Raw genomic sequence first — 57,671 nt, forward strand, 5'->3', positions numbered from 1 at the left:
CCCGGACTGGCAGGCGCGGCTGGACGAAAGCCTGGCTGGGTTGAAACTTGGCGGTGCGATCTTGACGCCGCCGATCTGCGATAACGAGGAACTGATCGCGATCTTCGAGCGGCACGGCTTGCCCTTGGTCCGCATCGCCCCCGGCACGGATGTCGGGCGGACGCCCCATGTCACCATCGACGACCGGGCTGCGGCACGGACCATGGCCGAGCATCTGATCGGCCTGGGTCACCGCGACATCGCCTTCATCAAGGGCAATCCGACGCATACGGCCGCACAGCGCCGCTGGCTGGGCTTTTGCGACGCGCTGGAGACGGCGGGCGTGCCCCTGAACGAGAGGCTGGTGTGCCAGGGCGACTTCACCTTCCGCTCCGGCATCCTCGCGGCCGAGGCGCTGCTCGATGCGCCCCGCCGCCCCAGCGCCATCTTCGCCAGCAATGACGAAATGGCGCTCGGCGTGATGGTGGCGGCGATGCGGGCGCAGGTCGCGGTGCCGCAGGCGCTGTCCATCACCGGGTTCGACGACGCCCAGCTTGCGCGCATGGCATGGCCGCAACTGACCACCGTGCGCCAGCCCAATGCCGATCTGGCCGCCGCCGCCATCAGCCTGTTGGCGGATCGCGGCGACGGACCGGATGGCACGCGGAGGTCGATCGAACTCCCCTATGAGTTGATCGTCCGGGCCAGTTCCTGCGCATTCGACTCGGCCAGCGCAAAGACCAGTATCGGCAAATAGCACAGGCCCGGCAGGAGCAGTGCCGGGACCAATCCGATCCGATCGGCCAGCAGGCCGGTCAGCACGGGAATGATCGCACCGCCCACCACCGCGACGCACAGGACCATTCCCCCGGCGGGTGCCCGATCGGACTGGGGCGGCAGCGCGATCGTATAGATGGTGGGGTACATGACCGAATTGACCAACCCGACCGCCAGCAAAGCAGCCGCCGCGGTCCAGCCACTTCCGATCACCGCGACAAGGACCAGGGCGGGCGCGATGGCCGCCGCCATGCTCAGCAATCGTGACGGAGCCATGTGCCGCAGCACGGCGGCACCGACGAAGCGGCCGACCATCGCCCCGCCCCAATAAAGCGCGACCAGCCGTGCGGCGACGACCGGCGGCCAGGACGCCGCATGCGCCGACATCAGGAAATCGGTCAGCAGCGCCCCGATCGTCACCTCCGCGCCGACATAGGCGAAGATGGCGATCGCCCCGCCCTGCAACCGCCGATCGCGCAGGGCAAAGCGCCATCCGCCGCCAAGACCGCCTGCCCGACCGGCATCCTGCCCGCGAAGCAGGTTCCTGTTGCGTGCAAAAGCCCAGGCCAGAGCCGCGAGCATCAGCGCCGCAAAGCCGAAGGACAATGCAGGCAGTATCGCCCCGCCCTGCCCTCCAGGCGCGGCAGGGATCAAGGTCGTGGCCCCCACCAGCGGCCCGACGACCGTCCCCAGCGAGTTGAACCCCTGGAGCAGGTTCAGCCTGGTCGCGGCGCGGCGCGGATCACCGACCACGGTCACGACGTTGTTTCCGGCAATCTGCAAAAAGGTCGCACCGGTCGCCACGCAGAGGAGCGCCCCGAGGACCATGGGATAATGGCGGCTGCCCAAGCCCCCGATCAACAACGCGCAGCCCATGGCCATCACGGCGAGCCCCACCGCGCTGGCCCGCATATATCCACGGCGACCGACATAGGCGGCGACCGGCAACGCAAAGACCAGATAGCTGGAGAAGGAGGCGAACTGTACCGCCCCGGCCTCCCCATAGCTCAGTCCCCAGGCCAGCCGCAGCCGCGGCACCAGCAGACTGACCGACGACGCCACGAACCCGCCGATGAAGAAGACACCCAGCGACAGGCGGAACAGCCTCGCCGCAATCCAGTCATGCGATGTCGCGCGGGGCTCGGCCTTGGTCATCCTCGCACCCTATCAGCGTGACCCGCCCGATCGCCAGACCCGATCCGACATTTGAACCCTTGGTCGAACCGGGCAGCCGCCCCCATTCGACGCGGGATTTGCCGGTCTTTACAGGACGCGGAGCATCATGTTCGCGGCGGCAACGCCTAGCCCAACCTCACGCCATGACCTGAACGTCACTTTAACGGCTCGGTAACTTAGCGCGGAATAAGAGCCTCTTAGCGCAGCGCCAGGGGATGGCGCGCAGGACACCGGCAACGGTGGCCGCTACTGCGCGGAGGGGGAAAATCTACGTGACTTTGACGAAAACTACATTTGGCAAACTGCCCGTCGGCATCTCGATGGTAGCGCTACTAACCGCACTGTCCGCCCCGGCCTATGCACAACAGGCGGCACCCGCCACGACGGCCGAACCGATCGACCCTGCCGCATCGGATCCGCAGACGCTGACCACGCAGGATCAGGGCACGCAGGACGTGCAGATCAAGCGGGCGGCACCCGCCCCGGTCTCGGGCGAAAACACCACGGTCGTCGTCACCGGCACGCTGTTCCGCGATTCCAACGCCAGCTCGATCTCGCCTGTGACCGTGGTCAGCTCGAACGTGCTCCAGCGTGCGAACATCACGACCGCGCAGGAGGCCATCCGCTCGGTGTCGGCCGACAGCGCCGGGTCGATCTCGACCGGCTTCAAGAACGGTTTCTCGGCCGGTGGCGCGGCGGTGTCGCTGCGCGGCCTGGGCGTGTCGTCGACCGTCGTGCTGATCGACGGCCTGCGCTCGGCCAACTTCCCGCTGAACGATGACGGCCACAATGCCTATGTCGACCTGAACTCGATCCCGTTCAGCACCATCGAGCGGATCGAAGTGCTGAAGGACGGCGCATCGTCGACGTACGGCGCGGACGCGATCGGCGGTGTCGTCAACCTGATCAGCAAGAAGAACGTCCAGGGTATTTCGGGTTCGGTCCAGGGCGGCACCACCGAAAAGGCCGATGGTTCGCACTACCGCGCCACGCTGACCGCCGGTTTCGGCGACTATCGCGAACAGGGTTTCAACTTCTACGTCAATGGTGAGTATACCTATGACGGGTTCATCACCAACAACTCTCGCGGCTATCCCTTCAACACGCTGGACCTGAGCCCGAGCGGGCTGCTGGACCGCAACCGCAACGACGACTCGCTGCTGGCAGCCAATCCGCAGGCCGTCGTCACCCGCGTGTCGCAGAGCGACCTGAACAACCCGCTGTCGGGCCAGGTCGGCTCGCCGCCGACCAACCAGTATCGCCTGCTCAATCCGAATGCCTGCCCCTTCGGCACCTTCACCGTGACCTCGGGCGCGGCGCAGGGCATCGGTTGCAAGCACAACCTGCCGGACGAGTACTCGATCATCCAGCCGCGCCAGGAGCGTTATTCGACCACGGCGCGCCTGAACGTCCGCATCGCCGAGGGCTGGGAGGCCTTTGCCAGCGGCAGCTATTCGCATTCCGAAGTCGATATTCGCGGCACCCCGGCGGGCATCCGCCAGACCCAGCCGTTCGGCGGCTCGGCCGCGCTGGCCTCGAGCAGCCCGGGCATCGTGCTGCCCATGTATGTCTGCTCGGCGGGGGTGAACTGCGCGACGGCGGCCGATCGTCGCCTGAACCCGAACAATCCCTATGCGGTGGCGGGCGCCAACCCGGCGGAGAACGCCGCGCGTATCTATTACCTGTTCGGTGACATCCCGGCAGGCAGCCACCGTTATGTCGACGTATTCCGCGCGACCGGCGGCATTTCGGGCGATCTGGGTGACGGCTTCAAGTTCCGTCTGAACGGTGTCTATGCCCGCGACAACTTCGCGGTCACGCAGCGCGGCTTCATCAACATCCAGGGCCTGCTGAACGCAGTCAACACCGGCGCATACAACTTCGTCAATCCGGAGCAGAACACGCAGGCCGTCCGCAACCAGATTTCGCCGGAGCGGACGACCCCGTCCTATTCGACGATCGCGACGATCGGCGGTTCGCTGTTGAAGTCGCTGATGAAGTTGCCGGGCGGCGACCTGAATGTCGGCGCCGGTTTCCAGGTCCGTCGCGAGACGCTGATGAACCGCAACCAGAATTTCGACCTGTCCTATTACGGCCTGAACACCTCGTCCGCGCAGGGTGCCCAGACCGTGACCGCCGGGTTCTTCGAAATCGACGCGCCGTTTGCGCGTTCGTTCGACCTGAACGTTTCGGGCCGGTACGACCATTACTCGCAGGGCTATAGCCACTTCTCGCCCAAGATCGGCGCCAAGTTCACGCCGGTCCACGAATTCTCGCTCCGTGCGACCTATTCGCAGGGCTTCCGCGCGCCGACCTTCGCCGAATACAACCCGGCGAGCAGCTATTCGGGCTTCTCGTCCTACACCCCGCCCGACAGCTTCATCGCGGCGCATCCGGGCAACCCGGCCTATAACACCACCTACAACATCGGCAGCGGCGCACAGGGCAATCCGGACATCCTGCCGGAAGTGTCGCGCAGCTTCACGGTCGGAACGATCCTGAACCCGGTGCCCTGGCTGAACCTCACGGTCGACTATTACAACATCCGCAAGTCGAACCTGATCGTCAGCGGGCCGCTGCGCGCCGAAGCGATCAAGGCCTATTATGGCCAGACCAACACGGCCGACGCCTGCGCCGCGCTGGCGAAGGTGGGTCCTGGTTACAAGTGCAACGTCATCGACGCGCCGGATCCCATCAACCCGAACGCCCTGCCCCGTCTGCTCGTGTTCGACGTGCCCTACGTCAACGCCAACTACATGGTCAGCTCGGGCATCGACATGCAGGCCAATGCGGTCGTCCACCTGACGAACGACGTGAAGTTCATCAGCCGCGTCGACGTGACCCGCGTCCTTCGCCTCGACCTCGTCACCCCGGCGGGCGTGGTCCAGAAATATGCGGGTACGCTGGGGCCGTACGAGCTGTCGTCGGGCGGCGGCACCCCGCGCATCCGTGGCAACTGGCAGAACACGATCGAGTTCGGCAACTTCTCGCTGACCTCCACGACCTATTATGTCGGGCGGATCAAGCAGGTGGCGGCCGACCGCATCGATCCGGTGAACGGCGTGATCGACCTGTCGTGCAAGAACACGCTGGTACCGGTCGTGTCGCGCACGACGGATTATAACAATCAGTGCTATGTGCGGCCGTTCATCTACACGGACCTGAACATCGGCGTGCGGGTCAACGACGACTTCCGCTTCTTCTTCAGCGTCCAGAACCTGACCAACGCCCGCGCTCCGCTGGCGGCAGGGGCCTATACCAGCAACCCGAACTATCTGAGCAGCTGGCATTATGCAGGGCTCGTCGGTCGTAACTTCAGCGCCGGCGCGAACTTCAACTTCTGATTTCGCCCGCCGGGGTAAAGCGCATCGGGACGGCCTTCCCGTCGTCCCGATGCGTCTTGCCATGGTCCCTATCGCGGTCTCATAGGCGACCGATGCAGCCGGAGCGTTCCACAATCATGGGTCTGGGTTCGGACGAACCGGCTGGGTTGCCGAGTGAATTGCACCGCCAGTCCCAGGTCATGCGGGCGATCGGCACGCCCTTCGTTGCCGATCTGCTGGCAGCGGTGGACCGACAACTGGACAAGGCACCGCTCAGCGCCGCACTGATCCGGTCATGGGGAGACACCGCCGCCTCGTCGGCAATCGCCATGCGGATCAATGCCGCGCTGCACGCTCTTGCCCGGCGCGGGGCGGAGCCCGAGCTTGCCGCCCTTTACGCCGGAGAAAATGCCCGTTTCGACGAGGCGGTCGCGCTGGCGCTGGCCAGCCATGACGAATTCCTGGTCGACTGGCTGCTGCGCGTTCCGCAAACCAACGAGATCGGCCGCGCCGCCGCCTTCCACGCCGCGCTCATGGTCCTGGCGACGGACCATGGCCACCCGTTCCACCTGTTCGAGATCGGGGCGAGCGCCGGGTTGAACCTCAATCTGGCACGCTACGCCTATGAGCTGGGCGGGGTCCGCACGGGCGACGCGGCCTCGACGGTGCGGATCGCACCCGAGTGGCGCGGCCCGCCGCCGCCCGCTTCGAGCGTGACCGTCGCGGAGACACGCGGCGTCGATCTCCATCCGCTCGACGTAAACGACCCGGCGGCCTGCGAGCGACTGGCCTCTTTCATCTTCGCCGACCAGCCCGACCGCGCCCGCCGCCTGGATCGCGCGCTGGACATCGCACGGCGGCATCCGCCCCGGCTCGATACCGGCGATGCCGCGATCTGGCTGGCGGACCGACTTGCCGCGCCCGGTGCCGATCATCGGCACCGCGTCGTGCTGCATTCGATGGTGTTGCAATATCTGGGCACCGCAAGCCGCGCGACGATCGAGGCGAGCCTGCAACAGGCCGGGGCAGCCGCGACGGAAGCCCGGCCCTTTGCCTGTATAGGCTTCGAATGGAACGCTGCGCGCGACCGCGTCGAACTGCGGCTGCGCTCTTGGCCGGACGGCCGCGACAGGGTGCTGGCGTACTGCCACCCTTACGGCGCATGGATCGAATGGCTCGATGTCTAAAATTTGCCCCGTCGCGGACAATATTTGGCGGCTTCATCCATAATTAACGGTGCAAATCTACGACTTAGCCAGCAAAACGAAGTTCTGCGTGGGGGGTCATGACGAGCGAGCATCGGGCAATAACAGTGCCACTGTCGAAATTGGTACTCGTCACGCCAGGATACAGGCCGTTGCAGGCCAGCGCCGGTCGTACCGACGGACTCGTCGATCCTTGCACATCGGCGTCCGACCGATCTGTTGAGAAGAATTCATGATGCTGACGAACATGAACATTCCCAAGAAGCTGGGCGTGTCGTTCCTGATCGTGAGCTTGTCGGCCGCGATCATGACGATCGTCTTCTTCACCAACATCTGGGAAATCCGCAACGCGACGCAGCGGAACAACCACGCCCAGGACGTCTATGCCAAGGCGCTGACCCTGGAGACGTCGATCCTGCGCGAAAACAGCCAGTTGCGCGGCTTTCTGGTCACGGCCGACAAAAGCTACCTGAAATCCTATGAAGAAGCGCGCAAGGATTACGACACCACCAGTCGCGACCTGACCGCGATGCTGACCGACCAGACCGAACTGGCGCTGGTGGCCAAATCCCATGCCGAAACGGCGAAGTGGCGCCATGACTGGAGCGACCGGCTGACCCGCTGGGTCAAGGACGGACGACGCGACGAAGCGCAGCAGGCGGTCCGCGACGCGGGCAAGGCCGTGCTGACCAGCGACATCGTCTTGCCGCTTCGCGCCATTCGCGAACAGGAAACCGCCGCGATCGCCAGCAACGCGGCCTCGCAGGAGCACGCGATCAGCACCGCCATCATCGCCCTGATCGTGGGCGGCGTGATGCTGATCGGCGTCGTCATCACTTTCCAGATGTTGCTCAGCCGCAGCATCGCTCGGCCGGTGACCGCCCTGACCCGGCTGATGGCCGAACTGGCGCGCGGTCGCAACGATATCGAGGTGCCCGGCAGCGAGCGCGGCGACGAACTGGGCGACATGGCCCGCGCCGTCGTCATCTTCCGCGACGCCGCGACGGCCAAGGTCCGCGACGATCAAGAGCGGGACCAGGCCCTTCAGGCGATCGGCGCTGGCCTGCACAGCCTGTCGGAGGCGGACCTGACCGTCCGCCTGACCGGCCTGCCGCCGTCGTTCCACGAGCTGGCGGCCGACTTCAACCGGGCGATCCAGAACCTGTCGGGCCTGACCAGCGACGTGCGCGGCAGTGCGGGCACGATCCGCTCCAACATCGAGGAAATCCGTCAGGCGACCGACAATCTCTCGGCCCGCAGCGAGCAGCAGGCGGCGAGCCTGCGCGAAACGGCGGCCGCCGTGGGCGAGATCACCCAGGGCGTGCGCGACGGCGCCGCCAGCGCAAGCCAGGCCAATCGCGCCGTGACCGAGGCGCGCGACGAGGCCGAAAAGGGCGGCGAGATCGTCACCAAGTCGATCGCGGCGATGAACGGCATCGACCAGGCCAGCCGCGAGATCGTCGACATCATCACCGTCATCGACGGCATCGCGTTCCAGACCAACCTGCTCGCACTCAATGCGGGTGTCGAGGCGGCACGCGCGGGCGATGCGGGCAAGGGCTTCGCGGTCGTCGCCTCCGAAGTCCGCGCGCTGGCGCAGCGTTCCGCCGCCGCTGCGTCGGACGTCAAGGCACGCATCCTGTCGGCGATCGAGCATGTCAAATCGGGCGTCGTGCTGGTCGACGAGACCGGTAACGCGCTGCACCGGATCATCGGCAAGGTGTCGGACGTCAGCACCGTCGTCGACGTCATCGCCCGCTCATCCGAACAGCAGGCGCACAGCCTGGGCCAGGTCAATATCGCGATTGGGGAAATCGACTCGGTCACGCAGCAGAATGCCGCGATGGTCGAGGAATCGACCGCGGCAGCCAGCCTGCTCGCCCAGGAATGCGGGACGCTGATGGCATCGGTCATGCGCTTCAACGTGGATACGGCTCCCGCATCCCGGTCACCGGCGTATCGCTCCGATGATTTACGTGCGTCCCCCGCCATGCGGGCCGCATAACCACGGGACGGGACGTTCTCCGATCCGACTGCTGGGACCGCCGGTCATGGCGCATAGGGCCAGTCGAAATCGACTTCATTCCTCCCCTGTAAGGGGAGGTGGCAGGCCGAAGGCCTGACGGAGGGGTGTCCCGGCCTTGAGAGGTTGGTCAAACCTCACGACCCTCGACACCCCGCCACCATGCCCCCCCCTCCCCCTTGCAGCGGAGGAATTCAAGGGGGGCAGCCTGAACGTCGTTTGGTCCTTAATTCAGCCCGCCGCCCAGCGACCGGTACAGCTCGACCATATTGCTCTCGCGATTGAGCCGGGTCGTGACCAGCAGCTGCTGCGCCGAATAGGCGGTGCGCTGCGAGTCGAGCGTCGTCAGGAAGGACGTGACCCCCGTGCGGTAACGCGCATCCGAAATTCTGAAAGCGACATTCGCCGCTTCCACCCGTGCCGTCTGGGCCGCGATCTGCTCGTCGATGGTGCCGCGCTGGGCCAGGGCATCGGCGACCTCGCGGAACGCGGTCTGGACCGTCTTTTCGTAGGTCGAGACGGCCGCCTGCTGCTGGGCGCGGGCGACGTCGAGATTGCCGCGCAGCCGCCCGCCGTCGAACAGCGGCAACGATACCGCCGGTGCACCCGTATAGGTGAAGCTGCCGCCCGCGAAGAGGCCGCTGAGCGCGGTGCTGATCGTGCCCAGCGTGGCGGTCAGCGAGATGCGGGGGAACATCGCCGCGCGCGCCGCGCCGATATTGGCGTTCTGCGCGATCAGCTGATGCTCGGCCTGGATGACGTCGGGCCGACGCAACAGTATCTCGGAGGACAGGCCGGTGGGCAGCAGCGGCAAGGCCGCATTCCCATCGCCCAGCCCCTGGGGCAGCAGCTCGGCGACCACGGGCGCGCCGACCAGGAGGTCGAGCGCGTTCTTGTCCTGCGCCACCCGCGTCTTCAGGACGGCGATGTCGTTGCGCGCGCCCTGATAGGTGGTTTCGGCCTGCCGCGCCTCCAGTTCGGAGGCGACGCCGATCCGGAACTGCGCCCGCGTCAACTCGAGCGACTTGCCGAACGAGGTCAGCGATTCCTGCGAGATGCGAAGCTGGTCCTGATCGGAGGCATAGGTCAGCCACGCCGTCGCGATCTCGGCGATCAGGCTGATACGGGTCGCGCGCTGGGCCTCCTCGGTCGCGAAATACTGCTCGAGCGCGGCGCGATTGAGATTGCGGACGCGGCCGAACAGGTCGAGCTCGAAGGCCGAGAAACCGGCATTGACCGAGTAGAATTCGAGGTTGGGTGACGAAGCCCCGACCCCGGCGCCCAGGCCGGTGCCGCCGCCGGTACCGGCACCGGTCCCCGCACCTGTGCCGGTTCCCGTACCCCCGCCCGTACCCGTCCCGGTGCCGCCACCGGCCGCACCGCCCAGCGCGCCAGTCGCGCCCTGGATGTTGTTGGTATAGGTCGCGGAGCCCGACAGGGTCGTCGAGGGGACCAGATCGGCCCGCTGGATGCGGTACTGCGCCCTTGCCTGCAGCACATTGGCCGCCGCGATGCGCAGGTCGCGGTTATTCTCCAGCCCCATCGCGATAGTACGGCGCAGGCGATCGTCGGTGAAGAACGACTGCCATCCGATCTTCGTCACGTCGGGCGCGTCGGACGCCGCGGCCGGATAGATGCCGTCCTGGGGCAGCGTCGCCGGCACGGCCCCCACGGGGCGAATATATTTCGGGGCGAAATTGCACCCGGCGAGCGCGCTGGCGGCCAGCAGGGCGAGTGCGGATTTGGAACGGATCATCGATCAAACTCCCTGCGGCATGGATGGCGAGCCCGGTTCGCCATGGTCGGGCCGTGCATCATCGGGATGACGCACGTCGCCCTGGGGCTTGTCACCCTTTCCGCGATCGAACAGGCGCATGACGACGACGAAGAACATCGGCACGAAGAAGATCGCCAGGATCGTCGCCGACAACATGCCGCCCACCACCGCGCGACCGATGGCGTTCTGCCCGCCCGCGCCCGCGCCATTGGCGATGGCCAGCGGGAACACGCCGAAGATGAAGGCGAGGCTGGTCATCAGGATCGGCCGCAGGCGCAGCTTGGCCGCCTCGATCGCCGCGTCGAAGGCATTATACCCCTCGCGCATCCGTTCCTCGGCGAATTCGACGATCAGGATCGCGTTCTTCGCCGACACGCCGATCGTGGTGATCAGGCCGACCTGCAGATAGATGTCGTTGTTCAACCCCGTCAGAAGCGCGGCGAGCAGCGCGCCGACCACACCCAGCGGCACGACCAGCATGACCGAGACCGGCACCGACCAGCTTTCATAAAGCGCGGCAAGGCACAGGAAGACGATCAGCAGCGACAGGCCGTAAAGGGCGGGTGCCTGACCGCCGGACAGCTGTTCCTCATAGCTGAGGCCGGTCCAGTCGAGCCGGGTGCCGGGCGGCAGCTTGGCCTGCATCTCCTCCATCGCCTTGATCGCGGCGCCGGACGAAACGCCCGGTGCGGCCTGGCCCAGGATTTCCATCGACGGCTGGCCGTTATAGCGGGTCAGCTGCATCGGCCCCTGCTTCCAGGCGACCGACGAGAAGGCGGTGAACGGCGCCATCGTGCCGGTGTCCCCGCGCACATACAGGTCGCCGATATCCTCGGGCGCCATGCGATAGGCGGCATCGGCCTGAATGTAGACGCGCTTCACGCGGCCCCGGTCGATGAAGTCGTTGACATAGGACCCGCCCCAGGCGGTCGCGATCGTGTTGTTGACGGTCGACAGGTCCAGGCCCAGCGCGCGCGCCTTGTCCTGGTCGACATCGACCTTCAGCTGCGGCGCATCGTCGAGCGCGTTGGGACGCACGCCGACCAGCGCCTTGTTCTGCGACGCCATGCCGAGCAACATGTTGCGCGCGGCCAGCAACTTGTCGTGGCCGATCCCGCCTTCGTCGACCAGCTGCATGTCGAAGCCGGTGGCGTTGCCCAGTTCCTGGACGGCAGGCGGGATGATCGCGAAGATCAGGCCGTCGCTGTAGCGCGCGAACGCACCCATCGCCCGGCCGACGATCGCCTGCGCCTTGTTCTCCGCGCCGGGTCGGTCCTTCCATTCCTTCATCGGGATGAAGGCGATGCCGCTATTCTGGCCCTGCCCGGCAAAGCTGAACCCGTTGATCGTGTAGACGCCGCGAATGGCACCGCCCGCATCGCTCAGGAAGTGATCGCGGACCAGGTCGAGGCCCTTCTGCGTGCGCGCCGTGGTCGAGCCCGGCGGTCCCTGGACCAGCGCGATCATCACGCCCTGATCCTCGTCGGGAAGAAAGCCGCTGGGCAGTCGCACGAACAGCACCACCATGCCCGCGACGATCAGCGCATAGACGATCAGCGAGCGGCCCCAGCGACGCGCGGTGGAGCGTGCGCCCTTCTCATACCGGTCGCGACCTCGGTCGAACCGGTCGTTGAACCAGCGGAAGAAGCGCGCCAGCGGACCATGGCCCTCGCCCTTGTTGGGATCGTGCGGTTTCAGGATGGTGGCGCACAGCGCGGGCGTCAGGATCAGCGCGACCGCGACCGACAGCACCATGGCCGAGACGATGGTGATCGAGAACTGGCGATAGATGACGCCGGTCGATCCGCCGAAGAAAGCCATCGGCAGGAACACGGCGGACAGCACCGCGGCGATGCCGATCAGCGCGCCAGTGATCTCGTCCATCGACTTTCGCGCCGCCTCCTTGGGCGACAGATGCTCGGTGGTGATCAGCCGCTCGACATTCTCGACCACGACGATGGCGTCATCAACCAACAGGCCGATGGCCAGCACCATGCCGAACAGGGTCAGCGTATTGATAGAATAGCCGAACGCCGCCAGCACCGCGAACGTGCCCGTCAGCACCACCGGCACCGCGATCGTCGGGATCAGCGTGGCGCGGAAATTCTGGAGGAACAGGAACATCACGAGGAAGACGAGCACGACCGCCTCGACCAGCGTCTCGATGACCTGCTCGATCGACAGGCGCACGAACGGCGAGGTGTCGTAGGGGAAGATGACCTTGACGTCCGACGGGAAGGTCTTGGCGAGCTCGTTCACCCGCTCCTTGACCGCGACGACGGTGTCCAGCGCGTTGGCGCCCGGCGCCAGCTTGATGCCGATGCCCGAGGCGGGCTTGCCGTTCCACTGCGCCGAGAAGGCATAGTTTTCCGCGCCGATCTCGACCCGCGCGACGTCGCTCAGCCGGACGATCGAACCGTCGGTGTTGCTCTTCAGGCGGATCTTGGCGAACTGTTCGGGCGAGGTCAGGCGCGACGACACCGAGACGGTGGCGTTGAGCATCTGTTCCTTCGGCGCGGGCTGCGCGCCGATCTGGCCCGCCGAAACCTGCGCGTTCTGCGCCGTGACCGCATTGGTCACGTCCGCCATGGTCAGCGCATAATTGTTCAGCTTGATCGGGTCGACCCAGATGCGCATCGCATATTGCGACCCGAAGATCTGGGTATCGCCGACGCCGGTGACGCGCGACAGCGGATCGGAAATCCGCGAGGCGACGATGTCGGCGAGGTCGTCGGCGTTATGCTTGCCGTTCTCGGAATAGAGACCGACGAACAGCAGGAAATTCTGCGTCGCCTTGGCGACGATGATGCCCTGGCGCTGGACCTCCTGCGGCAGAAGCGGGGTCGCCGCCTGCAGCTTGTTCTGGACCTGCACCTGCGCGATGTCGGGATCGGTCCCCTGTTCGAAGGTCAGCGTGATCGTCACGCTGCCCGCCGAGGAAGACGAGGACGAGAAGTAGCGAAGGTGGTCGATCCCCTTCATCTGCTGCTCGATGATCTGGGTGGTGGTGTTCTCCAGCGTCTGGGCGTCGGCACCCGGATAATTGGCCGTGATCGACACCGCGGGCGGCGCGATCGCCGGGAACTGCGCGATCGGCAGCGTGCGCAGCGACAACAGGCCGGCGATGACGACCAGCACCGCCAGCACATAGGCGAAGATCGGGCGATCGATGAAATAGCGTGACATGGCTGGTTACTTCGCCTGTGCTTGGGCCTGAGCCTGGGGCTTGCCCGCTTGCGGCTGTGCGCCGGCGGGCTTGGCATTGGGGTCCCATGGCTTGCCCTGCACGGGCATGCCGGGACGCAGCATCATGCCGCCTTCGACGATGATCTTGTCGCCGGGCTTCAGGCCGCCGGTTACCAGCCAGTTGTCGCCGATCGACCGGCCCGTCTGGAGCGTACGACCCTCGACCTTGTTGCCTGCACCGATCACCATCACGGTCGCCTGGCCCTTCTCGTCGCGGCTGACCGCGCGCTGCGGCACCAGCATGGCGTTGGCCCGCGTCCCCTCGACCAGCGAGGCGCGCACGAACATGCCGGGCAGCAAAAGGCCGTTGGGATTGGGGAACAGCGCGCGGATCACCTGCGATCCCGTGGTCGGGTCGACGGTAACGTCGGCGAAGCGCAACGTGCCCTGCGGCCCGTACTCGCTGCCATCCTCGAGCGTCAGCTTGACGCGGGCATTGCCGTCGCGGGTCAGCTGGCCGCTCATGATCTGCCGCCGCAGCTTCAGCAGTTCGGCGCTGGGCTCCTGGATATCGACATAGATGGGGTCCAGCCGCTGGATGGTCGCCAGCGCACCCGTCTGCGAGGCGGAGACCAGCGCGCCGGTGGTGAAGACCGACCGGCCGATCCGGCCGGTGATCGGCGCACGGATGGTGGTGCGGGCCAGATCGATCTCGGCGGTGCGCAGCGCGGCCTGCTGCGCGGCGACATCGGCGCGGGCCTGGTCCGCGCTGGTCTGGGCGTTCTCGACCTCCTGGCGGGCGATCGCGTTGATCTTGACCAGCTCGCCGTAACGGCGTGCGAGTGCTGCGGTGGACGCGATGCTGGCGCGGGCGCGGGTCAGCGCGGCGCGGGCGCTGGCCACCTGGGCCTGATACGGGGCCGGGTCGATTCGATAGAGCGGCTGGCCTTCGCGAACCACGTCTCCCTCGACGAACAGCCGCTGGGTGATCAGGCCATTGACCTGGGGGCGGACGTCCGAGGTTTCGAAGGCGGCCGTCCGGCCCGGCAATTCGGTCGTCAGGGTGACAGGCTGTTCCTTGGCCACCACATAAGCGACCGGTGCCGGTCCCTGCGCCTGCTGCTGCTGCTGCCTGCCACCGCTGCCGCAAGCGGCCAGGGCCAGCAGGGCGGCCGATGCCAACACACGACCCATAAGCCGATTGGAAGACATATCATTTCCCGCTTGCTAAATTGTATGAGAGCGATCACTCACAAAGCACGTCGTTAGACCCGCCATTCGAGTGCGTCAACATGCTTGAGAGAGGTTCCGTCGTGTCGAATACCAAGTGCTCGCTTCCCACCCGCGCGGAGTTGCGTCGGTGCAATATCAAGGAGGTAGCGCGTCGCCTGTTTGTGGAGAATGGCTTTCACGCCACCGGCATCGCCGCGATCGCCAAGGAATCGGGCGTCGCCGTGCAGCAGCTGTACCGCGACTTTCCATCGAAAGAGGACATCATCGCCGCCATCGTGGCGGCGGATTGCGAACGCATCGCTGACCAGAATACGCTCAACGCCGCATTGTCGACAAAGGACCGCGACGGGATCATCGCCTGGCTGGTCGGAAACCCGTGCCGCAAGGACGATGCCAGCGATCGCCTGTTCTTGGAAATCGCGGCGGAGGCGGCCCGCAACGATCGGATCAGGGCGATCTTCCTGGACGTGCGCGAGCGGGCGTTCGAAAATATCAGCCGTGCCTTTGCGGGCCTGATGGGAAGCGACTCGATCAATGACGAGCATCGCAAGCTGGCCCAGGCGTTCATGATCATCTCGCTGGGCTCGGTCTGCGCCAGAACGCTGCATCAGGAAAATGTGAAGCCCGGCAGCGACACGCTGATCGCCTGCCTGATCGACTGCGCCCGTCCGTGATGCGGCGCTTTTCCCGCCTGCAAGACCATCCGAAGCACGGTGGAGGGGTGTCATTGGTCGTCGGTTAAGTCCAACCTCTCGGCCTACGGCACCCCTCCGTCAGGCGTGCGGCCCGCCACCTCCCCTGCGAGGGAAGGAATGGTCACGCGATCCGACCGCTGATGCTGACTGACGATCTTCACATTTCCGACACGGCAGTGACTCGAAATCGAAGTCACAGTGTCACGAAACCCTTTTAGCGCGCCGCCCACGGGAGCCGGGAAGAGCGGCCCCTGGGGGGAAAGCACCATCATGAAATTCGCTACAGCCAGCGCCGTCGTGGCGTTGCAAATCCTGTTCGCGCCTGCGGTCTTCGCGCAGAACGCCGTGTCGCCTGCGGCTTCCGGGTCCGACCAGACGGTGGCGGATGCGCCGACAGGCGACGATGTCGTCGTCACCGGCACGCGCGAGCGGGGGCGTACCCAGTTCGACACGCTCGCGCCCGTCGACGTGCTGCCGGAGGCGTTGATACGGTCCAGCGCGTCGGGCGACCTCAACACCGCGCTAGCCCAGCTTCTGCCCTCCTTCAACGTCCAGCGGTTGCCCGCGGCGGACGGCCAGGCGTTCGTTCGCCCGGCGACGCTGCGCGGCCTGTCCGCCGACCAGACGCTCGTCCTCGTCAACGGCAAGCGCTATCACCGCTCGGCGCTGCTCGGCACACGTGGTGCGCAGGCGCCCGACCTGGCCAGCATCCCTGCCCTCGCGATCAAGCGTATCGAGGTGCTGCGTGACGGCGCGTCGGCGCAATACGGCTCCGACGCGATCGCGGGCGTCGTCAACATCATCCTGGACGACCAGCCGGGGATGGAAGCCTATGGCCAGTTCAGCCAATATTATGCCGGTGACGGCAACAACTATCAGTCCGGCGCACGCGGCGGCATCGCGCTGGACGACAAGGGCGCCATCGTCTTCACCGGCCAGTTCGAGCATGGCGAAGCGACCTCACGCACCCGCCAGCGCCCCGACGCCATCGCCTTCCAGGCGGCAAATCCGACGCTCGCCGTTCCCAATCCGGTCCAGCGCTGGGGCCAGCCCGACGAGGAGCGCGTGCGCGGTGCGGTCGACATGCACTATGACCTGGCCGATGCGGCGACCGTCTATGCTTTCGGCACGGTGCAGCAGGGTGAGGGGCTGACCGACTTCAACTGGCGCAACCCCAGCAACACCGGCAGCGTCTACAACGCCAGCAGCGCCTTTCCCGGCTTCACCTTTCGCAGCATCTATCCGGCGGGCTTCACGCCGCGTTTCGGTACGCAATTCGCCGACCTGCAACTCGTCAGCGGGCTGCGGGGCAACCTGTCGGACGCGCTGAGCTACGACCTCAGCGCCTCGGCCGGGCGCAGCCGCATCGACTATACGATCTCGCAGACCCTCAACGCCTCGCTCGGGCCCGCCAGCCCGACCAGCTTCTATCTCGGCCGCCTGACGCAGCGCGAGACGAACCTGAACGCCGACTTCGTCTATCGCCTGCCTGTGGGCGGCGTGGAACCGCTCAACATCGCCTTTGGCGGCGAACGGCGGATCGAGCGTTATGCGGTCGGCGTCGGCGACCCCGCCTCCTATGCGATCGGTGCGGGGGCGGCGACGGGCCTCGCCCCCAATTCCAACGGCTTCCCCGGCTTCGGTCCGCAACAGGCGGGCAATTTCCAGCAGACGAGCAATGCCGGTTACGTCGACCTCGCCTGGCATCCGATCACGATGCTGACGCTGGGCGCGGCGGGGCGTTATGAGGATTTCTCCAGCTTCGGCGACAAATTCACCTATAAATTCTCCGGCCGGGTCGAACCGGTCGAATGGCTGGCGCTGCGCGGCACCTATTCCACCGGATTCCGCGCGCCGACCCCGGCGCAGCTCAACACCCGCGTGGTGAGCCAGGGCCTCGACACCCGCACGCTGCAGGTGTTCAACCAGGGGCGCCTCGCCCCCAGCGATACGCTGGCCGTCGCGCTCGGCGCCAAACCGCTGCGTCCCGAGACGTCGCGCAACATCAGCGCGGGCCTGGTCGCGCAGACGCATATCGGGCTCGGCGCGACGCTCGACCTCTATCAGATCGATGTCGACGATCGCTTCAGCCAGTCGGCGACGATCGCCATTCCAGCCAGCCTGCCCAACCCTAACCGTTTCACGTCGATCAGCTACTTCACCAACGACTTCAACACCCGCACGCGGGGCGTCGACGTCGTGGTGAGCTATGCCCGGTCGCTCGGCACCGGCCGGGCCAGCGCCACGCTGGCGTATAACTACAACCGCACCACGGTGCGCAGCGGCAACAGCGCGGCGATCGCCAACGATACGCAGCGGCGCATCTTCCAGGAACGCCTGCCGCAGCATAATGCGACCGGCACGCTGGGTTACGACATCGGCCCCGTGGGCGTGATGCTGCGCGGTCGCTATTACGGGCCGTGGACCGACGTGACCGGCAATGCGACCGGCGAGCTGTTCCAGCGGTTCGGCGGCATCGCGCTGTTCGACGCATCGCTCACTTACCGAATGACGCCCAATATCTCGATCCGGGGCGGGGCGGAGAACGTCTTCGGCACCTATCCGGCCGAGGCGACCAACCAGGCCAATCGCGGTCTGATCTATTCGCGCAACGCCCCCTACGATACCGATGGCGGCCGTTATTACGTTCGGCTCGGGGTGAGCTTCTGATGATCGATCGGCGCGCGTTGCTGGCGGGCGGGATGGCCGCCACCCTGCCCCTGACGACGCGCGCCGAGCCATTGGCGCACCCGGCGGCCGACGACGAGGGCTTCTGGGCAAGGGTGGCCGGTGAATATGACGTTCCGGCGGACGTCATACAGCTGGAAAACGGGAATTGGGGGCCGATGGCACGCCCGGTCCGGGCCGCCTATGAACAGGCCGTCGCGCGGGTGAACCGCGACACAAGCTATTATGCCCGGCGCGGGATGGTGGCCGACCTTGCCGCCGCGCGCACCGCCATCGCCGGCGAGCTGGGCGTGCCCGCCGACGAGATCGCCTTCACGCGCAACGCGACCGAGGCGTTGAAGGCCTTGATCCTCGGCTATAATCGCCTCAGCGCGGGCGACACGATCCTGTATGCCGATCTCGATTATGACAGCATGCAGGCGTGCATGGACAGCCTGGCCCGGCGTCGCGGCGTCCGGGTCCGCCGTATCGCCCTGCCCGAACCGGCGACCCGTGCCAACGTGATCGACGCCTATGCGCAAGTCATGGCCGACGAACCCCGGCCGAAGCTGATCCTGCTCACTCATCTCAGCCACCGGACGGGGCTGGTCATTCCGGTGCGGGAAATCGCCGCCATGGCGCGCGCGCGGCATCGACGTGATCGTCGACGCAGCGCATAGCTGGCAGCAGCTCGACTTCGCGCTGCCCGATCTCGATTGCGATTTCGTCGGGTTGAACGGCCACAAATGGCTGGGCACGCCGCTCGGCCTGGGCATCCTTCATATCCGCAAAGCCGCGCTCGCCCGCATCGATCGCGATCCGGCCGAGCCGACCGACGGGCCCGACACCGTCATGGCGCGTGTCCATACGGGGACGCTCGACTATGCCGCCTGGCTCACCGCCCCCGCCGCGCTCGCCTTTCAGCAGCGAATCGACCGTGCGGCCCGCGCCGCGCGGCTGCGGGCCTTGCGCGACCACTGGGTTCGGCAGGCTCGCGCCATTCCGGGTCTGGAGGTACTGACGCCCGATGACCCCGCGATGCACGGCGCCATCACGTCGTTTCGCCTAAACGGCGCCACCAGCCCGGAGGCCAATGCCGCCATTACCCGGCAACTGCTCGAACGGCATCGTATCTTCACGGTGCACCGGACCGGCGTGGCCAAGGGCGCCTGCGTCCGGGTGACGCCGTTCCTGTTTACCAGCATGGCCGATATCGACCGCCTGGTTGCCGCCCTGCGGGATATAGCCGGGCGAGTGTAGGCCACTGCCGAAAGCCGTTGCGGCATCCGTCCCCTGCCCCCAGATGACCGCGCTGCCTATTCGTTTCGGGTGTCGATGCCACCGAAAGCGAAGACGATCGTTACGGCCCTATACACCCGGTTGAGGGCATCGGGATCGAACGGGGGTATCGCGACATGGCATGGGCTATCCGGCTGCTTGCCGGCAGGGGCCGGACCAGGTTTTCGTCGCATTTGCTGCGATGGGCCATGTTGTCGTTCCGAACGGTCCGCAGCGGCCTGTGCGACGATTTCGGCATCGCCGCCAGCTCGATCGCCTTCGCGGCCTTTCTGGCCATCGTCCCGCTGGTCGGCATGATCACCCTTGCCTATAGCCTGTTCGTGCCGCCCGCGACGGTCGCGCGCAATCTGGCGACGCTGACCGCGATCATGCCGCTCGAGGCGCGACAGATCGTGATCCGGGGATTGCACAACGCGCTCAACATCGACCGCGCCTCGATCGCGACGCTGCTGGTGTCGGTCGGCATTGCGGTGTTCAGTGCGCGGCGTGCCGGGCGGTCGCTTCTGCACGGCATCAACCTGGCCTATCGTATCGAAGTCGAGCGGCGCGGTCTGCGGCGGCAGCTTGTATCCACGCTACTGGCGCTGGGCTGCGCGGCGCTCGTGCTGACCGCCCTCGCCTCGCTGTCAGTGCTGGCCTTCCTGCAAAGCTATGTGCCCGACGGCCTGCCCGGCGCGCGGCTTGTCTCGACCCTGACGCTGTTCGGGTCGCTCACTTTGGGAGCGGGGGCCGGTCTGATCCTGGTCTATCGTTATGGCTCGGCCGCCGAAGAGGCGATCGCGTGGCGTGACGCGTTGCCGGGGACAATCGCTGGCGTGACGATGTGGCTCGCCTCGACCATCCTCTTCCGCGCTTATGTCGCCCATGTCGCGCGGTTCGACGACACCTATGGCTCACTGGCGGCCGCGGTCGTCCTGATGCTGTGGCTGATGATGTCCGCCTGGGCGCTGCTGCTCGGTGCACGCCTGAATGCCGAGGCGATGGACGATGCCGGGACACGTATCAAGGAACATCGTGAGTGACCGCTACTTCCCGCGCATGATGGCAACGATGCGCACACGAGCAAGGGTCAGCGACGGCCGCCACGCCGCCCCAGATAGCGGCAAGCGGCTGTTCCCATGAACGATGATCTCCCGAAAGCGGAGGGTCATTCGCGGGGCAGGTTGCCGGGGATTGTCCGCCTGACGAAGAGATAGCTCAGCGACAAAAGCACCAGAAACGGAACACCATAAAGCAAGGTCGATGCGAACGGGCCGGTGAAGGGCGTGGAAAGCAGGATGGCCGCCATCGCCACCGCACCGGCAATGCTGGTGAAGGGATAGCCCCACATGCGAAATCCATGCTCGCCAGCGCCTGAGCGCCTGCGGAAGGCGAGGTGCGTCAGGAAGATCATCATCCAGGCGAACATCGCACCGAATGCAGAGATGCCGATCATGATGCCGAAAGCCCGCTGCGGCTCGAACAGGTACAGCAGCGTCGCCGGTGCGATACCCAATGCGGATGCGAGCAGCGCCATGAGCGGCACCCCTGCGGGGCTCACCCGACCCAGGCGCCGGGGTGCCTGCCGCGCCCGCGCAAGGCTGAACATCATGCGCGTCGCGGTGTAGAGCTGGCTGTTCATCGCCGACAGCGCGGCGATCAGAACCACGGCGTTGAGCAGACCGGCCCCGCCCGGAATGCCGATCGCGAGCATCACGGCGACGAACGGGCTCGATGCCGTACCGGCCTGCGTCCAAGGCACGATCGCGAGCATCAACGCCAGCGTGCCGAGATAGAAGATCGCCAGCCGCAGCATCGTGGCGCGAAACGCCCGCACGATCGCCCGTTCGGGATCGACGGCCTCGCCCGCCGCGACGGCGATCATCTCGATGCTGAGATAGCTGAAAATGGAGACGATGACCGCACTCCAAAGGCCGCCCAGCCCATGCGGCAGGAAACCGCCATGGGACACGTAATTCGCCAGGCCGATCGCCGATCCGGCCGGCGCCCGCGCGACCACCAGCGAGCCGAGGAGCAGAAAACCGAGGATCGCGACGATCTTGATCGCGGAGAAGATATATTCGACGGTGCCGAACAGGCCGACGCTGGCCGCGTTCACCAGCAGCAATGCGGTGCCGAACAGCAGCATCCATATCCAGCCGGGCATCGTCGGCAACCAGAACTGCATGTAGATCGCAACCGCTGTCAGTTCGGTGCCGACCGCCAGCACCAGCGCCGACCAATAGGCATAGCGTACGACGAACCCGGCCCATGGGCCGAGATAATGCTCGGCCAGATCGCCGAACGATCCACTGGTCGGGTGCGCGACGGTCATCTCGGCCAGACACCCCATCAGCAGGAGGGCAATAACCCCGCCAATGGCATAGCTGATCAGCACCGCAGGTCCGGCAAGGCCGATCGCCAGGCCGCTGCCCAGGAACAGGCCCGTACCGATCGCGCCGCCGATCGCGATCATCGCCAGCTGACCCGAGGTCAACTGGCGGTGAAGATCGCCCTGCTCGGCCGCTTCCGTCACGTCACCACCCCGCATTGCTGGAGATCGTCATTAAATCCGCGCGGGTCATTGCGAGGTCGCCCCAGAGACAAATCCATCGACAAAGGCGTAGGACAGCGCAGCCGTCAGGCGCCAGTGCCATTCGACGTCCCTGCCCTGCGGATTTCACCGCATCACGATCGGCCTCAGGCGACGGGGCTGACCGACAAAGGTCGAAGGTGCGCGCCCGATCGGGGACGGCATCCCGAATACCGCCCGGTTTCGCCATGCAATATCGGCATCCTTCGGGTCGCGCAAAGCCCTAGGCTGACGTCATTTTTATCCTATGTTTAACTCCTTAGGGTCCATAGCGGCCCAATTGGAGGAGTTGCCCCTTGTCGATCGAAGAACCGAGTTTCGAAACCGTTACCCTGAACGACCTGGAACGGATGAACGGGACAGATCGCGACACTCTGCCGTTCGGCGTGGTAGGCATTGGCGCGGACACGATCGTCCGGGTGTACAACGCCACCGAAGCGCACATGTCCGGGCTGGACCCGTCGACGGTAATCGGCGTTCCGTTTTTCGACGCCGTGGCCCAGTGCATGAACAACTTCCTGGTCGCCCAGCGTTTCGAGGACGAGCCGTCGATCGACGAGATCATTCCTTATGTGCTGACGCTCCGCATGCGCCCGACCAAGGTCCGCCTCCGCCTCCTCGCGGCCCCCGAAGTACCATGCCGCTACGTCCTGATCGAACGGTGAGGAAGCTCCCGTGAGTGAAAAGTCCAGCGAAGAGCAGCTCCTCGAATTCCTGTACGCATGCCCGGTCGGCCTGATCGAGTGCAATCTGGTCGGCGACATCGGCCTGATGAACCCGCACGCGATGCAGCACCTGCTGCCGCTGGCGGGCGGGCGCGATGCGGGCAACCTGTTCACCACCCTGGAACAGCATGCCCCCGAGCTGCGCAGCCTGGTCGCGGCCTATGCATCCTCGACGGGCCGGATATGCGATGGCCATCGCATCTTCGTCGACCTGGGACGCGACCGCCGGGCGCAGGTGCCCAAGGTCCTGGCCTGCACCATCGTAAAGCTGGGCCCGGATCGCCTGATGGCCACGCTGTCAGATATCAGCCAACAGGTCGTCCAGGAGGACAGGCTGCGCCAGGCCGACACCTGGTTCGCCACGCTGCTGGACGGCGTCCACGACTATGCCGCGCTGATGATCGGCCCCGATGGGATGATCACCTCGGCCAACACCTGTTTTACCAGGCAGACGGGCCATGCCTGGGACGCGGCGGTCGGGCGGGGCCTTGCCGAGGTTCTGAAGGAAACCGACCAAGGCGGGGACCTTCGCCTGAACGAACAGATCCAGATCGCCGGGCGGGACGGCTGGCATCTTCAGGAGGGGTGGCAGATGCGGGCCGACGGCGAACGCTACTGGTGCCAGCGCCTGGTGGTCGCGCAGTCGGACAAAGCGATGGGTGGCCCGTCCGGCTATTCGGTGGTCCTGCGCAACGTGCCGCGCCGCGAAGGTGCGGCCGAGGATTTGCGCCGCCTCCTCACCTGCGACCATCTTACGGGCGCCGCCAACCGCCGCCATTTCGGCGACGTCATGGAACGCGAGCAGGTGCTGTGGCGCGAATTGCGCCAGTCGCTCTCGCTCGTCGTGGTCGATCTGGATCACTTCAAGGCCGTCAACGATACCTACGGCCATCCGATCGGCGACGCGCTGCTGTGTCGCGTCGTCGAAACCTGCACCGCCCTGCTTCCCCCTCGCGGCATCTTCGCGCGGCTCGGCGGGGAGGAGTTCGGCGCACTGCTGCCACGCTTCGATCGTGATCAGGCCTTCGCCCTGGCGGAAGAAATGCGCGAGGCGATCGCCGCGCTGCAGATCGAAACCCCGCTCGGCATACTGACGGCGACCGCCAGCCTGGGCTGTGCCGCGCTGGACGAAGCCAATGGTTCGATCGACGGGCTGATCAAGCTGGCCGACGAACGCCTTTACGCGGCCAAACGCGGTGGCCGGAACCAGGTCTGTCGTCCACAGGCCCATGCTGCGTGACGATCATAGGACGCCCGGCCTTCCGGCGAATTGTGACCGCCGTGGTCGCGGCCGAAATACGCCGTCTCCGCCACGCGGACCTTCCCAATTCGCCCGACTGGGAAGATACGACGCCGATCGGTGACCAGGGACTGGGGCTGGACTCGCTCGAACGGCTGAGCGCGCTGGGCGGACTGGCGGAGGTGTTCGGCCTGGACGACGCGACCCTGCCCGACCGGCCCGCGCGATACGTCGGCGACTGGGTCGACTGGGTCATTCAAGGCCATCCGCCGGGCGGAAGCCGGATCACCGTCAAGACATCGGGTTCGACCGGTCCGTCCGTCTCCTGCACCCACCCCCTGTCGGACCTTGCCGACGAAGCAGGATATTTCGCGCAGCGACTGGCCGACCGCCGTCGTATCGTCGCCCTGGTCCCCGCACATCATCTCTATGGACTGATCTGGACCGCGCTGCTGCCCGATGCCCTAGGCGTACCGGTGGTCATGCGCGAGATCGGCACCGCGCTCGACCTCGTGCCCGGCGACCTTGTCGTGGCGGTGCCCGATCAGTGGCGGGCCATCCGCATGCTGACCCGCCAGTTTCCCGGCGATATCATCGGCGTCAGCTCCGCCGCTCCGTTGCAGGACATGCTCGCCGATGCGCTGATCGCCGCAGGGCTTGCCGGATTGTTCGATATCTACGGATCGTCCGAAACCGGGGGGATCGCGATACGCGAGCATCCGGCCACAGAATACGACCTGCTGCCACGCTGGAGCCTGTTGCCACGCGATGGCGACTGGGAACTGACCGACGGGTGCGGCGCGCGATACGCCCTGCCCGATCACATCGATCGGACCGGCGAACGCCGCATCCGCCCCACGGGGCGGCGTGACGGCGCCGTACAGATCGGGGGGCATAATGTCAGCCTGACCCATGTGGCGGAGACGCTTCGCCGCATCGACGGCGTGGCGGATGCCGCCGTCCGCTTGCATGGCAATGACCGCCTGAAGGCGTTTGTCGTGCCGGGGGACGGCCGTGATCCCGCCGAACTGGCCAAGGTCATTGAGGAAAGCATGGCCGCGTCGCTATCCGTCCCGGAAAGGCCACGCAACCTGACGTTCGGCCCTGCCCTGCCGAGGAATACCATGGGCAAGCTTGCCGACTGGACATGATCCACACCCTTACTTGACTGACGTGGCGATATCCCAGGCAAGCACGGGCCACACGCAAATGTCCGCTTGCGCGCCGGGTGATCCGGCGTGACGATATGGCATGCTGTCCCTCCTCCCGCTTCTGCTCCTCCAGGCCGCGCCGGTTCAGGCGCCTCCACTGACCCCGGCGAGCAGGCCCGCGCCGTCCGTCTCCAAATGGCCCGCGCGGGATGCGCAGTTCACGATACGCGATTTTCGCTTTCGCTCGGGCGAGACCACGCCGGCGTTGCGGATCAACTATACCATGCTGGGGTCGCCGCACCGCAACGCCCGGGGCGAGATCGACAATGCCGTCATGGTGCTGCACGGTACTGGTGGCACCGGTCGGCAGTTCCTGGCGCCGCAGTTCGCAGATGCGCTCTATGGCCCGGGGCAGCCGCTCGACATCAAGCGCTATTGGATCATTCTTCCCGACGGGATCGGACATGGCAAGTCGTCCAAGCCGTCCGACGGCCTGCGCATGCGGTTCCCGCATTACGATTATGACGACATGGTCGAGGCGCAGTATCGGCTGTTGCATGACGGGCTCGGCATCCGCCGGATGCGCCTGATCATGGGAACCTCCATGGGCTGCATGCACAGCCTGGTCTGGGGTGAGAACCATCCCGACTTTGCCCGCGCGTTGATGCCGCTGGCGTGCGAGCCGGTCGAGATCGCCGGTCTCAACCGCATGTGGCGCAAGCTGGCGATCGACGGAATCCAGGCGGACCCCGCATGGTCGGGTGGCGACTATCGTTCGCCGCCGAGCCAAGGACTGCGCACCGCCGCCAGCCTGCTCTTTGTCGCAGGGGCCGCCCCGCTTTATTTCCAGTCACAATATCCCCGCCGGGAAGCGGCCGAGGCGTTCGCGCGCGAACGGGTGGCCGCGTCCATAGCGGGAACCGACGCGAACGACCTGATCTACCAGATCGACGCTTCACGAACCTATAATCCATGGCCGCGACTGGAGGCGATCACCGCGCCGACCATGTGGGTGAACTCGGCCGACGATTTCATCAACCCGCGCGGTCTCGATTATCCGCAGCGCGCGGTGAAGCGGATGAAGGACGCCCGCTTCCGCCTGATCCCCGAGACGGCAGACACGCGCGGCCATGGAACGCACACCGCAGCCCGGTTCTGGTCGCAGGACCTGATCGACCTGCTGCGACGCACCGAATAGGCGGGTCAGCCCTGCAAACCGACCAGCCCCAGCAGCCCGATCGCCGCCGTCACGAGGATCAGCGCCACCACGCTCGACAGCGCGATCAGGGTGGCGGCCTCCTTCTCGCGCGTGCCGAGCAGCGATGCAAAGAGCGAGACGTTGGCCGCGATGGGGAACAATGCGATCAGACCGATGAGGATTTGTTCGCGCTGGCCCAGCACCCCGACGAACAGCGCTTCGATCGCCAAGGCAGCCGCGACCAGCACCACCGCGCTGACCTGTCGCACGGCCAGGATGCGGACCAGCACCCGTCCGTTTGTCTCACCGGTCTTCACCTTGGCCAGATTGAACCCGATCACCGCCATCCCAAGGATCGAGACGAGGGTCGACACCATGTCGGCCGGTCCGCGCAGCGATTGCGGTGCCTGAACCCCGGACAGCTTCAATATGACGGCCACGACGAACGCGTAGAATAACGGGATCCGCAAAGCCTTGGACGCGGCCTTGGCACGCCCCTCCTTGGTCCGCGCGACGCGATAATAGCCGATCGTGTCGCCATAGAGCGCGGTGCCGACGAAGGCGCAGATGATGGTCGACACCGCCGCTTCACCGAACAACGCGCTGGCGACCGGCATGCCGAAGAAGGCGACGTTGAAGAACGAGAAGCTCGCCGACAGAAGCTGCGGATCGAAATCGTCACCGTGTCTCTTCGACAGCCAATGCGCGGGCAGCGCCATCAGCGCGGCGACCACGAACATCATCGGCGGAATGACGGCCAGTTCGGCGGGTTCGGCCCGCAGGACCTTGTCGATGACCAGAAGCGGGATCAGTCCATAGACCAGCAATGCGGAGATCAGCTTCGACGCCCATGGCAACCACCGCCCCCCGCCCCAGGCGAGCAAGATGACGCCGAACAGCGGCAGGACCTGGGTCAGGACATCGCCCACGCCTCCGTTCATCGGCTTTCCCCTGCGATCTTGATGAGCATGTCCTGCACCGCCCGCTCGGCGCATTGCACGTTGAACCACACCGCGTTCGTATCGCGCTGCACGCCGTTGACCAGCTGGCCCACCGCGTAGAGGCGGGGCGCTTCGCGGTCGCGGGTGATGACCTCGCCCGTCTGGCGATGCGCCTCGATCCCGCCCGAGGGGTGCGGATGAAGCCATCGTCGTTCGGCCAGTTGTACGATCAAGTCGTCGGGTATCTCGTCCAGCGTCATCGCGGTGCCCGTCGCATTGACGACGACCGGCGCGCTAACCGTCCGTCCATCGGCAAGGGTGGAGACGAACAGTGGTTTCTCCGCATCGCGCACCGTGTTCGCTACGCCGCCATGGACTTGCAACTGCCCCCGCTCGGCCGCTTCGGCAAGCCGACATGCATTCGTCATTGGCATGGTGAAGCGTGCGGTGGCGAAATGCGGGGCAAGCCACCGGGTAAAGCGATCGCGATCGCGCGGCCCCAGCAGGTCCCACATCTCCGATGCCTCGAACCGGGCCGAGGTCAGGATGCGCTGGAAGATCTCGCGGCGGCTGTCGGCCCGGGCTATGTCGATCGGCAGCAGTTCCAGGGCGGATCGCCGCATCCGATCCTCGGCCTGCCAGTCGATCTCCTCGCCTTGCGCCGCCGCCGCTTCGTCGGCTTCCCGGCGGAACAGGCGGAAAAGGTCGACGATCGAAAAGCGCGGTCCTCGCTCGCGGATCAGGCGTCGCATCTGCGACAGCGTGAAATGGACCCTGGGATAGGTATCCTCGGGTGCCGGAATTTCGACCCGCGGCAGCATCCCGTCCTTGGACACGAAATGGATCTGGCCGCGATGATCCTGGTCCATCAGCGTCGCAAAGGTGTCGATCGCGCTCAGACTGCTGCCCAGGACGATCACGTCCTGCTCCGCGCCGATCCCGTCGCGCAACCGCCGGGCGGGCCAGGGGAAATCGAAATAGCCCGGCTGGTCCTCCAGATCCTCGAACCGGATCGGTTTGGGCGTGCCGATGGCCAATAGCGTATAGTGGCTCTCGACGACGCTTCCGTCGCGCAGGCGAATGAGCGCCGTATCCCGGTTGCCCTCGATCGCGACCGCCTCGCTGCGATGCACATGCACCGGCACGCCTGCCGCGTCGGCGCGGCGATAGGCATCGGCCACGACCTGGCGGATATATTCGCCATATTCCGCCCGCGGCGCATATTCGACACCGTCCGGGTCAAGTGGCCGACGTTCGGCGAGCCATTCGCGGAAATGGGCCGGCTCGTTCGCATATAGTCCCATCAGCCGCGACTCCGTGTTGAGCAGATGCCCCGGCTGGTCGGTCCCGAACGCCAGTCCGGGCCCCATGTCCTCCTCCCGCGACACGAGGTGCAGTTCGATGCCGGTAATGGGTGCCGCCGCAAGCCGGATGGTCGCCTCGGCAAAGGCGGCGACACCGCATGCCCCCATGCCGATGATGGTGATGGAAAAAGCCATTTTGTCCCCGTGCGCCGCAGCGCCAGAGGGTCAGGCGCGATCGCCGACTTAAAGGGTTTCGTGTCAGTCAGCGTTCCGCGCAGCCGGTGTTACGTTTTGTTTCTGAAAGTACCTTGGTGACGGTTGGAAGTGCTGCGCCCCTCACCTCGCAAGCGCAACCACAGCCTCGAAAACTCCGACATGTTCCGAGCGAAACCGCATCGCCTTCGCGTCGTTGAACGAACGCGCGAAAACCATGCGCGTCCTTCGCGGCGTTTTCCGCAGCCGATCAGGAGACAGGAATGACCGATCTTCCGACCCAGACACCCCTGCCGAATGACGGCAGCGACGCCGACCAGCCGCCGGTCCTGCCGTTCCTACACATGTGGACCCAACTCGACGGCACCAGCCGGATCGACCTGTCCCGCATGACGGGGTTCGGCATGAAGAGCGTGGGCGGCGGAGCCGATCCGCAATGGATGCGCCCCTTCCCCGGTGAGGTTGCCGCGATCAACTTCGCCATCCTGCCGGTCGGCTGGACCGGCGACTGGCATGAAAGTCCCAAGCCTCAATGGGTGATCCCGCTGCGTGGCCGCTGGTTCATCGAGACGATGGACGGCAACCGCGTGGAGATGGGGCCAGGCGATATCCATTTCGGCCAGGACCAGGGCACGACGGACGAAAAGGGGCATCGCTCCGGCCAGATCGGCGACGAACCGTGCCTGCAGATCATGATCCAGTTCGCTACCTCGCCCGCCGCGCAGACGCGCGATCCGTTCGGGGCATGACCGACAAGACGATGCAGCCCGCGCTGTTGACCCCGGCACGGCTGCGCCAACCCGGCCCGCCCGCGTCGACCGACATGCCCCCGCCCCGCATCCACCGTGATGAAGCGCGCGCGGTGCTGGGCGGGGCCTCCCTCGTCACGCTGTACGATCAGGCGAGCTGGAGCGAGGGGCCGATATGGTGGCCGCGCGAGGCGACTTTGGTATGGAGCGATATCGTCGGCCGCCGCGTGCTCGGCTGGCGCGAGGACGGGGCGGTGGACGTGCTGCTCGACGCGACCCCGTTCACCAACGGCAACGCCGTGCTACCCGACGGCACGCTGGTGCATTGCGAACATGGTCGTCGGGCGATCAGTCGGTCCGACGGGACAGGCGTCGCGACCGTGATCGCTCGCCACGCGGAGGGCAAACGCCTGAACGCGCCCAACGACCTGATCGTCGCTGGTGATGGCGCGATCTGGTTCAGCGACCCGACCTTCGGCATGGAAAATCCGAAACAGGGCGTGCCCGGCCACAGCGAAAGCGGGCGGACCGCGATATGCCGGATCGGCATCGATGGCGCGGCAAGGCGAATGGTCGACATGGCCCAGCCCAACGGCCTGGCCTTCTCACCGGACGGCCGCATCCTCTACGCATCGCAAACGCCCGAACATGGCGAAGGCGAGGTCGCGATCTTCGCCTTCGACTGGGACGGCGAGGCGCTGTCCAACCGCCGCCGCTTCGCCACGGTGGCAGAGGGGATTCCAGACGGTTTCACGGTCGACCGGCGCGGTTGGCTATGGAGCAGTTCGAGTGCGGGGGTAGAGATCTTCGACGACGCCGGACGCCATCTCGCCACCGTGCCGACACCGGGGCTGTGCAGCAACTGTACGTTCGACGCCGATCAGAGGCGATTGTTCGTCACCGGCGGGTCCTGCCTGTGGATGCTATCGCTGCCCTGAATGTGCACAGCCATGGCGACGCCATGGAATGAAGCCGGTCGCGATTGTGGAGCATCAACGCGGCCCGTGGTGACGCGCGAGATCGACGGTTTCGCTCTGTAACAGGCTGCCCCGCTGGAGGTCTTGGCCGCGAGGGCGCTGAGCGGTGCACCGGTGAATCACGTGCTGTTTAGGCCGGTGTCCCGCAGAGCTTTGCGCACCTCACCGGACATAGGGGCGAGAGAAAAACGCGCCAGATCAGCCGAGCGTCACATCCCCTCTTGCGCCTGCGGACGGATACGATATCACCTGCGTTAAGTCCGACAAAAGGTCGAGTGATCCGGTGGTTTGGAAAACCGGCCTGTCGGATCGGCAACGGATCAGAGGGCGGTCACGGGAGAGACGAATATGCGGCATGGGCTATATCGAACGGCGTTGTTCATCGGCGTAGGCATGGCGGGGCTTACGGCAAACGTACCGGCCGTCGCTCAGGCGGGCGCGGCTCAGGCGCCGGCCCCTGCCCCGTTACTGCCGACCGCGCTGGACGAACATGGCCAGCCGATAGCGGTCGGCGCCGTGCCCGCTCAGGGCTTTGCCTATACCCGGCTGCGCAACGGCGTGCAGGTCCGCGTGAACGGGGTGTCGAAGACCATCCTGTTCTACGGTCCGTCGACCGTGCGCGTGAACGCCAATCTGGGCCGCAACCACTGGACCGCCAAGAGCATCGTCGTCGTCGCGCCCCCGGCCGATACCGACTTCACCCTGGCCGATGACGCCGGGACGCTGACCATCGCCAGCGCCCGGCTCCGCGTGGCGATCGACAAGGCGACCGGCGCTGTCCGCTTCCTCGACGCGGCCGGTCGGCTGTACACGAGCGAGGACCCTGCCGCCCCGCAGAGCATCAAGCCGATCACCAGCGCCAAGGACCCCAGCTACGAGGTCGAGAACCGTTTCCGCCTGGCCCCGGACGAGGCGATCTATGGTTTCGGCTTCACCGACGACGGGGCGATCAACCGGCGCGGCACCGAGCTGAACCTCGTCCAGACCAATATCGGCATCATCATCCCGGTCATGGTGTCGAACCGCCGTTACGGGGTGATGTGGGATACCTATTCCCACATGCGCTTTGCCGACGATGCGCGCGGCACGCGGCTCTGGGCGGAGGATGCGCCGGGCGGGGTCGATTATTATTTCATGGGCGCCGACACGATGGACGGCGTGGTCCAGGCCTATCGCAAGCTGACCGGCGATGCGCCCATGTATCCCAAGCAGGCCTTCGGCCTGTTCATGAGCAAGGAGCGCTACACGACGCAGGCCCGCCTGGTCGAGGTGGCGGAGACGTTCCGGCGCGAGCGCTTCCCGCTCGATTACATCGTCCAGGACTGGCAATATTGGGGCGGCAACGACGGCAGTTGGAGCGGGATGACGTGGGACAAGACCCGCTTTCCCGATCCGGTCGGCGCGATTCGCCGCATCCACGACCTGCACATGAAGCTGATGGTGTCGATCTGGCCTTCGGTCGGCGACGATACCGCGCTGGGCAAGGAACTGGACCAGCACGGCCTTCGCTTCGCACCGCTGCACTGGATTTCGAAAAAGGCGCGGATTTATGACGCGTTCAGCCCACTGGGGCGGCAGATCTACTTCAAATATGCCAAATCCGGGCTGCTCGACAAAGGCGTCGACGCGCTGTGGATGGACGGGACCGAAGTCGAGGTCAGCACCGCGATGCACGACGCCAAGGCGGCAGTCGACGACATCAAGTCGCTGGGCCGCAACGCCATGGGCGACTTTTCGCGCTATCTGAACGCCTATACGCTGATGACGACGCTGGGGACCTATGAGGGGCAGCGGGCGACGAGCGACAAGCGGGCGCTGACCCTGACCCGATCGGCCTGGGCGGGGGCACAGCGGACCGCCGCGACCTCCTGGTCGGGCGATACCCAGGCCAGCTGGGAAACGCTGCGCCATCAGATCGCGGGCGGGGTGAACGTCACCGTCACCGGCAATCCGTATTGGACGCAGGATACCGGCGGCTTCTTCGTCAGCGGCTATAATGGCGGCGCCCGAAATCCCGCCTATCGCGAACTGTTCGCGCGCTGGTTCCAATATGCGACGTTCAACCCGCTGATGCGCGTGCACGGCACCGACATCGAGCGCGAGCCCTATATCTTCAAGACGATCGACCCGCAGGTCTATTCCTCGCTGCTGGGCGCGACGAACCTGCGCTATCGCCTGCTGCCCTATATTTACGGGATGGGATGGCAGGTGACCTCGGGCGGCTATACGATGATGCGCCCGCTGGCGATGGACTTCCCCGACGATGCGCGGGTGCACGGCATCAAGGACGCCTTCATGTTCGGCGGGTCGCTGCTGGTCCATCCGGTCACGCGGGCGATGTACCATGTCGAACCGGAACCCGCCGCGACGGTGCCCGCCTCCGTACTGTCGACGATGGACGGCAAGCCGGGGCTGGCAGGCCAGTATTTCCAGGGCCGCAATTTCGACAAGCCCGCCGGTCGCGTCGTCGACACGATCATCGACAAGAGCTGGCCGGAGCCCCCGCTCCAGCCGCTGCCGCCCGGCCTGACCGGCCTGAGTGATTTCTCCGCGCGGTGGGAGGGTATGCTGGAGGCGCCCGAGGACGGCGAATATGAACTCGGCCTGCAGGGCGACGACGGCGTGCGGCTGTTCGTCGACGGTCGCAAGCTGGTCGACGACTGGACGGGTGGCGCGTCGCGGTATCGCGGTGCGAAGGTGACGCTGCGCAAGGGCCAGCGAGTGCCGATCCGTATCGAATATTATCAGGGCGACGGCCAGCGCGACCTGCGCTTTGCATGGCGGCGGCCCGACGAACTGGCCCGCGTGACCGCCCGCGCCAGCGAGCGGCCGCAGCTGGCGGTGCAGACCTATCTGCCCGCAGGCGGCGACTGGTATGATTTCTGGACCAACGCTCGACTGGCGGGCGGCCGGGACGTGTCGCGTGACGTCCCCCTCGACATCATGCCGCTCTATGTCCGCGCGGGTGCGATCCTGCCGATGGGCCCGGTGCAGCAATATGCGACCGAGAAACCCGAAGCGCCGTATGAAATCCGCGTCTATCCCGGCGCGAACGGCCGCTTCACCCTTTATGAGGACGACAACGAGACCTATGCCTATGAGCGGGGCCAGCGTGCGACCTACGAGCTGGCATGGGACGATGCCCGTCGCACGCTGACCATCGGCGCACGCACCGGCAAGTTCCCCGGCATGGTGCCGACCCGGCAACTGAACATCGTCGTCGTGAAGCCCGGCACGGAGGGCGGCGTCGCAGAGCGGCCCGCGACGAAGACGGTGACCTATACCGGCAAAGCGATGCGGCTGACGTTCTGAAAACCGCACAACCACCGCACCTTGCGGAACCGCCAGTATCGCAGCCCAGGCGGCGAGCTGGCGGGTGATCACACCAGCTCGCTGCTCTTCACTCGATCACCGAGGACGACAGGTCGCGCAGCCCGCTCGCCACCCTTCAGTGGGTCCTCCGGTCGCCAGAGGATTCAGCTGGTATACCGCTGAAGAGTTTCGATCTCTTCGGCGTACGGGTCGGTCAGGCCGATCCAGACGAACTTGGACCGGTCGGAGGAGTGACGGGCGCGAACAGCCGCCCGCCATGGATCAGCAGCAGCACGCCGGTGCCCGCAAGAATGAAGGTCAACAGCGCCAGGCCGAACTCCGCAACCTGTGCCGGGCCGTGGCGCGCCGCTTCATAGACCGTGCGGTGGACCAGCGTCGAACCCACCGACGCGGCCAGGAGGACAGCGCCCCAGAAACGGGGCGGCAGTCTAGCCACGCGCGATGCCCGCCCGCGAGGCCTGCCCCGCCGAGCCGAGGCTCAGTCGCCCGTCGATCCGGCGCGGGCTCCCCGCTGAGGTGGCGACCGTCACGGAGGACCGGCCGCGCCGTTCCGCCTCGGCAAAACGCTGCGCCGCCTGCGCCGAAGCAAAGCGACCGAGCACTCCGCCCACGCTGTCGCTTACGGTCCAGTCGCCATCGACATCGCGACCGACGACCAGCATGACCGGTTCCGGCATATCCATTGCGGGTATAGTCTCCGATTGTGGGAAATGGCTGGCGACGGCGCGGTGCTGCCACCGCGTTCCGATCTCGACCTCGTCGAACAGATGACGCCCGAGCAAGGCGAGCGCGCTGCCGCTGCTCCCCGCCATGAAGCCGATCGTGGCGAGCCCGTAAGCCAGGATACCCGCCGACGCCGAATGCAGCGCGAACAGTCGTGCGAACGCCACATAGCTCAGGGAGCCGAGAAGAAGTCCCGTGGCGCGCAGACCGACGTCGGCGCGCCGCGACCGATGCCACGCCGCCATGCCATAATCCTTGTTACGGCCCTCCAGCTATCGACCGCGGCATAGCAATTCGAGATCGATTTCCGGCAATGACATAGCGTTGGCATAGTGCAGCGGGATTTACGGCCGACATGCGCCATCTTTGGCTGGCGGCCAGCGCCACGGCATGTCACATCGGTGATCGGGGCGAAGGGGACCGGACAGGTCCAGAAGGGGGAATGGCATGGTTGTTCGGGCGTCGGCGATGGTGTTGCTGCTGGCGATGGCGGCTCCGGGGGCAGCGCAGTTGGCCGATCCGCTCGCGATGACGACCGATGCCGGAGACCAGGCGGTCATGGCTGAAGCGGCATCCGCCATATCCAGCCGAACGCCCGATCTGGCCCGCCTGAACATGGTCCTCGCCAAGCTGCCGCGCCCGACGCCATTGCGCGGCATGGTGCAGACCGTCCGCGCCGGTGTGCTGGCCAATCAGAAGGATGCGGGACCGGCGGTGGCCGCGATCGAGGAGGCACTGCGCCTGCTACCCGACGATCCACGCCCCAAGCTGGTGGCTGCCGGCATCTTCACCTTTTCCGGTTCGCCGCAGCGTGCGGCGGATTTGTGGATCGAGGTCAGCCGTGTGGCCCCTGATTATGCGCGGATGACCGATCGTTACATGATCATGGCGCTGGCGGGGCGTCTGGTGGACATTGGCGACCGGGTGCGCGCGGACCGGCTCAACGCCCGATTGGCCGAGATCGGCTTCAGCACCGGCGTGGCGCCCGACCGGTCGCACGCCGCGCTGGCTCGAACGCGCGAGGCATGGCGCGACCAGCGCACGGAAGACGCGGCGGCATCCGTGTCGGCCATCGGGGACCCCAACGACCTGCTGACCATATATATCGATCGGGGTTATGCGGACCTGTGGCCCCGCATCGCCGACTGGGCAGGCTCCGATCTGGCCGGCCAGAGCCGCCGTTATCTGGAGGAATTGCGCGCCGACTGGCAAACGGCCGACAGCTTCGAGACGGCCGCCCCCTATGCCCGGCAGCTGGCGAGCGTGCAGGCGTACAAGGCAATCACCACGCTCTTCCTGCCGATGTTCGACCGGGTACGCCCCGATCCCGATGCGGAGCAACAGGAAGGTGCCGAGTTCCTTGCCCCGATCGTCGCGCGCGCCCTGCTGTTACAGGGTCGTGAAGCCGAAGCGCGCGAGCTGTTGGCGAAGGTGGCCGCCGCGATGCCCACCGACGATCAGGGCAACGCGCTGAACATCGACGGAGCCTATCTGACGCTGGCATCGCTTCAGACCGATTGGCCCGAGGTCGTGAAGCGGGCGGACCTGTTCCTGGCCCGCGCCAAGAGCCTGGGGCCCAGCGTCAATCGATCGGCGACATTGCAGGTCGAGGCGTGGCGGGCCTGTGCCCTGCACCGGCTCGGCCGCAAGGACGCGGCACAGCGGGCGGCGGCCAATGTCTTTTTGACCGAGGCCCTGATGCCCGGCACGGCGATGGACCTTTATCTTTGCCGCGGCGACAGCGCGGGCGCACGCGCGCTGGTCGTGTCGCGGCTGGCCGATCTGTCCAGCCGCGACTGGGCGCTGCGCTTCGTGCAGCCGGTGAGCGCGGACTTGGTCGTCACGCCACTCGACCGGTTGATCAAACCGGTCGAGCAGGCGGTTCGCAGCGCACCTGATGTAATCGCAGCAGCGAACAAGGTCGGTCGCATCCTGCCTCAACCGCTCAACCGAGGTATTCCAGAAGGCTTCGATCCCTTCCGGACGCGCCCCAGCGACAAGCCGCTGAGCCCCGGTTCGGTCTAATCCTGCGCCGCGCCGCTATTCTTTCGGGCATGAGGTCATAGGCCGGACGCCAACAATATGCGAGATGAGATGAGTTGTCTTCGCGAGTCTTCTCTATCTCCTGCCGTCGAGCCCAGACTTCAACCCGATCGAACAGCCCTTCGCAAAGCTGAACACTCATCCACGCAACGCAGCCGAGCGCGCGAGTCGTTGCCTCTGGAACGCTACTGGGGGCATCCTCGACCTCTGCTCACCAGCTGATTGGTGCCTGCGCACTATGCTGGAAGACCCTGCGGTACGGGATCAAGCCGCCAGGGCACGCCGGATGGCCCAGAGGCTGAGGTGGTTGCGAGTGTGGCATCGCTGATGGGGTATTGCCCAAACGCCGACGCCGCCCTGGAGGGCGGGGTATGGTATATGTGGCGTAATGGTTGCGGGGGCAGGATGATTTCGCACCCACGGCGTACCTCAGCAAGTTGGATTTGCTCGCGATTTCGAAAGGCGGGCCGTAAGCACCCCCGCGAGTACCCCCACCTGAATGCTAACGCGTTAACGTGACAGAAATGTGCGATGAGACGTGGCAGCCCATCGCATATCGCGGGATAGTCGGCGGCCGGTTAAGACGCGTAAGAGACCCACTTGCAGACGCTCAACGCGCCCGAGTCCAGCCCTACAATCGGACATCCATTCATCTCGGCTTGAGCAGCGACCTCCGGTGGCGGTGCTCCCATACGGCTTTCAGCAGGTGTTCGAGGAACTCCCACGCTGTCCGGCGATCGGCCTTGTCGACCAGTTGCGTGACGGCGAACTTGCTTGTGCGGTCGATGCCAACAAACAGGTATAGCTTGCCTTCGGCGGTCTGGACCTCGGCGATATCGATGTGGAAGGGGCCGATCGGATAACGCTTGAAGCGCTGCCGCTTCGGTTTGTCGCCTTCGATGTCGGGCAGGCGGGAGTGCCATACGCTGCAGGCAACGATGCAACGCTGACCGCGTCAGGTGCGGCATCGGCGGCTGCAACGCATAGAGACAGTCGTCGAGCGGCAGCAGCGTGTGGCGCCGGAACGCTACAATCATCGCCTCCTCCGCCTCGGACAAGGTCGTTGAATGAGGGGCCTTTGGCCCGGTCTTCAGGTCCTCAACGGTTGCTCGCTTGCGCCATTTCGCGACCGTCTTCGGGTTCATCGCCAGCTCACGGCTCAGCGTCGAGAGCGAAGCTTGCGATCGCTGTATTGCTGCTCGGACGGCGTGCGCGGTCGTGGCGCATCCATGACGTACTTGTCCCATACAGCCTCCTTCCATTCCAACGAAAGGATCGCACCATCAAACCGTGGGATCAAACACCTAGCCGGGTCTGAAAGCGCCGATGCGGTGAAAATCTGCGACAAATGGTCCAAGCATCGGCGGCTCGACTATGAGGCTGCAAGTCGCATCGAGACTGAATGCATCAATGTTTTCACTGGGGTACAATTGCGGGAGAGTACGTCACTGCCAGCGAGCTTTAACGAACCGGGCTATCTCGGCCGCCAAGTCGTCGTCCTCCGGGGTGTTCCCTTGAAATCCTCCATGCGGCATCCCTTCAAAGACATGCAGTTCGGCATCCACATCCGCTTGGCGCAGTGCACGGTGCATCCGTACAGCGTTGGACAGGAAGAGGTCTCGCGTGCCGGATTGAAGGAAGGCCGGCGGCAGGCCTTTTAAATCTCCGAACAATGGTGAGAGATAAGGATGCGACAGGTCTGCCCCACCGGCATACAGCGCGTTGTTCCGCATCAATGATCCGGGCAGCACGACATCCACCATCTGATTAACCTGAAAACTGTCGCCGGACTCGGTCAGATCGACCTCTGGAGACAGGAGAACCATGCCGGCGGGCATGGGCAGCCCTTCGTCCTTCGCGCGCAGGAGCATCGCGACAGCAAGGTTGCCGCCCGCCGATCGCCCGCCCACGACGATGCGCGACGGTGCGTGCCGTTCCAGCACGTAGCGATACGCCGCCATCGCGTCATCCAATGCCGCCGGATAGGGATGCTCGGGCGGCATCCTGTAATCGACGCCGTAGCTGAGCGCCCCAAGCCGATCCGCCTGCATTCGCGCCTGCACGCGACACGCCTCGCCGCCACCAAACACGAACGCTCCGCCATGGAAATCCACATAGGCGCCATCCGGCACCGATATGGTCTCGGGCGTCGCGACATGGATCGTGGTCTCGCCGATGCGAAGCGTCTCGGCGCTGGCACGCAACGTACCGGCCAGCCCTTTCACTGCAGCCGCATAATGCCCGTCCGCTGCCGCCTTGATCTTCATCCAGCCCGCATGATCGTCCGGCGGTGGCATCAAGTAGAGCGCGTTGATCGGGACGCCATCGTCATTCACCAGTCGTTCGAGACTGGCGCGAGCCTCCTGGCTTATCGATGAGGGGAAGGGTATCAAACGGCCCTGGACCATGATGCCGCTCTTCTGGTCGGTCATGTCGTTGCGCTCCTCATGACGCGCGCCGGATCGCAGCTGCGCCGCAAGCGATGCTGACAGGGCCCAAGCATTGCGTCAAAGCGCCCCCTCCCCTATTCCCGCAAACGGACCTTGAGCGGGTTGGTCTTGCACCGCTGGGTGGCGCCGTCGTTTAAGGTGATAGCTGCTCTGGCCCAGCCGCTCAGGCATCTTCCTCATAATCGATCGAACGCGTTACGCTTTCCCAGCGATCCATCTCGTCGATCACCACGTCGAGCTTCTCTCGGGCACGTCGCAGCGCGTCGCTCCCAAGCAGCAGATGAAGCGGCGGATTGGGCGTGTCGACCAATTCGAGGATCGCCGCAGCCGCCTTGTCAGGATCGCCGATCTGGCGCCCGGCCATCGCGTCAAGCCGTGCGATTCCGGTCCCGACGCTTTCGGCATACTGCTCGCTGCCCTGACTGCGGCGGATCGAATGACCGCTGAGAAAGTCGGTGCGAAAGGCACCGGGTGCGATGGCCGTGGCATTGAGACCGAAAGGCGCGACTTCCTGGGCTAGGCTCTGTGTTAGGCCTTCGAGCGCGGATTTGGTCGCCGAATAGAGGCCGGATGATCCCGCCGGCGCACGGCCTGCGATCGAGGTGATGTTCAGGATGTGACCGCTGCCCTGCCGCCGCAAGACGGGAAGCGCGGCGCGGATGATGGCAAAGGGTGCAAAGACGTTGACCGCGAACAGCCGTTGAAACTCGGCGTCCGTCGCTTCCTCGATCGCCCCGAGCAGGCCATAGCCGGCGTTGTTGACCAGCACGTCGATGTGGCCAACCTTGTCGAACGCCGCACTTACAGCCGGTGCGATCGCCGCCGCATCGGTAAGATCGACGGTCAGGACATGCAGCGTACCATGACCCACTTCCAAATCCGGCGCAGCCTCGCGCACCGTGCCGACGACGGTGTCGCCCCGGGCGAGCGCTGCCTGCGCGAGCGCCTTGCCGAGGCCGCGGGAAATACCCGTGATGAACCATGTCTTCATAGCTGTTCTCCTTCACCGCCAGATGTAGCGCTTCACTCCAAGCGGATAATCGACCATTTGCCACCCAGGCTTGTAAGGTCAGCTTCACAATGCTGAGATGCCCCCTATGATCCATCCCAGCGAGTTCGGTGCCTTGCGCGCCTTTGCAGCCGTCGCCGAGCAACGGAGTTTCAGCCGGGCGGCCGAGCAGTTGGGGGTATCGTCCTCGGCGCTGAGCCAGTTGATCCGCGGCCTGGAGGAGCGGCTAGGCATCCGCCTGCTCCATCGCACCACCCGCAGCGTGTCGTTGACCGAGGCTGGCGCCGCGCTGCTCGGTGATATCGCACCCGCGATCGACAGCCTGACGGGCGCCCTGGAGCAGGCGCGTACTGCCGCGAAGCTGCCGGCCGGTACAGTCCGCCTGCACTGCTTCCATGCTGCCGCAGACAGGTTCGTGGTGCCGATCCTGCCGAGGCTGGCGCGCGCATTCCCCGACATCACGCTCGATCTCACGATTGATGACACGGGCGTCGACATCGTCGGCAGCGGCTATGATGCCGCAATCCGTATCGGCGAGGTGATCGAACGCGACATGGTCGCACTTCGGCTAGGCGAGGATATTCGCCAGCTGGCTGTCGCCGCGCCCGCATACTTGGCCGAGCACGGCGTTCCGCAAACGCCAAAGGATCTGCTCCAGCATCGTTGCATCCGCTGGCGCTGGCCGGGGCAGCCCGGCCCCTATGCATGGGAGTTTTTCGAGAAGGGCCACTGGTTCTCGGTGGCGGTCGAAGGGCCGTTGATCACCAGCAGCCGCGCCGTGATGGTGGACGCCGCGCTTGCTGGCATCGGGATCGCCTTCCTTAAGGAGGAGTCTGTCGTCAACGCTTTTGCGCAAGGTGCCCTCGTTCCGCTGCTGGCGGAGTGGTCGGTTCCCTTTCCCGGCTATTATTTGTGTTACCCCCAGCAACGGCAGATGGCACCGGCCCTGCGCGCGGTAATCGATATGATCAGATCGGGTGAGGATGCGGCTTTCTAGCTAGCCGCATCGCAGTGTGCGTCGAAATCGCGCGCCAGTTCGGCCAAGCTGACGGAATCGAGGCGCGCCACCAGCAGCGCCTCGGCGTCACGGAGCACACCCTCCAGCGCAGTATTAACGGCTTTCTCGACAGCGCAGTCGGCATTGGCGTTCTCATGGCCGATAGCGAAAAGGCGGGGTCCGCCAACCGCGCGGTGTACGTCCAGCAACGAAACGTTCTGCAAGGGCTGCGCGATCACCCAGCCGCCGCCATGGCCCTTTTCCGACCGCACATACCCTGCATCCCGAAGACCAGCCATCGTGCGCCGTACCACGACCGGGTTGGTACCCAGCATGCGGGCGAGCGCCTCGGAGGTCATTGGTCCCTCATGCCGCGCCATGTGGAGCAGCACATGGAGCATTCGCGTGTCAATCGGCGTCCAAAAAGGACCCCTTATCGGCGTGCAAAAGGGACCCCCTTCGTCGAGTGGTGTGACGGGTATGGCGGGCGCACCGTTCGCGCTGGTTGCGGCGTAGGGCGGGCGTAGCCCGACCGGAGGCGCAAGCAGCGCGAAGCGTTCTCTGCCGGTGGTCCTGGGTGTCAGCTGCGGTGCTTGAAGCGCCAGCTGTCGTTGCCCGTTTCGACGATGTCGCAATGGTGGGTAACGCGGTCGAGCAGCGCGGTGGTCATCTTGGGGTCGCCAAAGACGGTCGGCCACTCGCCAAAGGCCAGGTTCGTCGTGACAATGACGGAGGTCTGCTCGTAGAGCTTGCTGACGAGGTGGAAGAGCAGCTGACCGCCCGAGCGGGCGAACGGCAGGTAGCCAAGCTCGTCGAGCACCACGAGGTCGAGGCGCGAGAGCTGAGCCGCCAGCGTGCCGGCCTTGCCGAGGCGGGTTTCCTCTTCGAGCCGGTTCACCAGGTCGACCGTGTTGAAATAGCGCCCGCGGGCACCGGCCCGCACCACGTTGGCGGTAATGGCGGTGGCGAGATGCGTCTTGCCGGTGCCCGTTCCACCGACCAGCACGACGTTGCGCCTGCCCGGAAGAAACGAGCCGCTGTACAGCGAGCGCACCAGTCCCTCGTTGATGGGGGTGTCGTCGAAGACGAAGGCGTCGAGGTCCTTCACCGCGGGTAACCTCGCGGCCGACATCCGGTAACGGACCGACGCTGCATGGCGATGGGCGGCTTCGGCGCGGAGCAGGTCGGTCAGGATCTCCATCGTCGTGCGCTTGCGTTGCAGGCCGGTGGTCACCGCCTCGTCGAAGGCACCGGCCATGCCCTTCAGCCCCAACTCGGTCATGGCCGTCATCATCTCATGCCGCTGCATGGAGACCCCGCAGGCTGTCATAGCGGTTGCAGTCGGCGCGAGGCGGATGGCGCAGCGCCAGGTCTTCGGGCGTGACGATGGTCAGCGGTCGCGGCGGTTCGCGCCGGCGGGCCAGGATGTTGACGATGACGTCGTCGCTGGCGGTGCCGGCCAGCAGCGCCTCTCGCACGGCCGCTTCCACCGCCTCCAGTCCGTCGTCGAGCACCGCTGCCAGCACCCGCACGAACCGCCGGTCGGCATCGTCGCCGGTGCCGAGCTTGCGCCGCAGTCGTGCCAGCGCAGGCGGCAGCTCCCAGCCCTGGAACGGTGCGCCGTTGCGCAGGGCACCCGGCTTGGTCGCCAACACCGGTAGATAATGCCACGGGTCGTAGATGGTCCGGTCGCGGCCGAAGAACCGGGGATGGTCGGCGACGACTTCACCGTCGCAGCGCACGACGATGCGGTCGGCATAGGCGCGAACCTGCACAGCGCGTCGCACCACCCTGGCAGAAACGGAGTAGCGGTTGCGGTCGAAGCTGATGAGGCAGGTGCCGCTTACCGCATGCTCGCTTTCGTGGAAGCCGTCGAAGGGCGCGACAACAGGCTGGAGCACAGCCTGTTCGGCTGCCCATGCCTGGGCGACCGTCAGTTCCTTCTCCTCGGGATGCTGGTGCAACTCGGACCAGCGCCGACACTCGGCTTCCAGCCAACCGTTCAGCTCCTCGAGGCCGGTAAAGCGCAGGCGTGGCTGGAAGAAGCGGCCGCGCGCGGTCTGCACTTGGTTCTCGACCTGACCTTTCTCCCAGCCCGACGCGGGCGAGCAGGCGGTCGGCTCGACCATGTAGTGGTTGGCCATGACCAGGAAGCGACGGTTGAAGACCCGCTCCTTGCCGGTGAACACGCTCGTCACCGCCGTCTTCATGTTGTCGTAGATGCCGCGCGTCGGCACGCCTCCGAAGAAGGCAAACGCCCGCGCATGCGCGTCGAACAGCATCTCCTGTGTTTCGCGGGGATAGGCTCGCACATACATGGCCCGCGACGCGCACAGCCGCACATGCGCGACCTTCACGCGCATCGGCTTGCCCGCGATCTCGACGTCCTCGTGGCTCCAGTCGAACTGATAGGCCTCGTCCGGCCGGAACAGCAGCGGGATGAACGCCGGTGCATTCATCACGTCCCGACGACGTGCCTGCCGCCAGCGGGCCGCATAGCGACGCACCGCATCGTATGAGCCATCGAACCCCTCGCGCAGCAGCAGATCGTGGATGCGCGTGATGCGCAGCTTCTCGCGCCGCGCACGCGCCTCGTCTTCCTCTAGCAACGCATTCAGTCGCGCCTGGAACGGCCCCAGCTTGGGCAGCGGCTGCACCTCCCGCCGGTACCCCATGTCCGCCTCCGGCGACCGGATCGCCTTGCGCACCACTTTGCGAGATAAATGCAGGTCTCGCATGATCGCCTTGATGGCTTTCCCCGCCGCGTGCTCGCGCCGGATCCTCAACACCGTCTCCAATACCAACATCCCGATCTCGCCGCCTGACACACCGCCAAGCGAACAGCCTAGACCACCGGGATGAGGGGTCCTTTTTCGACGCCGATCACCCCGCTACCGGGGTCCCTTTTCCACGCCGATCCACACCCCTCGGCTTCGATGAGTTGGATCACCTCGGCCGCGTCACTCTTTTCGGACTCGAGGTACGACAGAGCGACGTCAGCACCCTCCCGTGCAAACGCGATAGCGGCCGCGCGACCGATGCCGCTGTCCGCGCCGGTGATGAGCGCCTTGCGCCCAGCAAGCTTGCCTGAGCCCTTATAGCTCGTCTCGCCGTGGTCGGGCACAGGATCCATCTTCGACGCTTCACCGGGCACAGGCTGCGGCTGCCGCGGGAAAGGCGGCTGCGGATACTGCGAGCGAGGATCCTGCATAGTCAGACGGTCAGTCATGCTTATCTCCATTGGGATAGGATCAGTGTCAGTTGCAGGCTGCTGCCTCGTCGAGAACGGACAGCGCCATAACGTGCGCTAGATGGCTGAGACCTTGAGGAAGGTTGCCGAGGAACGCGCCACTCGCCGGATCGATCATCTCGGCCAGAATACCGTGACCGTGGGACAACGCGTTGTTTAGCTTATCGAACCGCTGGCGGGCTTCAGGCCACTGACCAAGTTCGGCACGGGCCTCCACCATCCAGAAGGAGCAGGCAAGAAAGCACCCATCCTCCTTGTCCATGCCGGTGTAGCGATAGCGAAAAGGACCGCTGCCTAGCTCACGATCGATCGCATCCATCGTAGCTAGCAGCCGATCATGACCATTAAAGCCGAAGCGGACGGCAAGCGCCAAGGAGGCGTCGAGCTTGTCGGTACCGCGGTACATGACGAAGGCCTGCTTCTTCTCCGACCAGCACTCAGCTTCGATCCAGTCCTTGATCCGGTTGCGTTCGCGCGACCAGCGTTCCGGGCGCGTGGTCGGCAGCTGACCTTGGTCTGAGCAGCCCCGCTCAGCGCACAAGAAGGCGTCCTTCGGACCAAGCACCTTGGCAAAATCAATCAAAATTGGCCTCGCGGAGACCAATCATGGCTCTCCCTGTCAGCGCTGCCTGACCATAGTAGCCCCCTTTTGTTAGCCAGTGGTGGACAGACCGGGTAATTACTGAAAGGTTATGCAGGGTCGGCCACATCCGACAGGCACCGCTAGGACCTATGCATACCGAAAGCGAATTGCGCCCCTCTGCCACTGTCAACCTGATGGCCGGCTTCGGTTCAGCGTAATGATTGATGCCCATCGCCCGCGCCTATTCGGTACGAACCTCGAGCGTGCGGCCGACCATAACCAACGGATCACGCTTCATGCAGTTCGGGTATGCGGCGCGCTGACCAGAGTAGAATTGGCCTCGATCACCGGCCTAACGACGGCTGCCATCGCCAACATTACCCGCCGCCTCCTCAACGATGGCTTGATCGAAGAGGCGGGCCAACAGCGTGGCGGCCGCGGCCAGCCTCCGACGAGGCTTGTGATCCGCGACAAGGCCTGCTTCGCGTTGGGGATCAATATCGATCGCGATCATGTCACGATCGTACTTGTCGATTTTGCCGGGGAGACGGTCGCCCGAATCTCGGAGGATATCGCGTTCGCGCTCCCCGGGCAGGTCGCGGCGCTGTACCGCACGTCGATCCGCAAGATGCTGCAGGCGGCGCAGGTCACCATCGATCAAGTGGTCGGGCTCGGCGTCGCCAGCCCCGATCAGCTCGGGAGCATCGATCTCCCCGGCCGACCGGCGGCTTATGCCGATTGGGATCAGGTCGACATGGCCAAGCTCTTTGCTCGCCCCTTCGCGCTTCCAGTGTTCACCGAGAACGACGCTGCTGCCGCCGCGATGGGCGAAATGCAATTCGGCCTGGGGCAGCGTCACACCAGCTTTTTCTACATCCTGATATCCTCGGGACTCGGTGGGGGCGTGGTCGTTGACAATGCCTATATTCGCGGGGCGGATGGCCGCAGCGGGGAGCTGGGTTTCCTCCGAACCACCACAGGCGCGCAGGTGCAGACGCTGGTATCCCGTTCCGGTCTGGCCATGCACATGAACAGGGATGGCTTCGCGCTCGCCGACATTCCATGCGACGAGGACGCAGGCGACCATGCGGTCCGGGACAGCCTTGAGGCGTGGGTCGAAGCCGCCGCAGCGCAACTTGTCGGGCCTTTGACGGCGGTCAACTGTCTGTTGAATCCTGCGATCGTCCTCATCGGCGGCCGGCTGCCCGCCGCCGTGCTGGATGGCCTGACGAACCGTCTTAATACCCGGCTGGCCGAAGCGTGTGACGGCATCCCGGCCCTCGCACCGGTCGCGCGTGCCGCGCTATCCGCCGACGCTCCGGCCGTCGGCGCCGCGATCCTTCCCTTCAGCCATTTCCTGCTTCCCAAGCCGGGCGCGCTTTGGAAGACGCCCGGCCATGATCAGTAGGACGCATTCTAGAGAGGCGCTCGCCGTTCCCGCAGCGTCATGACCGGGTCCGACGCCAGGGGCATCATGTTCGTGGCGAGGACAGCGAGGGCGGCCGATCCGCCGGGGCGGTGCCGAAGCGTGACGGCTTTCCGCCCATCTGGAACACGAGCTCACCGCCCTGGATAAGATCAGCGTGCGATATCCAGTTACGGGTCCAGGCTTTGCCGTTCCACCGGACCGACTGGACATAGGGCCTGTCGGGGGCATTGCCCTGCGCCCGAATACGTAGTGTTCGTCCGTTCTGTAGATTCACCTGCACATCGTCGAAGAGCGGCGATCCGAAGACATAGACGGCGCTGACCGGATCAACCGGATAGAAGCCCAGCGCGCTCAGGATGAACCACGCGCTCGTCTGCCCGCAATCGTCATTGCCGATCACGCCGTCGGGCTCGGCCTTGTACATCTCGTTCAACAGACGCCGGACCATCGCCTGCGTCTTCCAGGGGATGCCTGCATAGGCATAGAGATAGGCCACATGCTGGTTGGGTTCGTTGCCGTGCGCATATTGGCCGACCAGACCGGAGATGTCCGGCGGCGCATTATCGGGTAGGGTCGAGGGCGCCGAAAACAATGCGTCCAGACGCGCCTCAAATGCCTTGTCGCCGCCCATATGGGCGATCAGCCCGTGCACGTCATGCTGGTTGAGGAAGGTCGCCTGCCAGCCATTGGCCTCGGTGTAATCGCGCCATCCGGGCTTGGGCATATGGCCCAACTGGATCGGGTCATAGGGCGCCCACCATTGGCCGTTGGCAAATTTGGGCCGCGCGAAGCCGATGTTGGCATCGATCACATTCCGGTAATTGCGACTGCGCCGCCGCAATGCTTCGGCATCGCCTTGCGCACCCGCCGCCTCGGCCAAGACCGCCATCGCCCAGTCGTCATAGGCATATTCCTGCGTCCGGCTGACCGATTCCCAGACCAGATCCGCGGGGATATAGCCACGGTCGTAATACTCGCCGCGGCCCAGCGAGCCGTCGGAATCCTTGAATGTCCGATCGAAGGCGCGTCGACGGATATTGGGCCAGGCGGCGGCGTAATCCGCCTCGATCCCCTTGGCCTTCGCCTCTGCCATGATCGACACCGAATGCCAGCCGATCATCGTGCCGGTTTCGACGCCCTGAAGCTGCCAGACCGGCGGCCCATAGGGGCTCTGCTGCGTCTGGCGGACGAGGTCGCGGATGAATAGCGCGGCCTGGCGAGGCTTGACGAGGGTCAGCAACGGGTGGAGCGCGCGATAGGTGTCCCACGTCGAATAGGTACTGAACGCGGGTTGGTCGACCGGGGCCTGATGTACCTGCCGGTCCATGCCCATATAGCGGCCGTCACGGTCGGAGAACAGCGTCGGTGCCAGCAGCGCATGATAGAGTGCGCTGGCCATGATCGTGCGCTGCGCCTCGGTACCGCCGGACACGCGGATACAGTCGAGTTCCTTCGCCCAAAGCGATCGTGCCGCCCGGCATCGTGCATCGAAGTCCCAGGCCGGTGCTTCTTCGGCCAGCGCCTTTCGTGCGCCTGCGACGGACACGGCTGAGAGGCCCGTCTTGATCAGGATCGGCTCCCCACCGGCCTGATCGAAGAAGAGAACGAGCTTCAGTCTGCGACCGCTGACGTCACGGGCGTTACCGGCGACCGGTGTGTCGCCATCGCCGAAGAACTGCACGCGGTCGGGCTTGCGCGACAACCGCATCGCGAAATGGATATCGCGCCCCTTGGCCCAGCGATTGACCGTCCGGCTTCCGGTCAGCACGCCATCGGCGTCCAACGCCAGCGAAGCGCGCTCGATCACCTCGCCTTTGTCCCAGCTATCGACGATGACATGCGCGAAGTCGATCAGGATGTGCCCCGCGCCCTGCGGGAAGCGATAGCGGTGGAGGCCGACGCGCTCGGTGACGGTCAGTTCGGCCTGCACCCCGCTTTCCAGTCGCACTCGGTAATAACCGGGCTCGGCAAATTCCCCCGAGAAGCGCTGTCGATAGCCGAGATCGGGATCGCCGAGCTTGCCTGGCGTCAATTTGAGCGGGCCGCGGCTCGGTACGACCAGCACGTCCAGCATGTCGCCGATCCCGGTGCCGGACAGATGCGTATGGCTGAACCCCATGATCGACGCATCGTCGCGGTGATAGCCCGAACAGGCATCCCAGCGGGCATTGTCCGTGTCCGGGCTGAGCTGTGCCATGCCGAAGGGCAGCGAGGCGCCGGGAAAAGTGTGCCCATGCCCGCCGGTGCCGATGAAGACATCGGGCTTGCCGGCGGCGGGAGCCGCCGCGAAGGCGCGGGTCGGAACCATACCCGCAACAAGGGTAAGTCCCGTGCCCGACAGAAGCTGCCGCCGGTTTGCCGTGGTCATCGTCTTTTCCCTTATGCCGTATAGGGTGCGGCAAGCAGCGCGGGCCTGCGCCGCGCCACGTCCAGTATGAAGTCTCCGAACAGCCCGTTGGCCCATGCGAACCAGCTTCGCGTGAACTTTGTCGGATCGTCCTTGTGGAAGCTCTCGTGCATGAAGCCGGTGCCGCCATGGGTCGCGCGCAGCCACGCCAGGCACTGACGGATGAAGGCATCATCGTCGCTGAGTAGCCCCCGCGTGATGATCGACATCGGCCAGATCATGTCCATGCCGACATGCGGCCCGCCGATACCATCCGCCGCCCGCCCGGCAAAGAAATAGGGGTTGCGCGGGCTCCAGGCCAGGGCGGCGGTACGCCGATAGAGCGGATCGTTGCGCTTCGCCGCGCCCAGAAGCGGCAAGGCCGACAGGCTGGGCACATTGGCATCGTCCATGAAGATCGCGTTGCCATAGCCATCGACTTCGAAGGCCCAGACCTCCTGACCCCGGCCATCGGCCATCTTGCCATGCGCATCGAGCGCCTTGGCGACGGTGTCGGCGAGCGCGCGGGCCTCGGTCGCAGCCGCCGTGTCACCGCAAGCCTCGTTCAGCACCACGGCCAGACCACGAAGCGCGGCGACCGCGAACAGGTTGGACGGGATCAGGAATGGATAGACGCAGGCATCGTCGGACGGCCGAAATCCCGAATGGATTAATCCGACCTTCCGGGTTGGCGCGCCGTATCCGCCGAACATCAGCGTCTCGGTCGGCGAAACGTCGCGGCGCTGGAAATGATAAGGTCCGGGCCCATCCAGCCGCTGCTGCTCGCGAAAGGTCGCTACCGCCCGCGCCATGCCCTGCCGCCACAACGCGTCGAACGGGGCCCGGTCGCGGGTCGCGGTCCAATAGGCATGGGCCAGCCGCATCGGATAGCAGAGCGAATCGATCTCCCATTTCCGCTCCGCCACGCCCAGCTTCATCTCGGTGACGTCGCCCGCCGCCGACAGGCTGGTGCGTGCCATCGGATCCTTCATGAAGGCGTTGGCATAGGGGTCCAGCAGGATGCACCGGGCTTGCCGCTGCAGGGCGCCGTGGAACAATGTCCGCAGGGCCGGGTCCCGCGGTGTCAGGTGCACATAGGTCTGCAACTGGGCCGAACTGTCGCGCAGCCACATCGCGTCGATGTCGCCGGTGATGACGAAGGTGTCGGGTTTGCCGTCCACCGTGCCCGACTGGACCGTGGTGTCCAGCGTGTTGGGGTAGCAATTCTCGAACAGCCAGGCGAGTTGCGGGTCGGCGATCTTCGCCTTCACCCGCTTGATCTCGTCCTCGACCGCCGGGCTGGTGAAGGCACGTTCGCCGCGCGGCGGGCGCTTGCTGGGCAGCACGGTGCCCGGCGCTGCACTGGCCGCGCCGAACGGCAGCGACGCCGACAACGCCACTCCGCCCAAGACCAGATTACGGCGATTTATCGCGATGGAAGTCATGGACGTACGACTCCCGGCTGGCTCATCGAGAATGGTATGGCGGCCTCGCTGCTGGCCCAGGCGGTGTTGGGCTTGGGCCCCATGACGAAGGTCAGCTTGCCGCCACGCTGCAAGTCTTGCCTCGACAACCAGGCCTTGTCGTAGCGTCGCCCGTTAAGCGTGGCCGACTGGATATAGACATTGTCCGGCCCGTTGTTCCGCGCCTCGATGCTCAGGCGCTTGCCGCCCGGCATGGTCAATTCGACCTGCCGAAACAGCGGACTGCCGATCGCATATTGGCCGACCGTGGGCGTTACGGGATAGAAACCGAGCGCAGAGAAGACGTACCATGCCGATGTCTGGCCGTTATCCTCGTCACCTGGATAGCCATCAGGCGTGGCTGAGTAGAGTTTCCGCATCACGTCACGCACGTGAAATTGCGTCTTCCACGGCGCACCGGCCCAGTCGTAGAGATAGATCATGTGCTGGATCGGCTGGTTGCCATGGGCGTATTGCCCCATGTCGACGATCTGCATCTCCCGAATCTCATGAATGGTCTGGCCATAATAGCTGTTGTCGAACAGCGGCGGCGTAGCGAAGACCGAGTCCAGCCGGTTTATAAAGGCCTGGTTCCCGCCCATCAATTCGGCAAGGCCGCGGACGTCCTGCATCACCGACCAGCTATAGTGGAGCGCGTTGCCCTCCGTGAAGGCATCGCCCCATTTCAATGGATTGAACGGCGTTTCCCAACTCCCGTCCTGGTTGCGGCCCCGCATCCAGCCCGTCTGGGGATCGTAGAGCTTGCGGTAGTTCTGCGCCTGAGCCGCATATTTGCGTGCATCGTCGGTCTTGCCCAGTGCCGCCGCCAGCCGCGACAGCGAAAAGTCGGCGGTCGCATATTCAAGCGTCCGTGCGGCATTCTCGTTGATCCCGACATCGTACGGGACATAACCGAGCCTGTTGTAATATTCGACACCCTCACGCCCGACCGCGTCGAGGACGTTCCCCTTCTTGTCGCGCGGGCGCCCCTCGGAGGTGGTCGCGTTCTTGACCATGGCCTCGTAAAGCGTGTTCACGTCGAAGCCACGCACGCCGTTCAGATAGGCGTCGGCGATGATATTGGCCGAGTTCGACCCGATCATCACGCTGCGGTGGCCCGGGCTCGCCCATTCGGGGAGCCAGCCGGACTCCTTGTAGGTGTTGACCAGCCCTTGCATGATCTCACCGTCCACGTCCGGATACATCAGCGCGAAATAGGGGAAGACGGCGCGCCACGTGTCCCAGAAGCCGTTGTCGGTGTAGAGCGGCCCGTCATGGACCTTGCCGTCATAGGGACTGTAATGGACCTGCTGCCCCCGCGCGTCATATTCGTAGAAGCGACGCGGAAATTGCAGCATCCGGTAAAGTGCCGAATAGAAGGTGCGACGATTGTCGATGCTGGGATCGCTGACGCGGACGCGGCCCAATTCCTTGTCCCAGACCGCCTTGGCCTTGGCCTCGGTCTGCGCGAAACCGTCGGTACCAATTTCCTTCGTCAGGTTTCGCTCGGCCTGCTCGGCGCTGATGAACGACGACGCGACCTTTACGCCGATCTGCTCGCCCTTCCTCGTCTTGAAGCTGACGACGGCGCCGACATGCCCGCCTTCGCTCTTCAAGGCATCGTGAAGCTGCCAGTTTTCGTCCCATGTGCGCGAGACGACGAAGTCGTGGTCGAATTCAAGCACGAAGTAATTGTGGAAATTGTCCGGCACCCCTCCGCTATTGTTGCGGACATAGCCGGTGATGCGCCGTCGCTGCGGATCGACGGTTACCATCGACCCCTTGTTATAGGCGTCGAGTACGATGTGTGCGTCATCGCTCTGGGGAAAGGTGAACCGGAACTGCGCCGCGCGAGAGGTCGGCACCACCTCGGCGGTCACGTCATGATCGGCCAGATACACCTTGTATTTATAGGGATGGCTTTCCTCCGCCTTATGGCTGAACCACGACGCTCGCTCATCCTGCTTGATGCGCACCGGGCCGGTTTCCGCCATGATCTCGAACGCGGCGTAATCGTTCATCCAGGGGCTGGGCTGGTGCGTCTGCTTAATGCCGCTGATTTTCTTGTCGTGATAGGTATAGCCCCAGCCCGAACCCATCTTCCCCGTGACCGGTGACCAGAAGTTCATGCCCCATGGCACCGCGACCGCCGGATAGGTGTTGCCATAGGACAAGGTATAGTCGGAGTCGGTACCCATTAGCGGATTGACCAGATCGGCCAGCGATTCCGTCTCCGTCGCCCCGCGCGCCTGTGCGATCGCGATGGACGGCATCGGCAGGATCAAGCCAATCGCCGACAGTGTCGCCAGGGAGTTGCGTACAGTCGCTCCAAAAGCCTTGCTCACCATCAATCTCCCCATATTCTCTTGCCTGCGTGTCATTTCGCGCGGCGGATCGGTCGCGGCTTCACGCCGTCGTTGGTCATCACGACCGGACGGATCGTGCCATCGGCGTTGAAATACATCCGGTCGATCGCGATCTGGCGATGCTCACCCCGGTCGGTCGCCAACGGACGCCGATGATAGGCGATATACCAGTCGTCCGTCCCCGGTACGTTCACGACGGAATGATGCCCCGCGCCGCGGGCGATGCGGAAATCCTGGGTCAGGATCTTGCCCATCGGCTTGAACGGCCCGATCGCGCTTGGCCCCATGGCATAGGCCACGCTATAGTCGGGACCGGTCCACCCGCCCTCCGACCACATGAGATAATAGACCCCCTTGCGCTCGACGAGGAAGGAGCCCTCGACATAGCCGGGGGGCGTGATCTCCTTGTACGTCGTCCCGTCCGCGAAGGGCAGAACCGACTTCATATCGCGGCTCAGGCGGACGACGTTGCAGTGCCCCCACCCGCCATAGAACAGGTAGACCTGCCCGTCATGATCGCGAAAGGCGAAGGGATCGATCGGTTGCGCGCCGTTGTGAAAGGCGTCGATCAACGGTCTGCCCAGCGCATCCTTGAACGGGCCGCCCGGCGTGTCGCTAACCGCCAGTCCGATACCGCCAAGCTCCCGATCGCTCTGAATGTCGTTGGCACTAAAGAACATGTAATAGCGGCCATTGGCGGCGATGACTGAGGGCGCCCAGATCGCATAGGCCGCCCAAGCGGCGCGCGTCACATCGAAGACATGGGGGTGCTTGGTCCAGTGGACGAGATCGGGCGACGAAAAGGCGTTGAAAAACGTCTGATAGGCATAGGACGGGCGCACGGTTTGGCGTTTCCGCGCCTCCCGTTGCGCCGCGGAGAACCGGGAGGTTCGATCCGGTACGCCGTCATCGTCGGAATAGGTCGGGTAGATCCAGTACCGGTCGCCGAACGCACGGATCTCTGGGTCGGCATACCAGCCACGCACGATCGGATTCGATGCCGACGCCATAGCGGCCAAGCCCATCGAGGCCAGCGTGGCGATCCATTTTGAAGCGAGATGTCGAATGACGCGCGATCCTCATCCATCGAGGAAGAAAAGGGGGTGGGTCCATGAGAAGCCACCCCAGGGGGGGCCTTAAAACTTGTAGGACACGCCGACATAGGCGCGCCGACCCGAATATACGTTCGAGATGAAACGGTCCTTCGTGTCGTTGCCCAGATGCGCCCGTTCCTCCGACTTGGTCAGATTGATGACCGAGGCGGTCAGCTGGAGATTGTCGATCAGGTTGAAGGCGGCGTTCAGGTCGACCTGCTGATACGGATCGGAATAGACGTTCAGGCCGGAGGACAGGCCGCGCACGACCTCGCCGCGCCGGTTGTACGAGGCGCGGAGGAGCACCGGGCCATGCTCGTAGAACACCGAGGCGTTGACCTGCGTCCTGGCGCTGCCGACGAGAGGCGAGCTCCCGACCGAAGAGCCGTTCAGCGACACGTCGGCCGTGGACGTGTCGTTGAAGGTGAAGTTCAACTGAGCCCCCAAGCCGAAGGGCAGCGTATGCTGTGCATAAACCTCGACACCCTGCGACACCGCCTTCGATCCGTTGGCCTGGGTGGCATATTGCTGCACTGTGACCGTCTCGCCCGCGACCTCCTGCTGAAGGTCGATCACCACCGGAACGATGAAGTTCGACACATCCTTGCGGAACAGCGTCGCGCCGATGACCGAGCCGCGATGGAAATACCATTCGACGCCCACATCATATTGCCAGGCGCTGAAGGGCTTCAGGTCGAAATTACCGCCATTGCCGAACCAGCCCGGCAGCGCGCCAAACTCCTTGCGATCGAAGACGAACGGATCGGCATTAAACGTCAGCCCCCGCGCCCCGGCCAAGTCGCCGAAATTCGGTCTTGAAATGACCTTCGACACCGCGCCGCGCAAAAGCAGATCGGACGTCGCGTCCCAGGAAATGTTAAAGCTAGGAAGTATGTCGGTGTAGCTCTTGCGCTCGCTATTCTGGCTGAACACCCTGAGCTCACGCTGGCTTTGCGGGATGACCAGGCAGTTGCCGTCCTCGCCCAGAGGCCGATTGGGGTCGAACGATCCGCCGGGACCGTTCTGACAATAGTCGTTTTCGTAATAGAGAACGTCGGTCGAAAGCCCGCTTTGGCGCGTATTGACCAGGCGCACGCCCAGATTACCACGCACCCGGTCGGACTTGAAGTTCAACTGAGCATAGCCGGCCCAGATCCGCTCGCCTATATCATAGACGTTCTGCGGTTCGGCGACGCGCACCGGACCATTATAGGTTCGGTTCAGATAATCGATATATTTGGCGATATTGATCGCCGGAAACGCCGTCGTCTCGAACCCGCCTGCGATATTGCCGAGCGAATTGGGGAAGAAGATTTCCGGCAAGGCCAGCGCACCGCCGGGTGTATCCTGGAACCTCAGCGTATTGGCCGCGTCCGAATACCACTCGAACCGCCCGGTCTCGCGGTGGATCCTCCCGTCGCGCCACTTCACGCCCAGCTGCAGCGAGTCGATGAACGTCTCGAAATGGCGCGTGACGTCGACCTGGGCGTAACGTTGCGAGATCGAGCTGTTGGTGAAGCCCGACCCCGTCGATCCCAAATCGATCTGCGCCACGCCGTTCAGCATGTTCTGGATGATGTCGGGTGAGAACTGCATCGCGATCGATTGGTCGGTGAAATTCCACGCACTCAGCGAGTTGCCGTTCACCGTACCGTTGCGCGGCTTGGCCTGTGCATAGAATTGGAAGGACGGTCCGCCTTTCGCCTTCGTCTTGCCGACAACGAAGCTGGCCTCCAGCCGGTCATGCGACCAGTCGCCGCGTACGTCATACGTGTTGGATACCGTCTTTTCGCGCGTATACGTGTCCTGCGGCGCGGGCGTTTCCATCGTGCACAGATTGCCGGCGACGCGACACCCGGTTCCCTCGGCAGGAACCTGGAAGTTGGCGCCGGTCAACACCGTTCCGCTCCTGTCCAGCGCGCCCCCGGTAAAGAAATTGCCATAGCCCCATTCGGGGATTTTGATCGTGCTGCTCGTATAATCGCCGTTGAGCTGGAACCGGAAGTAATTGGCCGTGATCGTCATGTTGTCGAACGGCTTCATCTGGGCCGTCGCCTGAATGCCCAGCCGCTTGCGCTTCTGGTCGAGGATCGTCTCACTGACCGATTGCGGTGCCCAATAGCCGGTATAGCGTTTGCCGTTGCGCGTGCTGACGCCACCGTTCTGGCCGTCGTTCCAATAGTTTATGGCATCGTCATTGGCATAGGGCTTGCCATTCACGTCGGTCGCCGGCTGCGTCGTCCGGTCGTCCGTCCACCAATGCCAGGAATCGCCCGACGCGCTCAGCGAGCGATTGGTACGCTCCTGATAGGTCGCGCCGAGCAGCAGGCCGAAGGTCTTCTCCTCGTTATGCCAGGACACGAGCCCCGAGACGTTGGGTTCGACCTTGCGCGTGACATCGGCGTAGGTGCCCTCGACCGAAATATTGCCCGACCATGGCTTGAGATCGAAGGGTCGACGGGTTCGGTTGATGATGACGCCGCCCACCCCGCCTTCGTCGAGCCGCGCCTCCGATGATTTGTAGACCTCCACGCTGCCGATCAGGGTCGAGGGCAGCAACAGATAGTTGAACGAGCGCGACGGATCGCCGCTGTCGGCCGAGGCGATGAAATTGCCGTTTAGCTCAGTCAGCGTCAGGTCGGAGCTGAGGCCGCGAATGCTGACCCGGCTACCTTCGCCACCATCGCGATCGATGATGACGCCAGGTACGCGCTGCAGCGAGTCCGCGACGTTCTTGTCGGGAAACTTGCCGACATCTTCGGCCGTGATGACATCGACAAAGGCGTTGGCCTCACGCTTCTGCGACAGGCTTTCCTCGATCGACCGGCGATAGCCGGTGACGACGATATCCCCCGCGTCGCTCGCCGCCTGAACATTGCCGGTCGCGGAGGAGTCGCCGGTGACGCCGGAATCGGCCTGATTGCTCAGCGAGTCCTGGACCTGGCCCGCCGCCGGGGCCTGCTGGGCGTGCGCCGCCGGGGTCATGGCCACCATGACGCTGACCGACGACAAGAGACCGATTGCGATCCGGCGACGCAAGGCTGCCGATCCCGCACTATGCACGAAGCTCATTTCCTGTTTCCTCCCTCTATGCCACGGCACCGATGGCGGCTTTTCGGCCGGCTCGTTGCTTCTAGCCCGTGGCGTTCATCTCACCCTGACAACTGAAGCATGTCGTCAATTTCGTCGGACTGGTTGACCAGTTCTGTTATGCGAAACTCCGCAGGCATCGCGCGTCCCAGACGACCAGATAGCAGCGTCAGCGCCCCTCCTCCTGCAGCCAGAGCGGTGCGGCGATCGCAGCGAATGCCTCGGGCGATGCCTTTTCCACCGCGCGGTCGAAGGTCAGCAAGCCGTTGATCTCGTCTTCGACGTCGGTGGTTTGGGTGTAGACGGCGGCACTCAGCCCGTGATCGCGCGCCTGGCGGATCACCCCCTCCATCTTGAGGCGGTACCGGGTGAGGTAGTCCGCGCCGTCCCTGGCCGCCTGATACCCCCAATTGGCCTTGCCCGGCCGCCAGAGGTGGTCGGCAACCGGCAGGCCTATCCCGCCATATTCTCCAAGGACCAACGCGCGACGGCTCTGTCGCGCCGGGGTGTTGGGAACATCCTCATAGGTATGGACATCGAACACGTCGGAGACATCGGCTGCGACGTCCAGCCATCCGCTGTCGGCGTTGACCAGGCGGCTGGGATCCATGCCCTTGACGTAGCGCGCCAGGGTCGTGGAGTCGTACTGCCCCCATCCCTCGTTGTTGACGACCCACAACACGATCGACGGAAAGGCGCGCAGCCCGCCGATCATGCGCGTCAGTTCGTTCTGGTTCTCCGCCATCATATCGGACGACATCACGGCCTGCGCTTTGCTCGCGCCCGTGACGAACTGGTCCTCGCCACCGCCCGAAGGCATGTCCTGCCAGATCAGCATGCCGAGCCGGTCCGCGTCGTGATAATATTGTGCGGGCTCGACCTTGATGTGCTTGCGGACCATGTTGAAGCCCGCCTTCTTCAACCATTCCAGGTCATACCGCATCGCCTCTTCGGACGGCGGGGTCCACAGGCCGTCGGGCCACCAGCCTTGATCCAGCGTACCGTTCTGGAAATAGGGTTTGTTATTCAACAACAGAGCGGGCTG

Annotated in this window: 38 protein-coding genes and 4 pseudogenes (2 of these 42 only partly in view); 19 read left to right on the forward strand and 23 right to left on the reverse strand. The window is 65.0% G+C overall.

Annotated features, from left to right (window positions below; translation table 11 throughout):
- Nucleotides 1–736: the 3' portion of a LacI family DNA-binding transcriptional regulator gene (locus SOM26_RS02790; RefSeq protein ID WP_320451193.1), read on the forward strand. Its footprint begins 308 nt before the window's first position; 736 of the gene's 1,044 nt are visible here — the last part of the coding sequence; its start codon lies beyond the left edge, outside the window; the stop codon is at nucleotides 734–736.
- On the opposite strand, the gene SOM26_RS02795 is transcribed toward SOM26_RS02790, so the two are convergent.
- Nucleotides 664–1,911 (reverse strand): MFS transporter, encoded by a 1,248-nt coding sequence (locus SOM26_RS02795; protein ID WP_320451194.1) that lies wholly within the window; start codon nucleotides 1,909–1,911, stop codon nucleotides 664–666. The genes SOM26_RS02790 and SOM26_RS02795 overlap by 73 nt on opposite strands.
- 341 nt (nucleotides 1,912–2,252) lie before the next feature.
- Between SOM26_RS02795 and SOM26_RS02800 the strand changes: the two genes are divergently transcribed.
- The 3 genes from SOM26_RS02800 (at nucleotide 2,253) to SOM26_RS02810 (ending at nucleotide 8,465) form a co-directional block, all read left to right on the forward strand.
- Entirely contained in the window at nucleotides 2,253–5,276 is a 3,024-nt protein-coding gene (locus SOM26_RS02800) for a TonB-dependent receptor domain-containing protein (RefSeq protein ID WP_414712007.1), read from the forward strand.
- Between the two features lie 158 nt (nucleotides 5,277–5,434).
- Nucleotides 5,435–6,442: a DUF2332 domain-containing protein gene (locus tag SOM26_RS02805; protein WP_320451196.1), complete on the forward strand. Its 1,008-nt coding sequence runs from the start codon at nucleotides 5,435–5,437 to the stop codon at nucleotides 6,440–6,442.
- Nucleotides 6,443–6,692: 250 nt separating this feature from the next.
- Nucleotides 6,693–8,465, forward strand: coding sequence for a HAMP domain-containing methyl-accepting chemotaxis protein (locus tag SOM26_RS02810; RefSeq protein WP_320451197.1), 1,773 nt, complete (start codon nucleotides 6,693–6,695; stop codon nucleotides 8,463–8,465).
- Nucleotides 8,466–8,709: 244 nt separating this feature from the next.
- On the opposite strand, the gene SOM26_RS02815 is transcribed toward SOM26_RS02810, so the two are convergent.
- From SOM26_RS02815 to SOM26_RS02825, 3 genes are read right to left on the reverse strand one after another with little or no spacing between them, the layout of a single operon-like run.
- Nucleotides 8,710–10,239, reverse strand: coding sequence for an efflux transporter outer membrane subunit (locus SOM26_RS02815; RefSeq protein WP_320451198.1), 1,530 nt, complete (start codon nucleotides 10,237–10,239; stop codon nucleotides 8,710–8,712).
- 3 nt (nucleotides 10,240–10,242) lie between these two features.
- The gene (locus tag SOM26_RS02820; RefSeq protein WP_320451199.1) at nucleotides 10,243–13,446 is read right to left on the reverse strand and encodes an efflux RND transporter permease subunit; all 3,204 of its coding nucleotides are present in this window, start codon (nucleotides 13,444–13,446) and stop codon (nucleotides 10,243–10,245) included.
- A gap of 6 nt (nucleotides 13,447–13,452) precedes the next feature.
- The gene (locus SOM26_RS02825) at nucleotides 13,453–14,658 is read right to left on the reverse strand and encodes an efflux RND transporter periplasmic adaptor subunit (RefSeq protein ID WP_320451200.1); all 1,206 of its coding nucleotides are present in this window, start codon (nucleotides 14,656–14,658) and stop codon (nucleotides 13,453–13,455) included.
- 101 nt (nucleotides 14,659–14,759) lie between these two features.
- Here SOM26_RS02825 and SOM26_RS02830 point away from each other — a divergent pair, with 101 nt between their 5' ends.
- From SOM26_RS02830 to SOM26_RS02845, 4 genes and pseudogenes are all read left to right on the forward strand, one after another.
- Entirely contained in the window at nucleotides 14,760–15,353 is a 594-nt protein-coding gene (locus tag SOM26_RS02830) for a TetR/AcrR family transcriptional regulator (protein ID WP_320451201.1), read from the forward strand.
- Nucleotides 15,354–15,644: 291 nt separating this feature from the next.
- A complete protein-coding gene (locus SOM26_RS02835) occupies nucleotides 15,645–18,044 on the forward strand; it encodes a TonB-dependent receptor plug domain-containing protein (protein WP_320451202.1) in 2,400 nt (799 codons plus the stop codon).
- Nucleotides 18,044–19,301 (forward strand): annotated as a pseudogene (locus SOM26_RS02840) (aminotransferase class V-fold PLP-dependent enzyme). Before SOM26_RS02835 ends, SOM26_RS02840 begins: the two are co-directional and overlap by 1 nt.
- Before the next feature lie 212 nt (nucleotides 19,302–19,513).
- Nucleotides 19,514–20,362 (forward strand): YihY/virulence factor BrkB family protein, encoded by an 849-nt coding sequence (locus tag SOM26_RS02845; protein WP_320451203.1) that lies wholly within the window; start codon nucleotides 19,514–19,516, stop codon nucleotides 20,360–20,362.
- Between the two features lie 125 nt (nucleotides 20,363–20,487).
- Here SOM26_RS02845 and SOM26_RS02850 read toward each other — a convergent pair whose 3' ends face one another.
- Entirely contained in the window at nucleotides 20,488–21,855 is a 1,368-nt protein-coding gene (locus tag SOM26_RS02850; protein ID WP_320451204.1) for an amino acid permease, read from the reverse strand.
- A gap of 353 nt (nucleotides 21,856–22,208) precedes the next feature.
- Between SOM26_RS02850 and SOM26_RS02855 the strand changes: the two genes are divergently transcribed.
- The 4 genes from SOM26_RS02855 to SOM26_RS02870 all read left to right on the forward strand — a co-directional run bounded on the left by SOM26_RS02855 (nucleotide 22,209) and on the right by SOM26_RS02870 (nucleotide 26,226).
- Nucleotides 22,209–22,577 (forward strand): phosphonate transporter, encoded by a 369-nt coding sequence (locus tag SOM26_RS02855; RefSeq protein ID WP_320451205.1) that lies wholly within the window; start codon nucleotides 22,209–22,211, stop codon nucleotides 22,575–22,577.
- 10 nt (nucleotides 22,578–22,587) lie between these two features.
- Nucleotides 22,588–23,877, forward strand: a complete 1,290-nt coding sequence (locus SOM26_RS02860; protein ID WP_320451206.1) for a sensor domain-containing diguanylate cyclase — start codon at nucleotides 22,588–22,590, stop codon at nucleotides 23,875–23,877.
- A gap of 32 nt (nucleotides 23,878–23,909) precedes the next feature.
- Nucleotides 23,910–25,028: an acyl-CoA synthetase gene (locus tag SOM26_RS02865; RefSeq protein ID WP_320451207.1), complete on the forward strand. Its 1,119-nt coding sequence runs from the start codon at nucleotides 23,910–23,912 to the stop codon at nucleotides 25,026–25,028.
- 100 nt (nucleotides 25,029–25,128) lie between these two features.
- On the forward strand, nucleotides 25,129–26,226 hold the full coding sequence (locus tag SOM26_RS02870; protein ID WP_320451208.1) for an alpha/beta fold hydrolase: 1,098 nt from the start codon (nucleotides 25,129–25,131) through the stop codon (nucleotides 26,224–26,226).
- 5 nt (nucleotides 26,227–26,231) lie between these two features.
- On the opposite strand, the gene SOM26_RS02875 is transcribed toward SOM26_RS02870, so the two are convergent.
- Together SOM26_RS02875 and SOM26_RS02880 are read right to left on the reverse strand one after the other, a co-directional pair.
- Nucleotides 26,232–27,167, reverse strand: coding sequence for an AEC family transporter (locus SOM26_RS02875; protein ID WP_320451209.1), 936 nt, complete (start codon nucleotides 27,165–27,167; stop codon nucleotides 26,232–26,234).
- The gene (locus SOM26_RS02880; RefSeq protein ID WP_320451210.1) at nucleotides 27,164–28,666 is read right to left on the reverse strand and encodes an FAD/NAD(P)-binding protein; all 1,503 of its coding nucleotides are present in this window, start codon (nucleotides 28,664–28,666) and stop codon (nucleotides 27,164–27,166) included. The genes SOM26_RS02875 and SOM26_RS02880 overlap by 4 nt, the downstream gene beginning before the upstream one ends.
- A gap of 281 nt (nucleotides 28,667–28,947) precedes the next feature.
- Between SOM26_RS02880 and SOM26_RS02885 the strand changes: the two genes are divergently transcribed.
- From SOM26_RS02885 to SOM26_RS02895, 3 genes are all read left to right on the forward strand, one after another.
- Nucleotides 28,948–29,433 carry a cupin domain-containing protein gene (locus SOM26_RS02885; protein ID WP_320451211.1) on the forward strand — a complete coding sequence of 162 codons (486 nt, stop codon included), beginning with the start codon at nucleotides 28,948–28,950 and terminating at the stop codon, nucleotides 29,431–29,433.
- Nucleotides 29,430–30,371 carry an SMP-30/gluconolactonase/LRE family protein gene (locus SOM26_RS02890; protein ID WP_320451212.1) on the forward strand — a complete coding sequence of 314 codons (942 nt, stop codon included), beginning with the start codon at nucleotides 29,430–29,432 and terminating at the stop codon, nucleotides 30,369–30,371. The genes SOM26_RS02885 and SOM26_RS02890 overlap by 4 nt, the downstream gene beginning before the upstream one ends.
- A gap of 432 nt (nucleotides 30,372–30,803) precedes the next feature.
- Entirely contained in the window at nucleotides 30,804–33,722 is a 2,919-nt protein-coding gene (locus SOM26_RS02895; protein WP_320451213.1) for a TIM-barrel domain-containing protein, read from the forward strand.
- Nucleotides 33,723–33,936: 214 nt separating this feature from the next.
- On the opposite strand, the gene SOM26_RS02900 is transcribed toward SOM26_RS02895, so the two are convergent.
- Both SOM26_RS02900 and SOM26_RS02905 read right to left on the reverse strand, forming a co-directional pair.
- The gene (locus SOM26_RS02900; RefSeq protein ID WP_320451214.1) at nucleotides 33,937–34,179 is read right to left on the reverse strand and encodes a hypothetical protein; all 243 of its coding nucleotides are present in this window, start codon (nucleotides 34,177–34,179) and stop codon (nucleotides 33,937–33,939) included.
- Nucleotides 34,172–34,711 (reverse strand): hypothetical protein, encoded by a 540-nt coding sequence (locus SOM26_RS02905; protein ID WP_320451215.1) that lies wholly within the window; start codon nucleotides 34,709–34,711, stop codon nucleotides 34,172–34,174. Before SOM26_RS02905 ends, SOM26_RS02900 begins: the two co-directional genes overlap by 8 nt.
- Nucleotides 34,712–34,913: 202 nt before the next feature.
- On the opposite strand from SOM26_RS02905, the gene SOM26_RS02910 reads away from it, so the two are divergent.
- Nucleotides 34,914–36,491, forward strand: a complete 1,578-nt coding sequence (locus SOM26_RS02910) for a hypothetical protein (protein WP_320451216.1) — start codon at nucleotides 34,914–34,916, stop codon at nucleotides 36,489–36,491.
- Nucleotides 36,492–36,573: 82 nt separating this feature from the next.
- Nucleotides 36,574–36,696, forward strand: a pseudogene (locus SOM26_RS17605) (IS630 family transposase); the annotation flags it as partial.
- 504 nt (nucleotides 36,697–37,200) lie between these two features.
- Here the strand turns inward: SOM26_RS17605 and SOM26_RS02920 are convergent.
- The 3 genes and pseudogenes from SOM26_RS02920 to SOM26_RS02930 form a co-directional block, all read right to left on the reverse strand.
- A pseudogene (locus SOM26_RS02920) lies at nucleotides 37,201–37,756 on the reverse strand (transposase family protein); the annotation flags it as partial.
- Between the two features lie 198 nt (nucleotides 37,757–37,954).
- Nucleotides 37,955–38,941: an alpha/beta hydrolase gene (locus SOM26_RS02925; protein ID WP_320451217.1), complete on the reverse strand. Its 987-nt coding sequence runs from the start codon at nucleotides 38,939–38,941 to the stop codon at nucleotides 37,955–37,957.
- 181 nt (nucleotides 38,942–39,122) lie between these two features.
- On the reverse strand, nucleotides 39,123–39,950 hold the full coding sequence (locus SOM26_RS02930) for an oxidoreductase (protein WP_320451218.1): 828 nt from the start codon (nucleotides 39,948–39,950) through the stop codon (nucleotides 39,123–39,125).
- A gap of 106 nt (nucleotides 39,951–40,056) precedes the next feature.
- Here SOM26_RS02930 and SOM26_RS02935 point away from each other — a divergent pair, with 106 nt between their 5' ends.
- Nucleotides 40,057–40,965, forward strand: coding sequence for a LysR family transcriptional regulator (locus SOM26_RS02935; protein WP_320451219.1), 909 nt, complete (start codon nucleotides 40,057–40,059; stop codon nucleotides 40,963–40,965).
- On the opposite strand, the gene SOM26_RS02940 is transcribed toward SOM26_RS02935, so the two are convergent.
- The 5 genes and pseudogenes from SOM26_RS02940 to SOM26_RS02960 form a co-directional block, all read right to left on the reverse strand.
- A complete protein-coding gene (locus SOM26_RS02940) occupies nucleotides 40,962–41,366 on the reverse strand; it encodes an Rrf2 family transcriptional regulator (RefSeq protein ID WP_320451220.1) in 405 nt (134 codons plus the stop codon). The two genes, SOM26_RS02935 and SOM26_RS02940, sit on opposite strands and share 4 nt — an antisense overlap.
- Before the next feature lie 179 nt (nucleotides 41,367–41,545).
- Nucleotides 41,546–42,274: an IS21-like element helper ATPase IstB gene (gene istB, locus SOM26_RS02945; RefSeq protein WP_320451221.1), complete on the reverse strand. Its 729-nt coding sequence runs from the start codon at nucleotides 42,272–42,274 to the stop codon at nucleotides 41,546–41,548.
- Entirely contained in the window at nucleotides 42,261–43,772 is a 1,512-nt protein-coding gene (gene istA, locus SOM26_RS02950; protein ID WP_320451222.1) for an IS21 family transposase, read from the reverse strand. The genes istB and istA overlap by 14 nt, the downstream gene beginning before the upstream one ends.
- Before the next feature lie 116 nt (nucleotides 43,773–43,888).
- Nucleotides 43,889–44,194, reverse strand: a pseudogene (locus tag SOM26_RS02955) (SDR family NAD(P)-dependent oxidoreductase); the annotation flags it as partial.
- A gap of 28 nt (nucleotides 44,195–44,222) precedes the next feature.
- Nucleotides 44,223–44,798, reverse strand: a complete 576-nt coding sequence (locus SOM26_RS02960) for a glycoside hydrolase family 15 protein (protein ID WP_320451223.1) — start codon at nucleotides 44,796–44,798, stop codon at nucleotides 44,223–44,225.
- Between the two features lie 217 nt (nucleotides 44,799–45,015).
- Here SOM26_RS02960 and SOM26_RS02965 point away from each other — a divergent pair, with 217 nt between their 5' ends.
- Nucleotides 45,016–46,206, forward strand: coding sequence for an ROK family transcriptional regulator (locus SOM26_RS02965; protein WP_320451224.1), 1,191 nt, complete (start codon nucleotides 45,016–45,018; stop codon nucleotides 46,204–46,206).
- Nucleotides 46,207–46,270: 64 nt separating this feature from the next.
- Here the strand turns inward: SOM26_RS02965 and SOM26_RS02970 are convergent, their stop codons facing one another.
- From SOM26_RS02970 to SOM26_RS02995, 6 genes are all read right to left on the reverse strand, one after another.
- Nucleotides 46,271–48,595 carry a GH92 family glycosyl hydrolase gene (locus SOM26_RS02970; RefSeq protein WP_320451225.1) on the reverse strand — a complete coding sequence of 775 codons (2,325 nt, stop codon included), beginning with the start codon at nucleotides 48,593–48,595 and terminating at the stop codon, nucleotides 46,271–46,273.
- Nucleotides 48,596–48,606: 11 nt separating this feature from the next.
- Complete coding sequence (locus SOM26_RS02975) at nucleotides 48,607–50,058, reverse strand: glycoside hydrolase family 125 protein (protein WP_320451226.1); 1,452 nt, start codon at nucleotides 50,056–50,058, stop codon at nucleotides 48,607–48,609.
- The gene (locus SOM26_RS02980; RefSeq protein WP_320451227.1) at nucleotides 50,055–52,349 is read right to left on the reverse strand and encodes a GH92 family glycosyl hydrolase; all 2,295 of its coding nucleotides are present in this window, start codon (nucleotides 52,347–52,349) and stop codon (nucleotides 50,055–50,057) included. Before SOM26_RS02980 ends, SOM26_RS02975 begins: the two co-directional genes overlap by 4 nt.
- A gap of 104 nt (nucleotides 52,350–52,453) precedes the next feature.
- Complete coding sequence (locus tag SOM26_RS02985; protein WP_320451228.1) at nucleotides 52,454–53,452, reverse strand: glycoside hydrolase family 43 protein; 999 nt, start codon at nucleotides 53,450–53,452, stop codon at nucleotides 52,454–52,456.
- 126 nt (nucleotides 53,453–53,578) lie between these two features.
- Nucleotides 53,579–56,608, reverse strand: a complete 3,030-nt coding sequence (locus tag SOM26_RS02990) for a TonB-dependent receptor (protein ID WP_320451229.1) — start codon at nucleotides 56,606–56,608, stop codon at nucleotides 53,579–53,581.
- 187 nt (nucleotides 56,609–56,795) lie between these two features.
- Nucleotides 56,796–57,671: the end of a glycoside hydrolase family 2 protein gene (locus SOM26_RS02995; RefSeq protein WP_320451230.1), read on the reverse strand. 1,074 nt of this gene lie beyond the right edge of the window; 876 of the gene's 1,950 nt are visible here — the last part of the coding sequence; its start codon lies off the right edge, out of view — the gene reads right to left on this strand; the stop codon is at nucleotides 56,796–56,798.

The sequence above is a fragment of the Sphingomonas sp. CFBP8993 genome, from assembly GCF_034044895.1.
Taxonomy (GTDB): Bacteria; Pseudomonadota; Alphaproteobacteria; order Sphingomonadales; family Sphingomonadaceae; genus Sphingomonas.

Bases quoted from the DNA above. Each gene is read 5' to 3' on its own strand.
- SOM26_RS02910 (WP_320451216.1), top strand. From the start codon at position 34,914: ATGGTTGTTCGGGCGTCGGCGATGGTGTTGCTGCTGGCGATGGCGGCT.
- SOM26_RS02825 (WP_320451200.1), bottom strand. From the start codon at position 14,658: ATGTCTTCCAATCGGCTTATGGGTCGTGTGTTGGCATCGGCCGCCCTG.
- SOM26_RS02835 (WP_320451202.1), top strand. From the start codon at position 15,645: ATGAAATTCGCTACAGCCAGCGCCGTCGTGGCGTTGCAAATCCTGTTC.
- SOM26_RS02975 (WP_320451226.1), bottom strand. From the start codon at position 50,058: ATGACTTCCATCGCGATAAATCGCCGTAATCTGGTCTTGGGCGGAGTG.
- SOM26_RS02965 (WP_320451224.1), top strand. From the start codon at position 45,016: ATGATTGATGCCCATCGCCCGCGCCTATTCGGTACGAACCTCGAGCGT.
- SOM26_RS02875 (WP_320451209.1), bottom strand. From the start codon at position 27,167: ATGAACGGAGGCGTGGGCGATGTCCTGACCCAGGTCCTGCCGCTGTTC.
- SOM26_RS02870 (WP_320451208.1), top strand. From the start codon at position 25,129: ATGCTGTCCCTCCTCCCGCTTCTGCTCCTCCAGGCCGCGCCGGTTCAG.
- SOM26_RS02890 (WP_320451212.1), top strand. From the start codon at position 29,430: ATGACCGACAAGACGATGCAGCCCGCGCTGTTGACCCCGGCACGGCTG.
- SOM26_RS02990 (WP_320451229.1), bottom strand. From the start codon at position 56,608: ATGAGCTTCGTGCATAGTGCGGGATCGGCAGCCTTGCGTCGCCGGATC.
- istA (WP_320451222.1), bottom strand. From the start codon at position 43,772: ATGTTGGTATTGGAGACGGTGTTGAGGATCCGGCGCGAGCACGCGGCG.
- SOM26_RS02905 (WP_320451215.1), bottom strand. From the start codon at position 34,711: ATGGCGGCGTGGCATCGGTCGCGGCGCGCCGACGTCGGTCTGCGCGCC.
- SOM26_RS02795 (WP_320451194.1), bottom strand. From the start codon at position 1,911: ATGACCAAGGCCGAGCCCCGCGCGACATCGCATGACTGGATTGCGGCG.
- SOM26_RS02815 (WP_320451198.1), bottom strand. From the start codon at position 10,239: ATGATCCGTTCCAAATCCGCACTCGCCCTGCTGGCCGCCAGCGCGCTC.
- SOM26_RS02895 (WP_320451213.1), top strand. From the start codon at position 30,804: ATGGCGGGGCTTACGGCAAACGTACCGGCCGTCGCTCAGGCGGGCGCG.
- SOM26_RS02820 (WP_320451199.1), bottom strand. From the start codon at position 13,446: ATGTCACGCTATTTCATCGATCGCCCGATCTTCGCCTATGTGCTGGCG.
- SOM26_RS02970 (WP_320451225.1), bottom strand. From the start codon at position 48,595: ATGACCACGGCAAACCGGCGGCAGCTTCTGTCGGGCACGGGACTTACC.
- SOM26_RS02935 (WP_320451219.1), top strand. From the start codon at position 40,057: ATGATCCATCCCAGCGAGTTCGGTGCCTTGCGCGCCTTTGCAGCCGTC.
- SOM26_RS02810 (WP_320451197.1), top strand. From the start codon at position 6,693: ATGATGCTGACGAACATGAACATTCCCAAGAAGCTGGGCGTGTCGTTC.
- SOM26_RS02930 (WP_320451218.1), bottom strand. From the start codon at position 39,950: ATGAAGACATGGTTCATCACGGGTATTTCCCGCGGCCTCGGCAAGGCG.
- SOM26_RS02800 (WP_414712007.1), top strand. From the start codon at position 2,253: ATGGTAGCGCTACTAACCGCACTGTCCGCCCCGGCCTATGCACAACAG.
- SOM26_RS02925 (WP_320451217.1), bottom strand. From the start codon at position 38,941: ATGACCGACCAGAAGAGCGGCATCATGGTCCAGGGCCGTTTGATACCC.
- SOM26_RS02940 (WP_320451220.1), bottom strand. From the start codon at position 41,366: ATGCTCCATGTGCTGCTCCACATGGCGCGGCATGAGGGACCAATGACC.
- SOM26_RS02880 (WP_320451210.1), bottom strand. From the start codon at position 28,666: ATGGCTTTTTCCATCACCATCATCGGCATGGGGGCATGCGGTGTCGCC.
- SOM26_RS02885 (WP_320451211.1), top strand. From the start codon at position 28,948: ATGACCGATCTTCCGACCCAGACACCCCTGCCGAATGACGGCAGCGAC.
- SOM26_RS02985 (WP_320451228.1), bottom strand. From the start codon at position 53,452: ATGGCGTCGGCATCGAATCCGATCGTGCGTGGCTGGTATGCCGACCCA.
- istB (WP_320451221.1), bottom strand. From the start codon at position 42,274: ATGCAGCGGCATGAGATGATGACGGCCATGACCGAGTTGGGGCTGAAG.
- SOM26_RS02980 (WP_320451227.1), bottom strand. From the start codon at position 52,349: ATGCCGTCCATCGCGATCGCACAGGCGCGCGGGGCGACGGAGACGGAA.